This window comes from Galbibacter sp. PAP.153 (assembly GCF_037029175.1).
Lineage (GTDB): Bacteria > Bacteroidota > Bacteroidia > Flavobacteriales > Flavobacteriaceae > Galbibacter > Galbibacter pacificus.
The window spans coordinates 1-57,671 of the sequence record NZ_JAZEUN010000010.1 but is presented as its reverse complement, the minus strand read 5'-3'; the positions used below and the strand labels follow the sequence as shown (position 1 = coordinate 57,671).

The window sequence follows — 57,671 nt, the reverse complement described above, 5'->3', positions numbered from 1 at the left end:
GGAGGCATCGTTTACAAAAGACGCTATTTGTAAATTTAAAAAAAAGGTTCCGTCCACAACATGATCGGGTACAAATATAAATTCGGTAATGGTGGCATCGAGCCGTTGTTTTTTGTTAAAGTTCCAAAAAGCTTTATGTGCCAATAATTTGCCTTCGTCTTTTTCTTTGTCTACCGAAGGGAGGTCTATCAATAAATGTTTTATGCCCTTTTCACGAAGGAACAATGCTGTTTCTTCTAGAAGATAAGGCGGATTGGTGTGCGAGTATTGATGGGTGAGTTTTTCTTCGGAATTTGGTAATGTACGTATTAAAACTGCTTCGGGCGAATTGTTTTTTAGCGCATTTTCAATCATTTTTTTGGTAATCACCTTATCTCCGTTTATTTCTTCGGGGGTTACCGAGATTAGTTCGGCCAAAAAGAAAAATCGTATCAGGCAATTGTTTATGCTATGAAATTCCTTTGTGATATGGCCAATACACTCAGTATGTGTGCCATGCGCATGCGGGTTAAAAAAAATATTGTTGAAATTGGTCGAGGCCCCCGAAGCAACACTTCCCGTAAAATCGCCATCGGTAACCGGAGCTATTTCGGGCGGGCCTACATACCAGGCCGTGGGGTTGCTTTTTTCACCGCGAAGCGGAATGGAAACATCAATGGGTTTGGAAACATCTATTGTATATGTGTCCTGATTGGTTTTTATAGTGGTTTTAATCATATTTTCACAAATTAAAACTTGTTTTAATGCCCTGTTTTTTATGCAATATCTTTTAGCATAAATAAGTCGGAAGCAATACCGTCGGCCAGGAATTTTCCTTTTTTCCCGGTTTTAAGGGTCTGTTTATTATCAGTAAAAGTTAACAAATCTTCTTTAATATATCTAGCTGCCTGTTTTAAAAGATAATCTTTGTAGGGTTTTCCATATTTGTTTTCAATTTTATGTAAGGAAATTCCCCAGATGGTCCGTAAACCGGTCATTACAGCCTCGTTGTACCGATCGGTAACCGATAATCTTTCCGTTTCTTTAGGCAAAACGCCATTATGGATGCTGTTAAGGTATTTAGTGTTGTTGTTTATGTTCCAACTACGGTTTTTGCCATCAAAGCTATGTGCAGAAGGGCCAATCCCCATATATTTTTTGCCAAGCCAATAGGCAGTATTGTTCCTGCTAAAGTAACCTTCTTTGCCAAAGTTGGAGAGCTCGTAATGTACAAAACCTTTTTTTTCGAGCATTTCTACAAGAATTTCAAAATGTTGCTGTGCCAATTCATCATCCACATCGGGCATGGCGCCCGTTTTTATAAACTTTGCCAAAGCCGTTTTGGGCTCGACGGTAAGTGCATAACTGGAAATATGTGGAATATTGAAAGACAAGGCCGTGTGGATGTTTTTTTTCCATTTTTCTACAGACATGTGTTGAATGCCGTAAATTAAATCAATAGAAATATTAGAAAAATATTTTGTGGCATTATCCAAACAGCGAAGTGCTTCCTTGGCATTATGGGCACGGTTCATAAGTTTTAAATCGTCTTCAAAAAAAGATTGCACGCCAATGCTCAACCGGTTTATTTTTGTTTGGGCCAATGCCTTGATTTTTTCACTGCTCAGGTCGTCTGGATTGGCTTCCAGCGTAATTTCCGGTTTTGCATCAACTTTGTAATTACTATAAATGGTGCCGATTAAAAAATTAATTTCATCAACCAAAAGAAGGCTCGGTGTGCCGCCACCAAAATAAATGGTTTCAATTTTTTCTGAAAATTCCTCTTTTCTTGTAATAATTTCTTTGGCCAATGCCTCGATCATTTCGGTTTTCTTTTTCATGGAAGTCGAAAAATGAAAATCGCAATAATGGCATGCCTGTTTACAAAAAGGTATATGGATATAAATTCCGGCCATGATACAAAAGTATTACTTTGGCGCTAGATATATATTGTTTATTGGTTAATTACAAACAGGCAATTATGGGCGTGCCTTAAAAAAAGCCCGAAATTCGGGCTTTTTTAACTAAAGTCAACATAGCACAAGCATGTACCAAGTTGGGTTTAATGACTGTAGACAGGGGGGACGAGCAGGGCTCGACAAGTTTTGTCTAGGCAAACAATTTAATGTGAGCAAATATTTTTTGAATGTTTTTAAGGGAGAACTATTATAATAGTACAAAATATATCGAAAACTTCCATGTAAAATCCGTTGTTCATCATAAATATTAGTTTAGTTAACTCACAAAGCTTAAAATCATGTCTTTGATTCACAGTTTATTAAAACAAAAAAATATAATAATAGTTAGTTGTATACAATAAATAGCGTATATTTGCACCCGCTTTAGCCAAGTGGCGGGCGAATTTTATTATTAATAATAGGGGTCGTGAACCCCGCTAATTAATGGATTATGCCAGTAAAAATTAGATTACAAAGACACGGTAAAAAAGGAAAACCTTTTTATTGGGTAGTGGCGGCAGATGCCCGCTCAAAAAGAGATGGTAAGTTTCTTGAGAAACTAGGAACTTACAATCCAACAACAAATCCGGCTCAAATTGAATTAGATGTTGACGGATCTGTAAAGTGGCTTCAGAACGGTGCCCAGCCAACTGATACCGCTAGAAGAATTCTATCGTACAAAGGCGTTTTGTTGAAGCACCACTTGTTAGGTGGGGTAGCAAAAGGAGCTTTAACCGAAGAGGAAGCACAAAAGAAATTTGAAGCTTGGGTTGAAGAAAAAACCGGAAAAGTAGATGCTAAGAAAGAAGATTTAGTGAAAGCTAAAGAAGAAGCAAAAGCAAAAACTTTGGAAGCTGAAAAAGAAATTAATGCCAAGCGTATAGCTGCGGCTACTGAAGCCGAAGCAGAAGCTACGGCCGAAGCTGAAACTGAAGCCAAAGAAGAAGTAGCAGAAGAAGCTGCGCCAGAGGCCGAAGCAGAAGCTCAAGAGCCCGTTGCAGAAGAAGCTGCGGAAGAGGCTGAAGAAGAAAAGAAAGCAGACGCTTAATAATATTTACATGAGAAAAGAAGATTGCTTCTATCTCGGTAAAATAGTTAAAAAGTACGGCTTTAAAGGGGAGGTGCTGGCAAAGCTGGATACCGATGAACCCGAACTATACAAAAACTTGGAATCAGTATTTATTGCCATTGGCAATAATCTGGTTCCTTTTTTTATTGAAAAATCCTCGTTGCATAAATCCACCTTGTTGCGGATGCGTTTAGAGGATGTGGCTACAGAAGCCGAAGCCGAAGCTATTTTAAAAGCCGAACTCTATTTGCCATTGAAATTTTTGCCCAAGCTCTCGGGAAACAAATTTTACTTTCACGAGATTATTGGCTTTACAATGACCGATGTAAATTACGGAAAAGTAGGGGTTATTACTTCGGTGAACGACAATACCGCACAGGCTCTATTTGAAGTTGAAAATGAAGGGAAACAAATTTTAATCCCCATGAACGACGAATTTATACAAGAGGTCAATAGAGGTGCCAGGGAAATTATCGTTAAAACCCCCGAAGGTCTTATAGAGCTCTATTTATAGGCAATACCAAAGTTGTGCCCAAATGGCAAAAAAACCGTTCCAGTTTAAACAATTTTCAATTTATCAAGACCGCTGTGCCATGAAAGTGGGTACGGATGGTGTTCTTTTGGGGGCATGGGCCTCATTGGAAAGGCAGCCTTTTTCTGTTTTGGATATAGGTGCTGGTACCGGGCTGTTGTCTTTAATGATGGCGCAAAGAAGTGCCGCAGGACTTATCGATGCCATTGAAATAGACGACAATGCCTATGAGCAGTGCACGGAAAATTTCGAAGCATCGGCATGGAACGACCGTCTGTTTTGTTATCATGCGGGATTTGATGAATTTGTAGACGAAATAGACGATAAATATGATTTGATTATATCCAACCCACCATTTTATTCTGAAGCGGTAACTTCCGGCAGCATGCAAAGAGATGTGGCCAGGAACAACTTTTCATTACCCTTTGACGAATTGATAAAAGGGGTGGCCAAATTGCTGGATCCCAAAGGCGCATTTAATGTTGTTATCCCATACAAAGAAGAAGCAAATTTTAGAGAAACAGCCTCAAAATATAAGCTCTTCCCTTCCCGAATTACACATGTAAAAGGCAATGTTGACGCCGAAACCAAACGAAGCCTGTTGGAGTTTACATTTTCTAAATTGCCTAATTGTGTAAAAGATGAGCTGGTTATAGAGCATGCAAGACATGAGTATACAGCTGATTATGTTCAACTTACAAAAGATTTTTATTTAAAAATGTAGCATACCGGAGGAATTAAATTTATTTACGGATATATTGTTATAATTCATCTTTTGTTATATAAAATTGATTTTTCTTTAAAATTAATGGAATTATTTTGTGACAATCTTATTTTTTCGTAATATAGCATTTCATACTAAATCGTTTTAACACAAAATGGTCCTAACCGGCTGTTTTTTTAGCTGCTTCAGCTAAATCGTTTTAGCAATTGTTAAAAAATCAACTATATGAATGGTAGTTGAAAGTTGTGAAACCGATGGTTGTTGCGCTCTATAATAAAACGTTTTAGTATAATGTAATTTTTAACTAGCTACACAAATGAAAACAAATCTATTCAAGAGGTTTGTGTTGCCAATTGCATTGTTATGCTTTGGGTATACACAGGCACAGACAGTCTCAGGAACTGTATCAGATGAAAATGGCCCGCTACCGGGCGCAAACGTATTGGTTAAAGGAACAACCAATGGAACTCAAACAGATTTTGACGGAAATTACCAGCTTGCAGACGTACCAGACGATGCTACGCTGGTTTTCAGTTATGTCAGTTTTAAAACAAAGGAAGTTGCTGTTAACGGACAAATGACAATTAACGTTACACTACAGCCAGATACACAAGCGTTAGACGAAGTTGTGGTGGTAGGTTACGGTACGCAAAAGAAGAAGGAAATTACCTCTGCGGTTGCTTCGGTAAAGGCTGAAGACTTTAACCAGGGGGGGGTGCGATCTCCGATGGATTTAATTCAAGGTAAAGTTGCCGGACTGAATATTACAAGAACACAGGGGAACAACCCAAATTCTGGTACTTCGATTCAGTTACGAGGTGTTTCTTCGCTTTCTGGAGATATTGCGCCACTTATTGTAATAGATGGTATTCCTGGGGGGAATTTGGATCTTTTGCAGCAAGACGATATCGCCTCCATTGATGTGTTAAAAGACGGTTCCGCAGCAGCTATTTATGGAACTAGGGGTAATGCGGGGGTTATACTTATAACCACAAAGAAAGGAAAAAGTGGAGAGACTAGAACCGAGTATAATACGTATATTCAGCAAGAATTTGTAGACAAAAAACCTGATTATTTATCTGCTTCAGAATTTAGGGATTTGATTGCTCAAGGTGTTATAGATGAAGATCAGGATTTAGGGTATTCAACCGATTTGTATGATGAATTGTTGAACAAGGCAAATTTAAGTCAGTACCATAATTTATCGCTTTCGGGTGGAGGCGATAAAACAAGTTACAGAACATCGTTTTTCTATAATGATGCCGAAGGGATGCCTAAAGAGAATGAAAGAGAGCAATTTGGAGGACGTTTTAGCATTAACCATAAAGGTTTGCAGGACCTTTTGTCTATACAGTCCAACTTAGCGGCAAACTTTATCAATGCCAATTTGTTAGGAGGCGGAACAGGAACCGATGACAACCCTACCGGCGGAAATGGCGATTTTGAACAGGCAATCCAGCGTAATCCCACTGCGCCCATAAGAAATCCTGACGGAACCTTTTACGAAACCCAAGCATACAATAATTACAATCCACTTCACCGTTTGGCCGATAGAATATCTGAAAGAGAGCAAGAGATTATTTCGGCAGATTTGAGATTGACCCTTCAATTGGCAAAAGGATTGGATGCCAGTGTTTTTGGGTCGTATGTGCGTAATAATTTCAATGAAAGAAACTATCGTTCTAAAAACGATTGGGATCAAAGAGAATCCACACAATATATAGGTACAGGATATGCCAAAAAGCTTAATCATTTAAATTGGAGCAAGACACTGGAAACTACCATAGAATACAAAACCACTATCGGAGAGAATCATAACGTTGGAGCCATAGCTGGATATAGTTATCAATACAGCACTGTTGAAGAGTTCAGTGCAGACAATAGTGGATTTACTACTGATGGCTTTCTGGATTGGAATTTAGGCGCTGGAACTGCAATTAACAATACCCAACTGCCAAGACCAGACCTATACAGTTTTAAAGATGATAATACTTTAGTTGGTTTCTTCGGAAGGGTAAATTATGCATATAAAGATAAATATTATGCTCAATTCGTTCTACGTCGTGAAGGTTCTTCCCGATTTGGGGATAACAATAAATGGGGTAATTTCCCAGCGGCATCAATTGGATGGACAATCAGCGAAGAAAGCTTCTTAAAAGATGTCGATGCAATCAACAACTTAAAGTTAAGGGCTGGTTACGGGGTTACAGGTAATCAGGGCATACCAAACTACCAATCTTTGGTGACATTAAGCGATGGAGGTGTATATCCTCAATACGGAACTTATTACCAAACTTATGGAAATGCTAGAAATGCCAATCCAAATTTAAAATGGGAAGAAAAACACGAGTTGAACTTAGGATTGGATTTTGGCTTTTTACAGAATCGGTTATCGGGATCAATAGATCTATACCAAAGAAAAACCAAAGACCTTTTGTATAATTATACGGCACAACAACCGGCTTTTGTTAGAAATTCCATTTTCACCAATGTTGGAGAACTGGAAAACAAAGGTATCGAAGTCTTAATATCTGGAATTCCAATTAGCAATGAAAACTTTCAATGGAACGTACAATTTACAGGAAGTTATCAGCATAACGAATTAACAAAACTATCCGATGAAAATTTTCAGGCTAACTGGTTAGAGTTTGGTGCTTTGCCTTCACCTGGAAACTTAGGTAGGGCTATCCGATTAGAAGAAGGAGGTGCCGTAGGGAACTTTTACGGAAAACGTTATGCAGGTTTGACAGATGATGGTAAATGGTTGTTTTATAAAGCCGACGGTTCTACAGGTACAGCAAGCGAGATGAATGAAAATGACTTATCAATTATTGGAAACGGGGTCCCTAAATATTTGGCTTCCTTAAGTAATAGCTTTAAATATAAAAACTTCGATTTAACAATATTCTTTAGAGGAAAATTTGATTTCGATATCCTGAACACAAAGGATATGTACTTTGGTAATAAAAAATGGTTGCCAAATAACCTTTTAAAAAGTGCCATTACTAAGAACAACGATTTAGATGACGATCCACAATATTCAGATTATTACATAGAGCCGGGAGACTTTGTTAAGCTTGATAATATAACATTAGGGTACAATGTAGACCTTGAATCTAAATATTTACAAAGTATGCGTGTTTACGTAACAGGTAGAAACCTGGCAACGTTCACTAAATATAGTGGAATAGACCCTGAGTTGGAAGATACTGGGTTTACTACCGGGATAGATGGTAGAGATTTTTACCCAAGAACAAAAACTTGGACGATTGGTTTTAACTTCAGATTCTAAAACAAAAAATAAAATCATGAAAAAACATATAAACAAAATCCATAATGTATTAATAGCCGGGGTATTACTTTTCTCGGGTGCTTGTACCGATTTGGATGAAAACGTATATAGCGAATTAAAAGCAGACAATTTCTACAATGATGAAACAGAAGTTCTGCAAGGAGCATTAAGGCCCTTTACACATATGCAGGCTTGGTTGGCACCAACTGGAGGGAATGGTTTTTATTACCATAGCGAATTATCGGCCGATCAAGTGGCGTGGCCCCAAAAAGGGCGTCATGGATACGATGGCGGTGACCACTTTAGGCAACATTATCACACCTGGACTAGTAACGAAGGGAGAATGCGTGGTGCATGGGAGCTTATGTGGACCGGTGTTGGTTATGTAAATGGCGCTATTGAAGACATATCTGGGATTGAAAATCCAGAAGATATTGGGATGACATCAGATGAAATAAATTCTATTTTAGCCGAACTTTATGTACTCCGGGCATATCACTATATAAGAATGATGGACTTATGGGGAAATATTCCAATCGTTACCAAAAATGCAGCTAGTACACCTTTAAACCCTGCAACAGAACCAAGAAGCAAGGTTTTTGAATTCATAAAAACAGAATTGGAAACATATGTTCCGCAATTGCCTAAGTATTCCGAGGAATTAATAGGTAGGACTACGCAAACAGCTGGATATGCAATGCTTGCCGAGCTTTATTTAAATGCAGAAGAATGGTCGGGAACTCCTATGTGGGATGAATGTATAGCAGCATGCGATAAAATTATGAGCGGTGAGGCTGGAGGGTTAGGAGGTACTCCTAGACTAGCAGATGATATTCTTGAGACTTTTGGAAATACAAATCAAATGTCTCCAGAGAATTTGTATCAAATAGCATACAGTAGAAAAGGTGGTTTCACTTTCGATTGGGGAGGTTTCTATTTTGGATATGGAAACATGTCGGAGGCTTTAAATGTTGGATATTCCGGTTGGAATGCTTTCGTGGTTGTTCCTACTGCTTTTGATGCTTATGAAGACAATGACTTGCGTAAAGATGAATGGTTTTTGTTCGGTCCGCAATACAAATATGGAACCGAAGAACCAGTTTTAGGAACGGAAGAATACAATGGAGAACCATTGGTATACGTAAATAGTATCCGTAGGGAGAGCGAAGGCGATATGACCAGCGAAGGAAGTATGGCTGAAGGTGAAGAAAATAGCGGAGCCCGATTTAATAAATATAGGTCAGGAACCCTAGACGATGAAAATTATTGGGAAAACCATTATGTAATCTATCGGTTAACCGAGATATATTTTAATAAGGCTGAGGCAATCATGCGTAAAAATGGTGGTACTGCAACGCAAGAGGCAGTAGATTTAATCAATGCTTCAAGAAAAAGAGCTTTTTCTGATGAAGATTGGCCAAATGAAATGTATACTGCCGCTACTTTAACATTAGACGAGTTGTTGGCAGAACGCGGAAGAGAATTTATATTTGAAGGAAAGCGCCGTACAGACCTTATTCGTTTTGGAGAATATACAAATGGCTCATGGTGGGATCATGAACCTGATGGAGATCCAAATAAAAAGATTTATCCAGTGCCGGCAAATCAAATTGCTAATAATCCTAATTTGGAACAAAACCCAGGATATTAAAAACATTGTTCTTTATAATTAGTTAGTTGAGGATCCTCCCGTTTTTAGCATTAAAAGCGGGAGAATCACTTTTTTAGAGGGGTTTTCAATGGGAAAAGAGTATTTTTATAAATCAATTTAAAACAAAAGGGCAGGCCCTTTTCAAGGCTAATTAAATTTTGAATATCAACCGGAATTACAATAGCGGCTCATTACCCAACCGTTGAAAAACAATAAACAATAACAGATGAAATCTTTATCAATTACAATTTTTCTACTTTTTTGCGGCTTTTCTTTTGGCCAGCAACAACAAATTAACGCCATAGACAACCCAATAGATTACGTTAACCCGCTTATGGGGACAGATTCTAAGCCGAGCATGTCCAATGGAAATGTATATCCGGCCATTGCAATGCCTTGGGGCATGAATTTCTGGACACCGCAATCGGGAAAAATGGGCGATGGATGGGCCTATGTCTATGATGCTGATAAATTAAGGGGTTTTAAACAAACACATCAACCTTCCCCGTGGATGAACGATTATGGCCAGTTTGCCATTATGCCCGTTACAGGTAAGCTCGTTTTTAATGAAGATGAAAGGGCAAGTTGGTTTTCGCATAAATCAGAAATTGTAAAACCGCATTATTACAGTGTATATCTGGCAGATCACGATGTAACTACCGAAATTACCCCAACCGAAAGGGCAGCACGCTTTAGGTTTACTTTCCCGGAAACCGATAGCTCTTACGTGGTTATAGATGCATTGGATAAGGGCTCGTATATCAAAATTCTCCCAGACGAAAACAAAATTATAGGGTACACAACTAAAAATAGTGGTGGTGTTCCAGAAAACTTTAAAAATTATTTTGTAATCGAGTTCGATAAGCCTTTTGCCAATACACATACTTTTAATGGCGGAAATTTAAGCGATGACATGGAGGCAGAGGCCGATCATGTGGGTGCCGTAATTGGCTTTAAAACCAAAAAGGGTGAAATTGTAAACGCAAGAGTAGCTTCTTCTTTTATCAGCCATGAACAGGCGGCCCTTAATTTAAATGAAATCGGGGCTAAAGACTTTGATGCCTTAAAAGCTGAAGGGGGGAAAATTTGGAACAAAGAGCTAAACCGAATTAAAGTCGAAGGCGGCTCCATAGATCAATTCCGTACTTTTTACTCCTGCTTGTACAGGTCGCTGCTTTTCCCAAGAAAATTCTTTGAATATGATAAAGACGGGAACGTGGTACATTATAGCCCCTACAATGGAAAAGTGCTTCCGGGATATATGTTTACCGACACCGGCTTTTGGGACACCTTCCGTTCGTTATTTCCTTTCTTGAACCTTATGTACCCAGAGTTGAACAACCAAATGCAGGAAGGCTTGGCAAATGCGTACAAAGAAAGCGGTTGGCTGCCGGAATGGGCAAGCCCAGGTTTGCGCAACGTAATGGTCGGGAACAACTCGGCTTCTGTAGTTGCAGATGCTTACCTAAAAAATAAAAACGCCAAATACGATATTGAAACATTATATGAAGCCGTAATACACGGGGCCAACAATGCGGGGCCACTAACTGCTGTTGGGCGTGCCGGAGCATCATATTACAAAGAATTAGGTTATGTGCCTTACGATGTTGATATTAATGAAAATGCTGCTCGGACTTTAGAGTATGCTTACGATGATTTTGCCATTTATCAATTGGCAAAAGCCCTTGGAAAACCTAAAAAAGAAATCAAACTTTACAAAAAACGCAGCTTAAACTATAAGAAATTATTTGATCCCGAAACAAAATTAATGCGTGGAAAGAACAAAAACGGCGACTTCATGGCGCCCTTTAACCCATTTAAATGGGGCGATGCCTTCACCGAAGGAAATAGCTGGCATTACACATGGTCTGTTTTTCACGATATTCAGGGGTTAATGGACCTCATGGGGGGCAAGGAAGCATTTGCTGCCCAATTGGACGAGGTGTTTTCATTGCCACCTGTTTTTGATGAAAGTTATTACGGGGGCGTAATTCACGAGATCCGTGAAATGCAAATAGCCAACATGGGGCAATATGCACATGGAAACCAGCCCATCCAGCATATGATATATTTATACGATTTTGCCGGACAACCCTGGAAAGCGCAATATTGGATCCGTGAAACAATGGACAGGATGTACCGACCAACTTCAGATGGATATTGTGGAGATGAAGATAATGGCCAAACATCAGCATGGTACGTGTTTTCAGCGATGGGCTTCTATCCTGTTTGTCCTGCTACCGACGAATATGTAGTAGGAACGCCTTTGTTTAAAAAAATGACATTGTCGCTTCAAAATGGTAAAGAAGTTACTATAAATGCACCTAAAAACGACCATGAAAATAAATACATCCAGAAGATGACTTTCAACGGAAAGGAATATTCAAAAAATTATGTTAGTCATCAAGAACTAATGAAAGGCGCAACAATAGATTTTGAGATGGGTACCGCACCAAACAAAAAAAGAGGTACAGCAAAAGAAGATGCACCTTATTCATTATCAAATGAATAATAAAAAGCTTCATATAAAATTATTGAGTTGATAATTCTACGAATGCTGAAAAAGTGATAAATTGGAGCGAAGTTGAAAATAGAAGTAATAAATTAAAATGAAAAGATTTCGACAATATATGGGCGGAGCTATTATAAAGGGTTTCGCAATGGTTGTTATAATAACTGCGGTTGGATGTTCTTCAGAAGAAAAAAAAACAGGTGCTAATGGAACATCAGAAACCAAAAATTTTGATGAAAAAGATTTGGTACAATACGTAGACCCCATGATTGGCACCGCCAAAATGGGGCATACCTATCCCGGCGCCACCGTTCCTTTTGGGAGTATACAGTTAAGTCCGGATACCGATACGATTCCGTATGGGGTAGATGGGCATTACAATCCGGATGTGTATAAATATTGTGCAGGATATCAGTACGACGACCCTACAATCGTAGGGTTTAGTCATACGCATTTTAGTGGTACGGGCCATTCTGATTTAGGGGATTTCCTTATCATGCCAACAACCGGAGAACTCCAAATGAATCCGGGTACCGAAACCAATCCCGATAGTGGCTATCGTTCCCGTTTTTCTCATGATAAGGAAGATGCCGAGCCGGCTTATTACAGTGTAATTTTAGACGATTACAATATTAAGGCCGAATTAACGGCAACTACCCGTGTGGGAATGCATCAGTATACATTTCCAAAGTCGGAGCAGGCGCATATCATTTTAGATTTAACATCGGGGATCTATAATTACGATAACAAAAATGTATGGACCTTTGTACGCGTAGAAAACGATACACTGGTAACAGGTTATCGCCAAACCAATGGATGGGCACGAACCCGTACCGTTTATTTTGCCATGAGCTTTAATAAGCCTGTTGCCAAATATGGGCAGGTTAATTATGACAATAATGTGTATAAAGGGTTTTGGAGAAAGTTCGACCAGAACACAAACTTCCCCGAAATGGCCGGCGAAAACTTAAAAACATATTTCGATTTTAATACTTCTGAAGGAGAAAAAATAAAAATCAAATTTGCCATATCACCGGTTAGTACAATAGGAGCCATTAAAAATATGAAAGCAGAAATTCCGCATTGGGATTTTGATAAAGTAAAAACAGAAAGTCAGGAAAAATGGAACAAAGAGCTTAACAAAGTTCAAATAGAACCCATGAACAATGCCGAAATGATTAACTTTTACACCGCCATGTATCATGCCTTTTTAGGGCCAACCGAATATATGGATGTAGATGGAAAATACCGTGGATTGGATATGAACATTCATCAAGCCAACGGGTTTACCAATTATACAAGTTTTTCGCTTTGGGACACATACCGGGCCTTGCACCCATTGTTTAATATATTGCAGCCCAAACGAAATTCAGACATGATTAATTCCATGATTGCACATTACGATCAAAGCGTGCATGGAATGTTGCCTGTATGGTCGCATTATGCCAACGAAAACTGGTGCATGATAGGTTACCATAGCGTGTCGGTTATTGCCGATGCCATTGTAAAAGGCAATACAGGTTTCGATGCCAAAGCAGCTTTGGCCGCTAGTGCACACACGGCTAAAGTGCCCTATTACGACGGATTGGAATATTATATGGAAAAAGGCTATGTTCCAGAAGATAAAAATGGAGCTTCGGTTTCTAAAACCCTGGAATATGCTTACGATGACTGGGCCATAGCACAAGCAGCCAAAAAAATAGGGAATGAAGTCGTTTATGATGAATTTATAAAGCGTTCTGAAAATTATAAAAATGTATTTGATAAAAACAGTGGATTTATGCGCCCTAGATTAAACGATGGCTCTTTCAAGAAACAATTCGATCCATTGGATACGCACGGGCAAGGGTTTATCGAAGGAAATTCATGGAATTATAGCTTGTATGTACCGCACGACCCTAAGACCATGATAGAAATGATGGGCGGAAAAAAGCAATTTTCGCAACATCTGGATTCGTTGTTTTCCATGGAATTGCCCGATAAATATTTTGCCAATACCGAAGACATTTCCAGAGAAGGCATAATAGGGAATTATGTACATGGTAACGAGCCCTCTCACCACGTAGTTTATTTGTACAACTGGACAGATACGCCGTGGAAATCGCAGGATAAAATTAGGATGATCCTTAAGGCCATGTACCAAGCAAAAGAAGATGGATTGGGCGGCAATGACGATTTTGGGCAAATGAGTGCCTGGTACATTTTTAGTACGCTAGGGTTTTACCCCGTATCACCTGGATCGGATGTATACGCTCTTGGGAGCCCAGCCATGAAAAGTGCAAAAATTCAACTGGAAAACGGTAATACTTTTACGGTCGTAGCCGAAAATCAATCAGAAAAAAATGTGTTTGTCGATAAGGTAACCCTTAACGGGAAGGAACTAAAAGCTCCTTTTATAAAACACAGTGATATAATGCAGGGCGGGGAATTGCATTTTTATATGAGCAATAGCCCCAACAAAAATCTGTATACAACCAATTAAGCATAGAAAGAACGTAATAGAATATTAATTAAATACAAACTCAAAATGTCTTTTCAAATTAAAGAAGCTTCCAAAGTCTACGATGTACTTATTGTAGGATCGGGAGCAGGTGGTGGAATGGCTACAAAAATACTTTCTGAAGCTGGCTTTAACATAGCGGTTTTAGAAGCAGGTCCAAATTTCGACCCCGCGAACCCAGAACAACAAACTCAGTTTAAATGGCCTTACGAATCGCCGAGAAGAGGGGCAAGTACTACCCGTGCCTTTGGTGATTTTGACATGGCCTACGGAGGGTGGGAACTGGACGGAGAACCGTATACACATAAAAATGGAACTAAGTTCGATTGGTTCCGTTCCAGAATGTTGGGTGGTAGAACCAATCACTGGGGGCGTATATCGCTCCGCTTTGGACCTTTGGACTATAAAAGAAAAGATTTCGACGGTAAGGGAGACAATTGGCCTATTGGCTACGAAGATGTAAGGCCTTATTACGATAAGGTTGATAAACTAGTGGGTGTTTTTGGTACCAAAGAGAATATTCCAAACGAGCCCGATGGATACTTTTTGCCGCCCCCAAAACCGCGTTTGCATGAATTGTATTTACAAAAAGCAGGTGGGAAAATGGGGCTTCCTGTAATTCCTTCCAGATTGTCCATCTTAACCAAACGTGTTGATAATCGCAGAGGTGCTTGTTTTTATTGTAGTCAATGTTCGCGTTCATGCAGTATTTATGGAGATTTTTCGTCTTCTTCAGTACTTGTAAAACCCGCGTTGGAATATGACAATGTAGACCTGTACGTAAATGCAATGGTACGTGAAGTTTTAACAGACGATAGCGGCAAGGCAACAGGCGTTTCATATGTAAATAAGGAAGACCTTCAAGAATATACCGTAAAGGCCAAAGTGGTTATTTTGGCGGCAAGTGCTTGTGGTTCCGCCCGAATTTTACTGAATTCAAAATCAGAAAGGTTCCCTGAAGGATTGGCAAATTCAAGTGGCGTTGTGGGAAGATACCTGCACGATTCCACCGGAGCATCAAGATCGGCTATAATTCCGGAGTTAATGGATAGAAAACGTTATAACGAAGATGGAGTTGGCGGAATGCACATGTACGTGCCATGGTGGCTAAACGATAAGAAAAACCTAGGTTTTTCTAGAGGATATCATATAGAGTTTTGGGGAGGCATGGGCATGCCTTCATACGGAGCAGGGATGGGCATTCAAAACCTAAATGGAAGATTTCAGCGCAAAGGTGAAAGCAAGAAGAAGGCAGGAGGATATGGTGTAGGGTTAAAAGAAGACGTCTACAAATATTACGGAGCCATGGTTGGAATGGCCGGAAGGGGCGAAAGTATCCCGCAAAAAGATAATTATTGTGAGATAGATCCTAATGTAGTTGATAAATTCGGTATTCCTGTACTTCGTTTTAACTACAACTGGACAGACGACGAGCGTAAACAAGCCAAGCATATGCAGGATACCTTTGAAGAGCTGTTCCATAACATGGGCGCTACGCCACTTGGCGATAAACCGGGCGAAGAAAGCGACCACGGCTTGGAAGCTCCCGGTAGAATTATTCACGAAGTAGGTACAACCCGTATGGGAGACGATCCTAAAACCTCTGTATTGAACAAGTACAACCAAGCACACGATGTCCCCAACTTATTTGTAATGGACGGTGGTGCTTTTGTATCGCAAGCTGATAAAAACCCGACATGGACTATCTTGGCCCTTGCCTGGAGAGCATCAGAGTATTTGACCCAAGAGATGAAAAAAATGAATATTTAAAACATTAGAATCATGGATAGAAGAAAAAGTTTAAAGGCTATGGTAGCCGGAACCGTAACGTCCGGATTTATGTTTTCGGCATGCCTCACGGATTCCGAAGAAAAAACGATTGCCAAAACCGATGCCCCTGCCGATAGTGACAATAATTACGACACTACCCGGACTGTCGAGGAACTAGCTCGCGAAAAGGAATTAAGGGGCCAAAAATACTTTAACGACCACGAACTGGAAACACTTACCGTTCTGGCCGATATCATTATCCCCGCAGAAGGAGAATATCATGCGGCCAGCGAAGTGGGCGTAGTCGACTTTATAGCATATATTGTGCTTGACATGCCGCACCATCAATTGCCATTACGCGGCGGAATTATGTGGATAGACCATGAAAGCAATAAGCGTTACAATAAAGTGTTTAAAAATGCTTCAAAAGAAGAGCAGATCGCCATTGTGGACGATATTGCCTATCCAGAGGAAGTAAAACCGGAGCATATTCAAGGGGAACGCTTTTTCTCTCGGTTAAGGGACCTGGTTTCAACAGGCTATTTTACCAGCAAAGAAGGAATTGAATATCTGGGCTATGTTGGTAATACACCAAATGTTTGGGATGGTGTTCCGGACGATGTATTGTCGCAGTACAACATGAAATACGACCAGCGTACACTGGATGTGTGTATTAAACCGGAAGAGCGCCAAGAAATAGCCAATTGGGACAATTACGAGGTGTAATTATCATATAAAAAGAAAAGAGTTTTAGAATGAGTTTAATACTAAAGAGTGTCCAAAATTTTTGGATGCTCTTTATTCTTTTATAAAGGTTCTTGTACTTACGTGGTGATATACATCATCAATATCCTTTTGTTTGTAATCGTTAACAGTGGTAAGCTTGTTTTCATTGATGGTATACAACAAAGCAATTACGTTTTTATCATCGTGAACGCTTCCGTAGGTAAGAATTACTTTATCCCCCTCAAGGGCATAAGTTCCCTTTTTGGTTGTTTTTTCCAAGGAATTATTTTGTATATCTTTTGAATGTTCGTTTTGTATAAAATTTCCATTTTTCTTAAATACCATAGAAAACGCATTGTCGCCGTTGTAAGAAAAATCATCTTCATTTATCAGTTTGTCATTCTCATATAGCTTTTCGGTATATGTAAGGGCTTTCCATTTTCCAACAATATTATGGGCGCCCTTTTTATCGGGCGTATCAATATTTAATGTGGCGGCAATTTTAGACAGTATGGAAGTAAGTTTATTCATATGTTAACCAGTGAAAGGGGCTATGCAATCTTACTTAAAATATTTATCAACAGCAAGAAAATTTTTCTATATATGACTTAAAATCATATTAAAAAATTCCCATACTTGTCTTATTTGCACGATATTGCCTTTGTTTTATAAATATAACACCAAGACCTTGTTTTGTTAAATTACTTATATTTATATTTGAGAAAACCAATTTCGCAATGAAACCAGACCTTTTTGAAGCACCCGATTATTATAATTTAGACGACCTTCTTTCAGACGAACATAAATTGGTTCGCGATGCGGCCAGAACATGGGTGAAGAAAGAAGTATCTCCTATCATTGAAAATTTTGCCCAAAAAGCAGAATTTCCAAAGCAATTATTAAAAGGATTGGCAGAAATAGGGGCTTTTGGGCCCTATATTCCGGAAGAATATGGAGGGGCTGGTCTTGACCAAATAAGTTATGGCCTCATTATGCAGGAAATAGAACGTGGCGATAGCGGTGTACGTTCAACAGCATCAGTTCAATCGTCTTTGGTAATGTACCCCATTTGGAAATATGGAACTGAGGAGCAATGTAAAAAATATCTGCCAAAATTGGCCACGGGCGAATTTATGGGGTGTTTTGGCTTGACCGAGCCCAATCACGGTTCGAATCCGGGCGGAATGGAAACGAAGTTTAAAGATGCTGGGGATTATTATGTGTTGAACGGTGCCAAATTATGGATTTCCAATGCACCTTTTGCAGATATTGCGGTGGTATGGGCAAAAAACGAAGAAGGTCGCATTCATGGTTTAATAGTAGAACGGGGCATGGAGGGCTTTTCTACGCCGGAGACACATAATAAATGGTCGCTTCGTGCTTCGGCAACCGGAGAACTTATCTTTGACAATGTAAAGGTCCCCAAAGAAAATTTATTGCCGGGTAAAAACGGATTGGGCGCACCGCTTGGCTGTTTAGATTCGGCACGTTATGGAATAGCCTGGGGCGCCATTGGCGCAGCAATGGATTGCTACGATACGGCATTGCGTTATGCCAAAGAGCGAATTCAGTTTGACAAGCCCATTGCCGCTACACAATTGCAACAAAAAAAATTGGCCGAAATGGTCACTGAAATAACAAAGGCACAACTGTTGGCTTTTCGTTTGGGGCAGCTAAAAAATGAAGGACGTGCAACCACTGCCCAAATATCGATGGCCAAACGCAATAATGTAGCAATGGCTTTAAATATTGCACGTGAAGCACGACAAGTATTGGGGGCCATGGGAATTACCGGAGAATATAGCATTATGCGCCATATGATGAACTTGGAAAGCGTAATTACATATGAAGGCACACACGATATTCATTTATTAATTACAGGAGCCGATATTACCGGTGAACAAGCATTTAAGTAAGTTGGGTTAAAAGAGAAGAATTAAGGGGTTAAGCGCTACATTTTTCGGAGTTACATTTTAATCGTATCCTCCATAGCAACATAGCATAATAAAATCCCAAATCAGTATCTTTGCATTATGTATGCTTTGGTAGATTGTAATAATTTTTATGCTTCATGTGAGCGGGTGTTCCAGCCGCATCTCAATAATAAACCTATAGCCATACTTTCCAATAATGATGGGTGCGTAATTTCCCGAAGCGATGAAGCTAAAGAGCTGGGATTACCCATGGGAGCTCCGGCTTTTAAGTATAAAAGTTTTTTTGCTGAAAAGAGTATTCATGTGTTTTCTTCCAATTATCCGCTGTATGGCGACATGAGCACACGGGTGATGAATATTTTACGGCAATTTACCCCATTGGTGGAACATTACAGCATAGATGAAGCTTTTCTAAAGTTTGATGTTGATAAGGCAACCGATTATACTTCCGTAGGAAAACAAATAAAAGAACGTGTTTTTAAATGGACGGGAATGCCCATTAGCATCGGGATGGCCCGTACCAAGGCCTTGACCAAAGTGGCCAATAAAATTGCCAAGAAATATAAAGACAGGACAAATGGCGTTTATGTAATAGATGCTGAAGAAAAACGCATTAAAGCATTACGATGGATCGCAATCGAATCGGTTTGGGGTATTGGAAGAGGGCACAGTAAACGATTGCAATCAAAAGGCGTAAAAACGGCTTTCGATTTTACATTGTTAAGCGATGCATGGGTACGCTCAGAAATGGGGGTTATGGGACTTCGTTTGAAAAAGGATTTGGAAGGGCAGCCCACATTAGAATTGGAGAATGATGTTACGGCACCCAAAAAAACCATTGCAACTACCCGAAGTTTCGAATATACATATTCCGACCTGGATAACCTTAAAGAACGCATTTCTACCTTTGCCGGAAGTTGTGCAGAAAAATTGCGCAAACAACATAGCAGTTGTAATTTTATGTATGTTTTTTTAAAGAGCGATCGGCATAAAGCAGATGAAAAGCAGCACCGCGGCGGACTTTTGGTTACCTTGCCCTATCCTACCGATTCGTCGCTTACCTTGGTAAAATATGCAGTGAACGCCGTAGAGGGCATTTATAAATATGGAATAAAGTATAAAAAGGCAGGGGTAATTGTTTCCGGGCTGGTGCCCACCAATGCACGTCAGCTGGATATGTTCTTGGAAGAAGACCCCAAACACCATAGTTTGATGAAAACCATAGATGGCATCAACAATAAGTATGGAACCCTTAAAATAAAAATTGCCAATCAAGATTTAAAGCGTACCTGGAAAATGCGCCAAGAACATCTTTCGCCAAGATATACTACCAATATAGACGAAATAATACGGGTGAAATAATGGATGACAAAAAAAGAAATCTTCAATTTTTTAAACCGGACAAAACAACCCGGTCGTCATTAGAATTGGTAGATGGCGGGATTTCCGCCGGATTTCCATCGCCTGCCGAAGATTTTAAGGAAACACGCATAGATCTCAATAAAGAACTTATAAAAAATACCGAGGCAACCTTTTATGCACGTGTGAGCGGTCAATCTATGGAAGGTGCCGGCCTCGACGATGGCGACCTTTTAATAATCGATAAAAGTTTGGAGCCTATTGATGGAAAAATAGCCGTATGCTTTATCGATGGTGAATTTACCGTAAAACGGTTAAAAATAGGGAAAGAAGGATTGCTTTTAATGCCAGAAAACAAAAAGTATAAGCCGCTAAAAATAGAAGAAGAAAACAAGCTTATTATATGGGGCATAGTTACCTATGTTATTAAAAAAGTGTAGGTTTTTTAATTATAAAAGAAATAAGCATGGACGCGTTTATAGGAATCTCGATTATTGCTTTTCTAACATTTTTTTTCTTAAAATGGATTTTGAAGAAATTAAAGGTTGGAAGTAAAAACAGTAGGAATTCCATGGCTATTTTTTCAGCATTAATAGCAAGTCCTTTTATTTATTTTGGCATTATTTTTTTATGGATGTTTTCGGCCTCGTATTACCCTTCAGAAGAATTTTATAAAAAGGAATGGGATACACATGTCGAAGAAAGATATAAAATGTCCAAACATATTATAGAAAGCCAAATGTTAATAGGTAAAACCAAAGCAGAAATAACAGTCTTGTTGGGAAAAGAATTTTATACATATAATGAAAATCATATAGCTTATACCCTTGGTTTTGTGCCGGGATTATTTAATATAGACCCAGATGTTTTAGATGTAATTTTTAAAAATGGAAAAGTAATTGAAGTAGCCCAGCACGAATCCTAAATAATTTACCTTCTTATCAACAACGCTATTACTTTTTCTTAAACTATCCTTATTTTAGCTTTTTTACATTTAAAAATTTAGGAGAGTGAAAATTATATCGTACAACGTAAACGGAATACGCGCAGCTATTAATAAGGGGTTTCTAGATTGGCTACAATCGGCCGACCCAGATGTAATATGCTTGCAGGAAATAAAAGCAAACAAAGAGCAACTGGACCTTTCGGTTTTTGAAAATGTTGGTTATCCGTATCATTACTGGTACAGTGCCGAAAAAAAGGGATATAGCGGGGTTGCTATTTTGTCCAAAACCCAGCCCAATAGTGTAACCTATGGAACAGGAATCGATTATATGGACGCCGAAGGAAGAAACCTGCGCGCCGATTTTGATACATGTTCGGTTATGAGCCTTTACTTACCGTCGGGGACCAACATTGCCCGGTTGGAACATAAATTGACGTACATGGCAGATTTTCAAAAATATATAAATGCACTGAAGCATGAAGTTCCTAATTTGATTATTTGTGGCGATTATAACATTTGTCACGAAGCCATAGACATTCACGACCCGATACGAAATGCCAAGGTCTCCGGTTTTTTACCGGTGGAAAGGGAATGGATTGGCGAATTTATCGACAGTGGATTTATCGACAGCTTTCGTTTTTTCAACAAAGAACCACATAATTATAGTTGGTGGAGCTACCGTGCCAATGCTAGGGCCAATAATAAAGGATGGCGTATAGACTACAACATGGTAGCCAAACCCTTACAAGAAAAGTTGAAAAGAGCCGTTATATTACCAGAGGCAAAACATAGCGATCATTGCCCTATTTTAGTTGAAATAGAAGATTAATTTAATATGATAAAGAAAGTTTTTATAGGATTGTTCCTTGTAGCAATAAACGCATCCTGTGTATCTTCAAAGGTATATAACGACCTTCAGGGCAGGTACGATGCTTTAAAAGAAGAAAAAGAAAATCTTTCGGCAGAAAACCAACAATTGGATACCGATAACAATCGGTTGCAGAACGATCTTGACGCGCTTCAGAAAAAATATGATAAAGTTTTGGCAGAACGCAATCAATTACAGCAAGATTATACGGCCACAAAGAATAATTTAGACAATCTTCAGGCTTCCTATAATGCATTGGAAAAAAACAGCAGTGCAGCAATTGCGGCCAATTCTGAAAAAAACAGGGAACTGCTCCGCCAATTGGAAGAGAAGGAAAAAGCCCTGGCCGCAGAAAACGCAAGGCTTGAAACACTTAAGCAACAGCTGGACGCGCGGTCAAAAAGGGTAGACGAACTCGAAGGGCTTATTGCCGCTAAGGATGCGGCCATGAAAAATTTAAAAGATGCCATTTCCAGGGCATTGCTTGATTTTGAAGGAAAAGGGCTTACCGTGGAACAACGCGGCGGAAAAGTGTATGTTTCCATGGAGAATAAATTATTGTTCCAAAGTGGTAGTTGGGCGGTAAATGCCAATGGTCGCAAGGCGGTACAACAATTAGGGAATGTGCTCGCCCAAAACCCGGATATAAATGTGCTTATTGAAGGACATACCGATAATGTGCCCTACAGGGGCAATGGACCTTTGCAAAACAATTGGGATCTTTCTACAAAAAGGGCAACTTCCATTGTACAGATTTTACAGGAAAATAGCCAAATAGACCCTGCAAACCTCACCGCGGCGGGAAGGGGCGAATATGTGCCGGTTGCCAGCAATACAACTACCGAAGGGAAAGCAAAAAACCGTAGGATTGAAGTAATCTTGACACCAAAGCTCGATGAGGTTACCAAACTGCTAAACGATATGTAGGAATTACTATTCCTTAATTTTGTATTTTTGAGAAGATTTCTGAAAGTGGAGTTTTTACAATCCCTTTTAGAAATCTTCTTTCATTATAAAAAATCGCATTCAATGAAGTATACAAAACTACCCAACTCCAATATAGAAGTAAGTAAAATTTGCCTCGGGACCATGACGTGGGGTAAACAAAATACCAAAGAAGATGGCCATGAACAAATGGATTATGCCTTGGCAAACGGGGTGAATTTTTTTGACACGGCCGAATTGTATGCAATTCCGAAGGAAAAAGAAACACAGGGCGTAACCGAGACAATTATTGGAGAATGGTTTAAAAAAACCGGAAATCGGGATAAAATCGTGCTGGCTTCTAAAATTGCCGGCCCATCCGAGTTTAACGAGCATTATATACGCAACGGCGGCTTTACCAAAAAAGCATTTAACGAGGCTATACATACAAGCTTACAAAGACTGCAAACCGATTATATCGATTTGTACCAATTGCATTGGCCCGACCGAAAATCCAATTTTTTTGGCAAACGCGATTACCAATATGACCAAACCGAGCAATGGAAAGATAATATCCATGAAATTTTAAATATTTTGGAAGGATATATAAAAGAAGGTAAAATTAGGCACATTGGACTTTCAAATGACGTACCGTGGAGCGTAATGCGCTATCTGGAAGAAAACAAATACAATGGCCTGCCACGTATTGCAACAGTTCAAAACCCATATAATTTATTGAATAGGACTTATGAAATTGGCCTTGCAGAAATATCAATGAAAGAAAATGTTGGGCTACTCCCATATTCTCCTTTGGCCTTTGGAAGGCTTACCGATAAATTTATCGAGAAAAAAGGGATAGAAGATGCAAGGATTACCTTGTTTCCCGAAATGGGCAGATACAATGGTGAAAATGCCTTAAAAGCCACGCGAAAGTATTATGCATTGGCCAAAAAATACAAGATTTCCATGGCTACTTTAGCTTTGGCATTTGTAAATTCCCGGCCTTTTGTTACCAGTAATATTATCGGAGCTACCAAAATGGATCAGCTTAAGGAAAATATAGCAAGTATCAACATGGAATTGGATGCTGAAGTTATAAATGAAATTAACAGCATACACGCAAGCATTCCAAATCCCGCGCCATAGAAGTTAAAAACTAATACTTTTGAAGGTTGCTAAGTTGCTCTGTTTTTAATTAACATGGGTTCGGCATGTTTGTAGTTGAGATATAGTTGGTTGCAAATTACCAATGTACGGTCGAGCTATTGGCTTCATAGTTGTTTTTAACATAGAGGTTTTTAAAACACGCCTTAAATCGAAACTCAGGTTAATGAAGGCTTTTTTTCCGCTGATTCTAATCATCAATCTATTTTTCTAAAAGTAAGTGTATGTTCTGCCGAAGTAAGGATTAAAATGAGGTTTTTGTATTTGTAGTGAAACTTCATATTGTTTACAATCTGCAAAAACTGGGTTTCCAGTTCGGCATTTGGGCACATCATTTTTGTGCTGGCCAAAGCCCCAATTGCAAGCGAGTCCTTTTCAACAACCAGTGTTCCGTTAATACGGTTGCAACCACCAAACCCAAAAACTTGTCCGTTTCTTAAATTGAATTCCAAATTAGGGCGTTTCATGGTTTTATCTATTGCCTTGCCATCAATGGTTTCCAATGCCCAGATATCGTTTAGCCTATAATCGCCAATATATTTTCCGCAGCCTTCAAAAGTTTTGTAATTTCCCATGTCTTTTTCTTTGGCTTCGATGTGGACTTTGTATGAAAAATCTTCGTTGGCATTGGTAATGCAGGGCTTTTTAAAGATTGTTACCTGCAAAATACCCGCTTCTGTTTCTGCCGAATAGTTTAAAGCATTTGTGTCTTGAGGAATGTTTGGCTCCGGTACCGGGGTTGTTAATTTTTTTGGTCTATCGAGCGATGTAAAATTCATGGCATTATCAAAATCTATCAACAGGCTCCAGGAGGGGTTGTCTCCCGAAGCAATAAAATCTACACCTTCCGGGATTTTGGTTTTTTCCTTTTGGGTTATTTTTACCACTTCTTTGGTTTCAACAGTGTTTTTTTGATTCTTTTTAGCGTCTTTACAAGCCATTAGGCTTACAATTACTACCAATGTTACTATAACTTTTTTCATCATTACATATTTTATCCAAATAAATATCCGACTACATCTTCAATTTTACTAACCTTTCTAATATTTATTTTTGGATTTTTAATTGCTATTTTATTCAGTTTAGATACAAAAATAGTCGAAAATCCTAATTTTTCGGCTTCCAGAATTCTTTGTTCCACACGTTGCACTGGTCTTATTTCCCCAGCAAGGCCTATTTCGGCGGCAAAACAAATATCTTTTTCTATGGCAATATCTTCATTGCTGGAAAGTATGGCAGCAACAACGGCCATATCTATTGCGGGTTCGTCTATGGAGATACCCCCGGTAATATTTAAAAAAACGTCTTTTGCGCCCAGTCTAAACCCTGCACGCTTTTCCAGTACAGCCAAAAGCATGTTCAGGCGTTTTACATTGTAGCCCGTAGTGGTGCGTTGGGGCGTACCATATACAGCCGTGCTTACCAGCGCCTGTACTTCAATCATTAACGGGCGCATGCCTTCAAGGGTTGCGGCAATAGCCGTGCCACTGAGGTCTTCTTCGGTTTTGGAGATTAATATTTCAGATGGGTTGCTTACCTCCCGGAGTCCTTTTCCCAGCATTTCGTATATGCCAAGCTCGGCCGTAGAGCCAAAGCGGTTTTTTAAGGAGCGTAAAATGCGGTAAACATGATTTCGGTCGCCTTCAAACTGAAGTACGGTATCTACCATATGCTCCAATATTTTGGGACCGGCAATGTGCCCATCTTTGGTGATATGCCCAATAAGTATTACGGGCGTGCCCGTTTCCTTGGCAAATTTTATGAGCTCGGAGGTGCATTCGCGAATCTGGCTGATGCTTCCCGCAGACGATTCTATATAATCGGTATGCAGGGTTTGGATGGAATCTATAATTAAAATATCGGGCTCGATGCCTTCAATTTGTTTATAAATATTCTGTGTTTTGGTTTCGGTAAGGATGTAACATTGCTCACTGTCGGGAAAAATACGTTCGGCACGCATTTTTATTTGTTTCTGGCTTTCTTCTCCCGAAACATATAAAGTTTTAAATGGCAAATGCAATGCTATTTGTAACAGGAGGGTACTTTTGCCTATGCCTGGCTCTCCGCCCAAAAGGATTACTGAGCCCGGAACAATGCCACCTCCCAGCACACGGTCGAATTCCATGCCACCGGATGACATGCGCATTTCCTGCGAACCGTCTATTTCTTTAATTTTTAGCGGTTTTGCGGTTCTTTTAGATGAAGTGTCAGTGGTTTTCCAGCCTTTTTTGTCTTCTTTTTGTACAATTTCCTCTACAAGGGTATTCCATTCTTTACAAGAAGAACATTGCCCTTGCCATTTAGGGTATTGAGCGCCACAATTCTGGCAGAAAAAAGTTGTTTTTACCTTTGCCATTCGGGTTTTTTAATTTTTAAAGCTGAAAGATACAAAGAAGATAAGTAAGTTTTGAGTTACATGCCCGTACCAATGAATAAAACAATTTATGTTTTGTAACACTGTAATAACCAAACAAAGATGAATAGTTAAAAATAGCTATATTCAACTAATAAAATTGACAAAAACTTATGTGTGAAATTAAAGAAATAAACAAAAGATATATAGATTACGCTACCTATAATATTTGGGCCAATAATAGATTGATAACCGATCTAACATTGTTAAACGACAAGCTTTTATACAAGGAATTTGTGGGAAGTTTTCCTACCATATGCGCTACTGTTAAACATATTTGGTATGCCGAAACAATATGGCTTTCCCGTTTAAAAGGAGATGGAAACGGTGCAGAAGCTGTTACAAGTTTTTCAGGAGACAATAAAGCGCTTTTTAGTCAATGGCAGGCAACGTCTAAAAATTTCAAAGAATTTACAGAAACCGTAGATTTGGAAAAAGAAATTCAATTTGAAAGCAAAGGCGATAATTTTTCAATACCATCAAGAGAAATCATACAAACGGTTTTTAACCATGGTAGTTTCCATCGGGGGCAAGTAGTTATGATGCTACGCCAATTGGACGTTGCCAAAATACAGCAAACAGATTATATAGAATGGGTTCGGGAAAAGGCACGGGGCAACATTTAAATTTTTTGTGAACCTTCAAAAAAATCACCAACCAAAATCGGCTTTTAAGGCATCGATGCGTTCCAGAGCCAAATCTTTGGTAGCAAAGTCTATTTCGGGCATGCCAAAAGCCTTTTCGTAGGTTCGCATAGCCTTTTTGGGTTCGCCCATTTGCTCAAAGTATTCGGCTTCCCAAAAGAATCCGAGCATGGTGTCGGGGTATTCCTTTTTTGCAATCTTGCTTAATTCGTTTAGAGATTCCAGGTCTTCTTTCTTTTTAGTGGCCGCATAAATTGCCATCATATCGTTAAGGCTTACCTGCTTTTTAAAGCCAAACAAGGTTTCAATGGTGTTGTATTTGTTGGTAAGGTAATCAATTACAGGTCCTTCATAAGCCAATACATCTTTTTTGTATTCTTCTACACTTATGGGCTTATAAATGGTAAAGAATTGATCCAGCGCTTTCGGGATGCCGTATGAAGCCACGCTGAAATGGCTGGCATTGGTAAAGTTATCATAATAATAATGCAAATTATCGTTGGTGTACCCTTTCATCTGGTTATTAAAAACATTGATGCGTTGCTGGCTTTCTTTAGCGTCGTGTTCCCCGGTAGCCAGGTAATAAAAAATCATTTCCTGAAGCTCGCTCAACCTTTTAGGGGTATTGCTTTCCATGGTCGGGGCAAATGTAGGAGAAAGAATTACGTAGGCATTAAACAATGGATTGTCCTTAAACAAATAATAATCGGCAAAATTGGCAGTAACGCCATGTCCAACAATTGCCTTGAAATTTGCAAGGTTGTAGTTTTTTTCAATCATCGGTATAAGCTCCATGCCGATAAATTCAAAGAAGGCATTTCCTTTTTTGTCCGGAAGCCCGTTTTCATCACTGTAAAAGCAATCTTCGTATCGGGTTTCATTTTGGTCAATTCCTACAATGATACTCTTGGGCATTTCATCTTTGTAGGTATAAAATTTAGCATTGCCCACTACCAGGTCGAATAGGTAATCGGCATCCAGAACAACAATAAGGGGATATACTTTTTCTGCTGAATAATCTTCGGGAACATACAAGCGTACATTTCTTTTTTCGCCTAATTTATATGAATCTAAAGAAGTGGTGGTAACCTGTGCAATGGCATTAAAAGCACATAAAATGATAAGGCCACAGCATAATGCGAACTTTTTCATAGTAAAATGGAATTAGATTTGGTGACCGAAAGATAAAAAATTATTTGCTTTTATGGCATGTTGAAAGAAAAAGAAACGCCACACCACCAAAAATTACGACAAATAGCTATGAAAAAGCTTTAGGGATGTACAACAAGGGCAAGAGTGATGAAATAAAGGCTAATAACCAAAGTCTGCTTTTAACTTATCTATGCGCTCAAGAAGAAACTCTTTGTCGAGAAAATCTATTTCTTCCAATACAAATGCTTTTTCGTACATGTGGATGTTCTTTTTTTGCAATCCTGCTCAATCCGTTTAATGACACCCATTCTTCCTTTTTCTTAATGCCTGCATAAATGGCCATCATGTCGTTGATGCTGACTTGATTTTTTAATCCGTATAAGGTTTCAATATCGTTGTATTTTTTGTTGTAGGTATAGAATTTTACATTGTCCACTAGCATATCAAACAAATAGTCGGCATCTAACACAACAATAAGGGGTATGTTTTTTCTTTGGAATAATCTTCGGGAACATAAAAGCTAATTTCCCTTTTCTCGTTCAGTTTGTACGAATCGCCCGTAACCAAGGTCACTTGCGCCTGAATTTGAACACTCAAAAAACTCATAAAAATATATACTATAACCGATTTAATAAAATACTGATTAACAATACTTAAATATGTGAATGTCGTTTATATTTTACACAAAAATAGTAATATGTATTAATTTTAAAATCAGCATACTGTTGTTTTGTATCAGTTCAGGCTGAACAAGGGCATTACTACGATTCAGAAATTTTAAAATCAATTATTTAAAAGGGAAGGATTAATTTATAAAAAAACCAAGGGCTTGTTCTAAGTGCCCCCTTTTACTTACTCGCTTTTTTCGAAGAATTGTATATAGGAAGAAAAAGAAACGACAATGCGCCAAAAATCACGACCATTAATGTCTGTGCGCTCCACATAATCCAACCAAAAGCATCTCCGGAAGCTTTGCCAATACCATAAATAAGCAATATCTTGCTTACCGCTAGTGGGTACAGGCCAATACCGCCATTTGTAGCGCTCATGGCAAAGGCGCCGGCAACAAAAGCTGCCAAAATAGCACTTATGGGCAGGTTTAAGGTTTCGGGAAGGGAAAATTTAATAACCCAGAACATGGCAATGTACAATGTCCAGATACAAAGCGTATAGAAAAGGAAAAGCCATTTGTCCTTCATTTTAAAAATACTGGTAAGACCTTCTATAATACCAAATACAAAGGTTTTTATTTTGGCCAGAAAGCCGCTTTTTGCCCTTTTGATCAGCACCAAAAAAGTTATGCCAATTGCCGCGGCGGCAACTCCTAAGAGAATTAATTGTACATAATTAATGTTTTTGCTCAGGAAAAAATCGGCAATAATTTCTGTTTGCAGGATTCCGGTTACCAAAACTACCAGAAGCAACATGATAACATCTATAACGCGTTCGGCTATGATGGTGCCAAAGGCTTTCTGGAAAGGGATTTTTTCGTAGGTACTAATGGTGGTGGCCCTTAATACTTCCCCAGAACGGGGAACGCCAAGATTTGCCAAATAAGCCACAAAAATAGCCATGATGTTATTGGCAAGACTGGGTTTGTAGCCCATGGGGGCCAATATTAAATTCCACCGCAGTGCCCGCGATAAATGGCTTAGGAAGCCCAAAAGTAATGAAACCAATACCCAGACGTAGTTGGCTTCTTTTACGGCGTTTATAATATTGGTACGGTCTTCGGGCGTGGTATGCGAGTACGAATACCAAATTAAAAAAACTCCCAGCAATAGTGGGAGTGTGTTTTTAAGTATGTTGACAAGCTTTTTATTCAACTTATGTAAGGGTATTGTCTTTTTCGTTCGGGAAAATAATGGAAGGCTTAAAGTTTTTTGCTTCTTCAAAATCCATGATTCCGTAAGAAATAATAATAATAACATCACCACGTTGTACACGGCGGGCAGCAGGGCCGTTCAACGTTATTTCGCCACTGTTTTTAGTTCCTTTAATGGCATATGTTTCGAGCCGTTCGCCGTTGTTGATATTGACAATCTGTACTTTTTCGCCTTCAATAATGTTGGAGGCTTCCATCAGCGCTTCGTCAATGGTAATGCTCCCTATATAATTTAGGTCGGCACCGGTAACCGTAACTCTGTGAATTTTAGACTTTACTACTTCAATTTGCATGTTACAAAGGTATTAATTTAGAGCAACATTATCTATTAGCCTTATGTCATTTGCATAAACTGCAACAAAAAGCCGGTAGTGTTTGTTTTCTTCTTTCGTTTTAACAGGTTTTAACGTATTTTCATCAGCAATCTCAGCATATTCCAAGCTTAAGCTTGGATTATTGCTAAACATGCCTTCAATCCATTTTACCGTATCTTCTGCACTTTCTGTGCCAAACTTATTTTTGGCCGCTGTGATGGTTTTGTATATAAACGAAGCTTCTTCGCGCAGCTCGGCAGAGAGTCTTTCATTACGGGAGCTCATGGCCAGTCCGTTTGCTTCCCTGCTAATGGGGCATCCAATTACATTAACGGGAATGCGGTGCTTTTGCACCATTTTTTTAATGATTTGGAGCTGCTGAAAATCTTTTTCACCAAAATAAGCATTATCGGGCATGACGATACTAAATAATTTTTTTACAATCGTTCCAACACCGTCAAAATGGCCGGTCCTGAACTTTCCTTCCATTTCATGTTCCAAACCATCAAAATCAAACTTTTCCGATGCAATATTGTTATCGTAAATTTCATGGGCGTTTGGAGTAAAAACAACAAGGTTGTGACTTAAATCTTCAAGAATTTTTAAATCTTTTTCCATTGTTTTAGGGTATTTCTCAAGATCCGTTTTATTGTCAAACTGTGTGGGGTTTACAAAAATACTCACAACAACAATATCGTTTTGGTTTAAAGCATTGTGTACCAGTGACAAATGACCTTTATGAAGGGCGCCCATAGTGGGGACCAAACCAATGGTTTTATGTTCCTTTTTTTCCTTTTGAAGGAATTGGGTTAATGCTTCTTTTTGATTAAAAATTTGCATTTTATAAAAAATTAACAGCGTGCAAAGCTATATAAATTAAACTAATTAGGCATATTTTTTGTATTTTTGCATGCTTTAACCCTTAGTCTAAAGAAACAAATTGATTTTATGACAGACAAAAGAGTATTATTTGTCGCTTCTGAAATGGTTCCTTATTTACCTGAAAATGAAGTGTCATCAATGGCTTATGAGAGTCCAAGAATGGTGAATGACAGAGGAGGACAAATACGAATCTTTATGCCTCGTTTTGGTAATATTAATGAAAGAAGGCATCAACTGCACGAAGTAATTCGCTTATCGGGAATGAATTTGGTGGTAAACGATATGGATATGCCGCTTATCATTAAAGTTGCCTCTATTCCCAAAGAAAGAATCCAAGTTTACTTTATAGACAACGAAGAATACTTTAAAAGAAAGGCAACTTTTACCGATGAAGAAGGTAATTTATTTCCCGACAACGATGAACGCGCAATTTTCTTTGCCAAAGGGGTTGTGGAAACGGTAAAAAAACTCAATTGGAATCCAGATATTATCCATGTTCATGGATGGATGGCTTCTTTATTGCCGTTGTACCTTAAAAAATATTACGCAGACGAGCCCCTTTTTGCAGAAAGTAAAATAGTTACGTCTGTATACAACAAAGGTTTTGAGGGAACGTTAGATAAAGAAATGTTGGCGAAAGTTAAATTTGATGGTATAGAGGAAGGAGCAATAAAAGCACTGGAAGACCCTACGTACAGCAATGTTTTAAAAGTTGCCGTAGATCATTCGGATGCGGTAGTTGTTGCCTCTGAAGAACTCCCCGACGACCTAAAAAAACATATCGACTCGCTTTCAAAACCAGTACAGCCTTATGTTTCAATTTATGAATTTGAAGAGGCGTACAATCAATTTTACGAAACAAAAGTATTAAGTTAATCCAGCGGATACAATGAAGAAGATTTTTAAAGGAAGTTATATGCTTACGGCACTACTTGTAACGGGTAGTGTTATTTTTTTTACAGCATGTGAAAGAGACTACAATACCATTGGCGTAGACCTTATAGACGATGGAAGCACGGTAACAAATAGTGTAAAATACGATGTGTTTACCTATAACCGAAAACTGGAAAGTGTAAGGACAGATGGCCTTACGGCCTATCAACTGAGCGACTTTAACCAGCCCGTATACGGACTTGAGCAAACATCGTTTGTGGGCCAGATGCTTTTAGGTACGACTGATCCAACTTTTGGAGAAAAGAGCCAGATCGATGAAAATGCCGAAGGACAGGAAAACGAGCGTGCAACGGCAGTATATTTATACATTCCTTTTTTCAGTACGGCGTTAACCGATACCACCGATTTGGAGGAAAATGAACCAAAACCCTATCGTATAGATTCAATTTACGGGAACCGAAACACGCCTTTTACGTTAAAGGTACAGGAATATACCAAGTTTTTACGTGACCTTGACCCCGGGTCAAATTTTCAAGATGCCCAGGAATATTTTTCAAGCGAAGACCCTACGTCTTTTGTGACTACTGTTTTGTATGAAGACAGTTACACAATAGACGAAGAGGAAATTTTATTTTTTAACGGGGAAGACGATCCCGATACTGAAGATGAAGACGAATCGGTTACCGTTCCTTCAGAAAGACTTTCACCTGGAATATGGGTTGAATTGGATAAACAATTTTTTCAGGAAAAAATATTGGACAATGAAGGGGCGAGCGTTTTGGCCAGTCAGAACAACTTCAAGGAATTTTTGCGCGGGCTTTATATTTCCATGGAATCTGCCAACCACGAACTGGCAATGCTCTTAAATGTAGCAAACGCATATGTAGAAATTCAATATGACTACGATACAACAAACGATGATGATGAAGCCGTTGTGGAAAACTCGACTTTTAAGTTAAGCTTGAACGGTAACAAGGTAAATTATATAGATGAAGCCGCATATCCTGCCAATGTTTTAGATCAGTTTAACAATGCCAATGCTTCAAATTTATATGTACGGGGCGGAAGCGGGACATATGTAGAGTTGGACATGTTGGGCGGTCAAGACCCCGATGTTGCATTTCAAGAAGCCGAAGAAAATGATTGGTTAATAAACGAGGCAAACCTTGTTTTTTATGTAGATGAAGAAAGCCTGACAGAGGAGTCAAAATTAACCCTGCCAAAACGATTGTATTTGTATGATCTTAGCAATGAAAGGGTTTTGGTCGATTATAATAATGTTTTGGACACAAATACAGGTATAGATTCTACCACTAAGACTATATTTGGGGGTATATTGGATGCAGATAATGAAAAAGGGATCCAATATAAGTTTAGGATTACAGAATATATAAATGATATTATCCGTAAGGATTCAACCAATACACGATTGGCCTTGACAACGACTAATAGTATCTTAAACTCAACGAACGTTTCAGCATATAAGGTTCAAGATGGTAGTGCAGAAACCGACGAAGACCTAAAAATAAAAATTCCCCAAGCCTCCATACCAAACCAATACGGAACTGTGTTGTTTGGAAACAATGCAGGTAATGATAAAAAGTTACAATTAGAAATTTTTTATACCAAACCAAAAGAAGACTAAATAAAACTTAAAAAAAATGTGTGGAATTGTAGGTTATATAGGTGCACGGCAAGCATATCCAATTATTACCAAAGGCCTTGAAAGGTTAGAATACAGAGGGTATGACAGTGCAGGGATTGTTCTTTACGATGGTGAAGACACAAATTTGTGCAAAACAAAAGGGAAGGTAGCCGATTTAAAAGCTAAGGCAGAAAGCGAAAATACAACCAATGGAAGTATTGGCTTGGGCCATACCCGTTGGGCAACGCACGGTATCCCAAACGATGTAAACGCACATCCGCATTATTCAAATTCCGGGAACTTGGTGATAATCCATAACGGAATTATAGAAAACTACGGATCTATAAAAAAAGCACTCCAGAAAAGAGGCTATAAATTTGAGTCTGATACCGATACCGAGGTGTTGGTGAACTTAATTGAGGACATCAAAAAAAATGAGAACGTAAAATTAGGAAAAGCAGTTCAAATAGCTTTAAACCAAGTAATAGGGGCTTATGCGATTGCAGTTTTCGACAAATCTAAACCCGATGAAATAGTAACGGCTAAATTAGGGAGCCCATTGGCCATTGGTGTGGGCGAGGACGAATTTTTTATCGCCTCCGATGCTTCTCCTTTTATTGAATATACCAACAATGCCATTTATCTGGAAGACGAGCAAATGGCCATCGTCCGTCTGGGACGCGATGTTAAAATACGGCAAATAAAAGACGATAAGGCGGTAGCCCCATATGTGCACGAGCTTCAGTTGAGCCTTGAGCAAATTGAAAAAAATGGGTACGACCATTTTATGCTGAAAGAAATCCATGAACAGCCCGAAGCGATAAAAGACACTTATCGGGGGCGTTTAAGGATAAACGAAGGCATTATAAAAATGGCCGGAATAGAAGATAACCTTGAAAAAATATTAAAGGCCAACAGGATAATTATTGTGGCCTGCGGGACATCGTGGCATGCTGGTTTGGTGGCCGAATATATTTTTGAAGACTTGGTGCGTATTCCCGTTGAGGTCGAATATGCATCAGAATTTAGATATAGAAACCCCGTAATTACTTCAAACGATGTGGTTATTGCCATATCGCAATCTGGGGAAACTGCCGATACACTGGCTGCTATAAAATTGGCCAAACAAAACGGAGCTTTTGTATTTGGCGTATGCAACGTGGTAGGATCTTCTATCGCAAGGGAATCCCATGCAGGGGCCTATACGCATGCCGGACCAGAAATCGGGGTAGCTTCAACCAAAGCGTTTACAACACAGATTACTGTTTTAACATTGATCGCCTTGAAGTTGGCACAGTCTAAAGGGATGCTTTCCAAAACAGAATTTCAGCAATACCTTGCAGAAATGGAGGCCATTCCTGCCAAAGTGGAGAAATGTTTAAAAATAGACGACCATGTAAAATATATTTCATCAATATATAAAGACTCTCCTAATTTTCTGTACTTGGGAAGGGGTTACAACTTCCCGGTAGCATTAGAAGGTGCTTTAAAGCTTAAGGAGATTTCTTATATCCATGCGGAAGGATATCCGGCCGCCGAAATGAAACACGGGCCTATTGCCTTAATTGATGAACAGATGCCGGTTGTAGTAATTGCTACCAAAAAAGGGCATTATGAAAAAGTGGTAAGTAATATTCAGGAAATCAAATCCAGAAAAGGAAAAATCATCGGAATTGTTACCGAAGGCGATGAGGAAGTTCGTTCAATGGCCGATTTTGTCATCGAAGTGCCTGAAACATTAGAAGGCTTGACGCCATTGTTAACTACAATTCCACTACAATTGCTTTCTTATCATATTGCAGTGATGAGAGGGTGTAATGTAGATCAACCCCGTAATCTTGCAAAATCTGTAACGGTTGAGTGAATGAGTGATAATTTCGTAATTTTTTAATTAAAAAGTTACGGAATTGAAAAAATATGTATATTGTTCTTATCAAAAACTAACATATTATGATAAGAACAATTTTTTTTGTGCTCACTTTTCTCTTTAGTGCATTGGGAGTTGCCCAGACTACTATTTCCGGAAAAGTGGTTGATGAACAAAACCAGCCCATTCCCGGAGCAAATGTGCAAGTGATGGGAACAACAGTTGGAACCGTAACCGACTTTGAGGGGAATTTTTCACTATCAATAGAAGATGAATATCCGCTCAACATTAAAATTTCTAGTATTGGCTTTGTTCCGCAAACGATTGCGTTGTCAACGGCACGGTCATTACAAATTCAACTAAAAGAAGAAACGACCAACTTGGGAGAAATCGTTATCTCGGCATCGAGGACACCCGAACGTATTTTTGAGTCGCCCGTTACAGTGGAACGATTTGGCCTGAAAGAAATAAAAAATACGGCTTCTGTCGATTTTTACGATGGCCTGGAAAATCTTAAGGGGGTAGATATCAATACCAATAGTTTAACCTTTAAATCAATTAACACCCGTGGATTTGCGGCTTTTGCCAATACACGTTTTGTCCAGTTAATTGATGGAATGGACAATGCGGCACCGGCCTTGAATTTTCCTTTGGGTAATTTATTGGGAATGACAGAGATAGATGTGCAAAGCGTGGAATTATTGCCCGGTGCATCGTCTGCCTTGTATGGAGCCAATGCGTTTAATGGAATTTTGTTTATGCGGAGTAAAAGCCCGTTCGATTTTGAAGGAATAAGCGCTTATGCCAAATCGGGAATGACATCACAAGAAGCTGCCGGAGATAATGTTTTTTGGGACTTGGGAATACGCGTTGCCAAAAAGTTTTCTGATAAATTTGCCGCCAAAGCCAACTTTTCTTATTTAAAAGGAACCGATTGGTTTGCGGTAAGTCAAGAAAATGTACTAAATCCGGGAACTGGTCGTGAAATGCCCGATTACGATGGGTTAAACGTATATGGCGATGAGGTAAGCACCAATATTCGCGCTGTAGGTATTGCCCTTGCAGAAAACGGGATCATTCCGGAAGGAGCGTTTAATTTACTGCCCAATGAAAATGTAAGTAGAACAGGTTATCTTGAAAGCAACTTAACAAATTACGAAGCAGAGAGCGTAAAGTTTGATGCAGCGTTACATTATCGCCCATTTGCCGATGATTTGGAAATTATTTACCAAGGAAAAATTGGTAAGGGAGCTACTATTTATCAAGGTTCCAATAGATATTCATTGAAAAACTTCTTCTTGCAACAACACAAAATAGAAGTCCGTAATAACAATTTTTTTGTAAGAGGATATATGACCGATGAGGATGCGGGAGATTCCTACGATATGCGATTCACCGGGATTAACGTAAATCGTTATTGGAAGGGAGACCAACAATGGTTTGGCGAATATGCAGGTGCATATGTGCAAGCAACTTTAAGTGGGGCATCCAGCGAACAAGCGCATACAATTGCCAGGCAAACGGCCGACACAGGCAGGCTTATTCCAGGGACGCCGGAATTTCAACAGGCATTTAATACCGTAACTACCAATCCCGATTTGGCTTCCGGGTCTCAGTTTAGGGACGGATCGCAATTGTACCATGCAGATGCCAATTACAACTTTTCGCATTTGGTTGATTTTGCCGACATTCAAGTGGGCGGTTCTTTTAGGACGTATCGTTTGAATTCCTTCGGAACTATTTTTACTGATTACGATGGCCCCATAAGTTATAATGAATTAGGGCTGTATACGCAAATTCAAAAACAATTAATGGATGAGCGGTTGAAGCTTACCGGTTCGTTGCGTTATGATAAATCCGAATTGTTTAACGGGCAGGTAACGCCCCGTTTTTCTGTGGGATATACAGCAGGCGAAAATAGAAACCACAACTTTAGGGCATCTATACAAACGGCCTTTAGAAACCCGACCACACAAGATTTATATATTGGGTTAGATATAGGAAGGGCTATATTGGTAGGTTCGGCCGAAGATAATCTGGACAGATATGTACGCACCTTTGACGTAAATAATCAAGCAGCCAACGGCGGAAACCCTACTGCAACCATAAGTGGAAGAAATGCTTACGAAAATTCATTTTCCGCAGCTTCGGTCCAGGCAGGTGCTCCGGTAGCTTCAGATGTCGATTTGGTAAAACCGGAACAGGCCATTGCATACGAGATTGGCTATAGAGGTCAATTAGGGAAAGTAAGCATTGATTTAAGCGGGTATTACACCGATTATACCGACTTTATTGCCACTCAAAATGTAGTTGCTCCATTATACGGAGAAGTTGGAGACAATTCGCAATCATTGGTAGCCATACAAAGTGGCGACTATAAAGTGTTTCAAACCTACACCAATGCAAAATCCGGCGTACAATCGTATGGAGCTTCTATTGCTGTTTCGACTAAAGTTTTTAATGGATTTGATTTAAGCGGAAATTACACCTATGCCGATTTTGATCAAGACGATCCCGAATTTAGAGCGGGATTTAATACGCCAAAACATAAATTCAAAGCTTCTTTTGGGCATACAGAACTGGTGAAGAATTTTGGGTTCAACTTTAGTTATCGGTGGAGCGATGCCTTTTTCTGGCAGGCAGGTTTTGGCGATGGAAACATCCCTTCGATTACGGTTATGGACGCACAGTTAAACTATACAGTGCCAAGCATAAAATCTATTTTTAAGGTGGGTGCTGCTAACCTGTCTGGAGAAGAATATTACACTGCTTACGGAACAGGGTTAATAGGAACACAACTCTACGTGTCTTGGACAATCAATAACTTTTAAGCTAATTTTAATACGATATTTTATGAATACCAACTATATAAGTTTACTATTGCTGTTGCTTTTAGGATTATATTCCTGTAGCTCTGATGACGATTCCGGAACAATGCACGGTCCTGAAGAAGAATATTCTGCCGGAGCAGCCGATTTTTCAAATTATGTGTCGGTGGGAAATTCCCTAACCGCTGGATATACCGATGGGGCTCTTTTCATTGCCGGACAAACAAATTCGTTGCCCAATATATTGGCAACACAATTTTCTTTAGTGGGAGGAGGAGAATTTAATCAGCCCTTAACGAACGGTAATTTGGGAGGATTGCTTTTAGGGGGTAATCCTTTGCCCGGATTTGAAAACCGACTGTATTTTAATGGCTCGGGCCCGGCACGCTTACCGGGCATGCCAACTACCGATATATCGCAAATACTTTCGGGGAACTATAATAACATGGGGGTCCCGGGTGCTTTGAGTTATCATTTGGTAATACCGGGGTATGGTAATATCGCCGGGCTACAAACTGGGAACGCCAATCCCTATTTTGTGCGTTTTGCGTCAAGCCCATCAACCAGCGTTATTGCCGATGCGGTTGCGCAAAACCCTACTTTTTTTAGCCTTTGGATAGGGAACAATGACGTGCTGGGCTATGCTACTGGCGGGGGCGTTGGTATAGATCAAACGGGCAACCTTGACTTTGCCACCTATGCCACCAACGATATTACCGATCCAGATGTGTTTGCGCAAATGTATGCCAATATTGTTTCTCAATTGGTGCAAAACGATGCTAAGGGAATTGTGGCCAATATTCCAGACATAACATCGATTCCTTATTTTACAACCGTGCCTTATAACGCCATTCCTTTAGATGAAAATACTGCCGATGCCATTAATGGGGCTTACGCTGCATATAATGGCGGATTGGTGCAGGCGCAAGGTTTTGGTTTGATTACTGCTGAAGAAGTAGAAAAACGGACGATTAATTTTAGTGCCGGACAAAATGCAGTTGTATTGATAGACGAAGATTTAACCGATTTAACAGGTGTAAATCCTGCCTTGATAAATATGCGGCAGGCAACCGAGGAGGATTTGATACCCCTGCCGGTGTCTTCTGTTTTAGGTACACTGGCCGACCCGAACAATCCGCAGTCTGTTATTGGCGTTGGTGTTCCGTTAGACGACGGCCAGGTATTGATACCATCTGAACAAATGCACGTAAAAACCGCAACACAGGCATACAATGCCACAATACAGGCGGTTGCAGAACAGCATGGATTGGCATTGGTGGATGCAAACGCAATATTAACCGCATTGTCTCAAGAGGGCGGGGTGCCTTTTGATGAATTTGTTTTGAACGACGATCTGGTTTTTGGGGGCGCCTTTTCGTTGGATGGGATCCATCCAACGGCAAGAGGGTATGCCTATCTGGCCAACAAATTTCTAGAGGCCATCGAAGTTGAATATGAGGCTACTTTACCAAGATTGAAGGCGGCAGACTATAATACGCTTTACCCAGCACAATTACCATAAAAAAGGAGCAGGGCATTGAAAAGGAAGGCTTCCCGTTTGCCATGCCATATGGGCAAGGAAGCATTCTAGTGCTTTATCCGATAAACACCGGGGTCGCTGCGTGAGTAAAAAGCATAAAAAGAACAAATTTGTTATAAAAGTATGCACCAAGCCAACGAGTGTGCTATGAACAATAAAATGTAAAGCGGTGTTATGTTCTTTGTTGGTAAAAGTAAAAAAGCCTTGGCTGCTAGCCCTGATTGAGCCAACTACCCCGCCCCAATCGTGAGCATCGGGGCGTGTAGTGGGGGAAGCAGGCAAATACTAAAATAAATAAGCGCATAAAAGATGCTTCTGACAAGAATGTGAAACGGGAAAAACAGGGCGGGAATATATTTTTTGGACAAGCGGTATAACCCTCAAAAAAACAAGCTGATAGCACAGGAAAAAAAAATGTTTAAATCGGGTTATTTTTTCAATTAAAAATATATCTTTGCACCGCAAAAAAAGGATGATTAAAATTATTTTTATGAATCCTTTTCTGCAAATAATAAGCTTAACATTAAACACTTAAGTAATGTCTAAAATTACAGGTAAAGTTGCACAAATTATTGGTCCGGTTGTAGACGTAGCATTTGAATCGGGATCTGAATTGCCAAAGATTTACGATTCTTTGGAGATCGAAAGAAAAAATGGTTCTAAATTGGTACTTGAAGTACAGTCTCATATTGGGGAAGATACGGTAAGAACTATTTCAATGGATTCTACTGACGGGTTGAGTCGGGGCGTAGAGGTACTTGCTACCGGAAACCCAATACAAATGCCAATTGGCGACGATGTTTATGGACGTTTGTTTAATGTAATTGGAGATGCCATTGACGGTCTTGGAGAATTGCCGAAAGCCGGAAAAGATGGTTTGCCAATTCACAGGGAAGCACCAAAATTTGAAGATTTAACAACTTCTACAGAAGTACTTTATACGGGTATTAAAGTAATCGACCTTATTGAACCTTATGCAAAAGGAGGTAAAATTGGTCTTTTTGGAGGTGCCGGTGTAGGAAAAACGGTACTTATCCAGGAGTTGATTAATAATATTGCAAAAGGTCACGGAGGTTTATCTGTTTTTGCCGGAGTTGGTGAAAGGACCCGTGAAGGAAATGACCTTTTGAGAGAGATGTTGGAATCTGGGATTATTAAGTACGGAGACGATTTTATGCACTCTATGGAAGAAGGCGGCTGGGACTTGTCTAAAGTTGATAAGGCGGCTATGAAGGAGTCTAAGGCAACTTTTGTTTTCGGACAGATGAACGAACCTCCAGGAGCGCGTGCGCGTGTAGCTTTGTCTGGATTGACTATTGCCGAATTTTTCCGTGATGGAGCAGGCGATGGCCAAGGTAAGGACGTACTTTTCTTCGTAGACAACATCTTCCGTTTTACACAAGCAGGTTCAGAGGTGTCTGCACTTCTTGGACGTATGCCTTCTGCGGTAGGTTACCAGCCAACATTGGCCACCGAGATGGGAGCAATGCAAGAGCGTATTACTTCAACAAAAAGAGGTTCCATTACTTCGGTACAGGCGGTTTACGTACCTGCGGATGACTTAACGGATCCCGCCCCTGCAACAACATTTGCCCACTTGGATGCAACTACGGTGCTTTCCAGGAAGATTGCCGAGCTTGGTATTTATCCTGCGGTGGACCCCTTGGAGTCTTCTTCAAGGATTTTGGCCCCCGAAGTTTTGGGTAAAGATCACTATGCTTGTGCACAACGCGTAAAAGAGCTTTTACAACGCTATAAAGAATTACAGGATATTATTGCCATTCTTGGTATGGAAGAACTTTCTGAGGAAGATAAAATGGCCGTATCAAGAGCAAGGCGTGTACAACGTTTCTTATCGCAACCTTTCCATGTTGCCGAGCAGTTTACTGGACTTAAAGGGGTGTTGGTAGATATTAAAGATACCATTAAAGGCTTTAACATGATTATGGATGGTGAATTAGACCACCTTCCTGAAGCTGCTTTCAACTTAAAAGGAACTATTGAAGAGGCGATTGAGGCCGGAGAGAAAATGTTGGCTGAAGCATAATTGGTTTGAAGTTAATAGTTATATGTCAATAAGGTAGTATTTTTCTTGTTGATAAATAACAATTGACAATTAACAAATAAACAAATAAGTATGATTCTTGAAATAGTAACCCCCGAGGCCACATTGTTTAAAGGAGAAGTTACTTCGGTTGTTGTGCCGGGCGTAGACGGGGAATTTCAAATGTTGGATAACCACGCGCCTATTGTATCTTTATTGGGCAAGGGGAACGTGAAAATCTATGGAAATATTCAATTAGGGAAAGAAGTTGCCTCTAAATTTTCGAAAGGCGAAAAGGGGATAACCTTATTGCCAATAAACAGCGGAACCGTAGAAATGAACAACAATAAAGTGATTGTTTTAGCTGATTAATTTAGCATAAACAAACAAAAATATATAAAAAAACGTCCCGCAATTGCGGGACGTTTTTTATTGGTTGTATTCCAAAATATCACCCGGTTGACAGTCTAACTCCTTGCATATAGCTTCTAAAGTTGAAAACCGGATAGCCTTAGCCTTTCCCGTTTTTAAAATTGAAAGGTTTGCGGTCGTGATGCCTATTTTTTCGGCAAGCTCATTGCTCTGCATTTTTCGTTTGGCAAGCATTACATCAAGATTAATAATTATGGGCATAACTAAATGGTTAAGTCGTTTTCGGTTTTAATAATGTTACCTTCTTTGATCAATTTTGAGATTAGCATAAAAAAGAATGCCGGAATAAAAATGGGAAATAGCAAAGAAGTTAATTTTCCAACGAATAGTCCTAAATTGTATACCCATCTAATTGTATAGTCATTGGCATTAGATATTTCATAATTAGTCTTATAAGGGAAAAATATTAGAAAGACCGTTAATATGGTCAAACCAATTATAATTAACCCAAAGGCTATTTTTCTCAATTGCTTTCCATTTTTTTCGGTAAAAACAAATTCTTTTCTAAAATCCAAAATGACTTTTCTAAATAAATTTAAAAGGTAAAACAAAAGACTCATTACTAAAATAGTAATACAAAAAACAATGATATGTGTTAATGGGGTGTCACTTTCTGATAAATGAATGCCAAAAAAATAATCGTTGTGGATTTTATCAAATTTTTCTGCAAAATGAATAATTTCTCCAATAGTTAAAAAGAAAATTAATATTTGAAATACAAGTAGCATTATATGTAAAATGTTTGATATCTGTTTCATCATGACACATGGTTTAAAAAATGAAATATATACAAACATAACATATAATTATTGAAAAACAATAATTATTTATTGAAAAAGGGATAATATGTAGTTTTTCTGCTTTATGAATTAATCAGTTAAAAACCGAAACCCAATACCGCGAAGACTTTCAATTTGAATGGATCTGTCTGCTGAAAGGTATTTTCTTAACCGGCTGATAAACACATCCAAGCTCCGCCCGGAAAAGAAGTCGGTTTCTTCCCACAAATGATTGAGAATGTCTTCCCGGCGTATAACCTGTTTCTTGTTTTGATATAAAAAAATCAAAAGCTGAGCTTCTTTTTCGGTAGGTGTCTTTTCTGAGTCCGAAGTTTTAAGCAATAAATTTTTAGGCTCAAACGTGTATTTCCCAATGGTGTATACTTCGGCTTTAATTTCACTAATAGGGGGTTTGCGTTTCAGTATATTTTTTATGCGAAGAATAAGTTCATCGGCATCAAAGGGTTTGAGAATGTAATCATCGGCACCAAGTTTCAGCCCCGTTAAAATGTCTTCCTTCATTTTTCGGGCCGTAACAAAAAGAAAGGGCAATCCAGGATATTGAAGTTGAAGCTTTTGTGCTAATGTAAAGCCGTCTTCTTCAGGCATCATTACATCCAGGACGAGTATACTAAAGGTGCTTTCTTTTAAAGCTTCGCGTGCCTCAATACCATTAAATACCCGTTGAACCTTAAATTTGTTTAATTCCAGGTATTGCTTTAGCAAATCGCCCAAGTCCAGATCGTCTTCAACTATTAATACCTTAATCATTGTTTTATGAATAATTATTATTGCTTAAACGGGGATTTTTAAAACAAATGTACTTCCCTTTTTTGTGCTGTTCTTTATATAAATAGCCCCTTTTAAGGCTTTCATGATCTGTTTGCAAAAGTAGAGGCCGAGCCCCAGTCCTTTTATATCGTGCCTGTTGCCTTGCGGGATACGGTAAAATTTATCAAAAACCCTTTTTTGTTCGGGAGCCGGGATTCCATGTCCATAATCTGTAACTTCAATAAAGTAAAATGTATCCTTGGCATAGGATTTTATTAATATTTCTGTTGCTTCCGGACTGTATTTTACGGCATTTTCCAACAGGTTTTGGACAACCCTTTCCATTTGATGGGCATCTGTTGTTAAAATGAATGTGTCTGGATATATTTCATTTTTTAAATCATGTGTCGGGGTATTAAAATCAGAGATAACATCTTTTAAAAGCCGAACAATGTCTATTTTCTTTTCTTCTATTTTTTGTGGCCCCAAAGAGCTTTCTGTTACCCGGTCTACAATAGTCTGTATACGTATGTTCTGCCGGGATAGGGCGTTTACAAGCCCTCTTGCCGAGGGTGAGTTTTGAAAAGCGCTTTCTTTTTCCAGTGATTTTGTAATGAGGTTGAGCGAAGTAAGCGGAGTTTTTAATTCGTGGCTTATATTATTGGCAAAATCGGTTTTTATTTCTGCAATTTTCTTTTGTTTGATAAGAGAACGGTACATATAGAAAAACAATAAAATAACCGAAAAAATTAGTACAATACCGGCAATGAGTACCCCAAACATTTTCTCCCATATTTTCTGTTGAAAATTGGAAATATCCATGTCGGTTGTTTGATGATGCTTATAAAAATAATTAAGGTTTTTGTTGACGGAATCCTTCTTTTGGTCGGCAGACGACTGTACAATGCCGGTGCTAATGTTGAAAGCATTTCCTTGAATAGCATCTCCGAAGAAAATAATAGGATTTTCGGTAGCTTTTAGCAGTGTGTCGTATATTCCGTTGGTCTCAAAAATAATCTGGGTTATTTGCGCACGGAGGCGGATTTCTTTTAAAATGGGGTAATCTTCGAACTGTGATTGCAAATAAAGCTGACTTAATTTCTGAATGGAATCTGCCATAAACTTAGTCTTTGACCGAAATTGCATTAATGTAATGCTGTCATTTACTCTTTGAAGGCAGAGGTTTTTAAATTCATCAAAAAACTGTTCTTCAATTGAGTCCATTTCGGTTGATTCAATAACTGGGGCAATTTGTTTTTTAACCTCGTTGATGTAGGTTTTAGAGTTAAGCTGGTATGTATTTTGAACGAGGTAGTATTGAATTGACACGAGCCCTGCCAATACGAGCAGGCAAAAAAACAACAAAAATTGTATCTGCTTTTTCCGTTTCATTCAACTACAAAAATAAGCAACTTGATAAATTACGTAATTACTAAATGGAGGCGTTAACCCTTCGTTAACCTTCGGTTAACCCATTTTGTTAGGCGTGTTGTAGAAATTTGCTTCAAGAACTTTAAAATTAAGTATCATGAAAAAATTAATTTTTGCCTTTGCACTTTTGTTCCTTTCAGGAGGATTGTGGTCGCAAACCACTTCGGTTTCAACTTCAACAAGTAAAAACTCATATGTATCAATTTCTAAGAGCGAAACCACCTCTGAATATAATTTTAAGGCTTCGTTTGATAAAGAAAACACCGCAAAAGTATTACAGGTTATAGAAAAAAATTTAGGAGCCGCAATAGAAAAAAGTGACCGTTTTGCCTATTGGGAAGGAACGGGCTACACTTTGCAACTGCGCCAAGGGAAAGTAAAAATTGAAATACAAAAAGAAGAAACAACAAAATCTTTTCAACTAAAAATGGAGGACTTGAGCGAGCAGATTTCCGAAATACTGGGTCATGAAGATGCGCCACGACCACCAAGGCCACCCAAGACAAATGGATGAAATTAAACTTTTTTCTTTTGCCACTGTAACAATGACCCTTTTAAATTGTCTTTAAAGAAACAGAGCCATTAATGAAATCCCTAGCTTTAATTTTGCTGCTTTTTAGTTTGCAAATTGCCGTTTCTCAAGAAACAGATACCATTCCAAGGAAAAAGATAAATGCCATGCGAATTACCGAAGCTCCAAAAATTGACGGAGTTTTGGACGAGGCGGTTTGGAAAGATGTGCCCATTGCCACAAATTTTGTAGAACGCATGCCCAATAACGGAGCACCGGCTCCAGATAGTTTGCGTACCGAAGTAAAAATATTGTACGACGATCTCGGTATTTATTTTGGTGCGGTAATGAAGGACCCCGAAATAGATAAAATTGCAAAAGAACTTACTGAAAGGGACGATTTGGGCAACGACGATTTTTTCTTTATTCTTTTAAACGGCTATAACGATCACCAGCAGAGCTTTGAGTTTGTAGTTACGGCTGCTGGGGTGCAATGGGACTCTAAAATTACCAACGACAACGAAGACTCTTCGTGGAATGCGGTTTGGTATAGCGATATTAGGATAAACGAAACCAATTGGACGGTAGAGATATTTATCCCGTATTCTCAATTACGTTTTCCCGAAAAAGACGTCCAACTTTGGGGGTTGAACATGGAACGGGAGTTTCGCCGAGAGCGGAAGCGTTTTAGTTGGAACCATGTTGATAATTCCAAAGGTGCCTTTTTAATTTATGATGGCGAATTGCACAATATAAAAAATATCAATGCCCCCTTGCGTTTGTCTTTTCAACCGTATGTGTCTTCATACGTAACCAGTTTTGATGGCAAAACCGAGGTGAATTTCAATGGGGGAATGGACTTAAAATACGGTATTACCGATGCTTTTACGCTGGATATGATTTTAATCCCCGATTTTGGACAAACAAAATTCGACGAGCGCGTGCTTAACCTTACCGCTTTTGAAGTGCAATACGATGAACAGCGGGCTTTTTTTACCGAAGGCACTGAGTTGTTCAGCAAAGGAGATTTGTTTTATTCGCGCCGTGTAGGAAGCGCTCCAACTGGCGATGTGGATTTAAACATACACGAAGAAATAGTAGAAAATCCCGCAACAGTCGATTTAATAAATGCCATGAAAATTTCCGGAAGAACCAATGGCGGGCTAGGGATTGGTATATTTAACGGGATTACCGAGCGTACTTACGCCCAGGTAAAAGATAGTATAAGCCAAGAAAAACGAAGCGTTTTGGTAGAACCGTTGACAAACTACAATGTTTTGGTGCTCGACCAACGTTTTGGCGGTAATTCTTCAATTTCTTTTGTAAATACCAATACCACGCGCGAAGGTGATTTTAGGGATGCAAATGCCTCGGGACTCTATGCTGATATTACCAACAAGAAGAATACCATGCGCTATTGGGGCCGGGCCGAAGGAAGCTGGGTAATGACCAACCATACGCAATTTGGTATTGAAGGCGGTGCCGGGCTTTCTAAAATTAGCGGAAGCCATCGTATGTCGGGCGAAGTAAATTTTAGGACCAAAGATTATAATATTGACGACTTGGGTTACACGGGAAGGACCAATTATATTAATTATTACGGATATTACGGGTTCAGGTATTTAAAACCAAAAGGAGGACTGAATAACTTATACCTTAATTTTAACCTTAATTTTACCCGCAGGTTGGAACCCGATTTGTACAATGAATTCAACTTTAATTTTAATTCCAGCTTTACCACAAAAAAGTTTATCTACTTTGGTGGTGGTTTTGAAACAACCCCTTTTGGGGTTAACGATATTTACGAGCCCCGTGAAGAAGACCGGTTTGTAAAGGTGCCTGGTTATTACGACGGATGGGCTTGGTTTGAAACCGATTACAGAAAGAAATTTGCCATGGGGCTTACTTACGACTGGTATGTGTACAGCGAAGGTTGGAGGGATGAAAAACGGATTGATTTTTATCCGCGCTATCGGTTCTCTGATAAATGGAAATTGTTTTTAACCACCAACATTATTTTAAACAACGAAGACCGGGGCTATGTAAATAATCTGGACGGCGATATTATTTTTGGCCAACGGGACAGGAATACAATTGAAAATGCCATAGAATCGCAATATATTTTTAACAATGTCATGGCGCTCAACCTTTCGTTTCGGCATTATTATTCGGATGTAAGCTATGAAAAGTTTTTCACGCTGGATACAGATGGAGATTTAATCTTGAACCCCGATTACCATGAAAATCATAATACCACTTATAATAACTGGAATATAGATGTGCGTTTTTCATGGTGGTTTGCTCCCGGAAGCCAGTTAACTTTATTGTACCGCAATGCCATTGAAAGTTACCAAGAAGAAGCCGTGCACGATTTTAACAGGAATTTCGATAACCTTTTCAACGAGCCTCAATTGCACAGTTTATCCCTTCGGATTAGCTATTTTCTAGATTACAATCGGGCCAAAAGCTGGTTTGGAAAGAAAAAAAATATACCCAATACAGCACAGGCTTCGGTATATGCAGACAAAAGAAAGTACAGGATGAAATTATAATTGCAATTTTAATAACACCCATTCTTGTTGGTTGGTTTTATAGGTCTTTATGTTTATAAAACCAATTGAAAAATGAGCTCCCAAAGAACGTTTATTGGTAGCATCAACTTCGGTAACAATGCAATTAAAATCTGTTTTCAAAGCCATGCTCATCTCTTTGTATAATTGTTTAAAAATACCTTGCCTTCTAAAATCCTTATCGATGCATATTTGCCCCATGACCATGTAGTTTGTATTTGCCAACACCTTGTCCAAGATTTTAAACATGGGTTTTAATACCTCGATTTTATCTTTAAAATACGGGTGCATGGCCAAGGCATACCCAACCACACAATGATTGTATTTGGCTATAAAATGAGCACATTTCCCGTTTAATTGCTTCAACATTTTATAAGAATGGACAACAGTAACAAAACCTTCGTTTCTTTTTTCTTCGGAAGTTAATTTGTCAGGAAGGTTTTCTTGTTGAAGCTTTAGTATTTGCGCTAAATCGATTTTAGATGATGCCCGGGAAAATTCTATTGCTTCAACCACGTTTCCCTGTGCTTTTCAATTTTTCTTTTGGCTTTTTCATTAAATGAAATATGGTAGGTAGGATCGCTTTGTAGTGTTAAATTCGTTGTTTTTTCTTCTCCGTACCGACTGTATTTCACTTTAATGACATCGCCTACCTTTTTTTCTGAAATAATTTTATCTATGGTTTGAGCATTATCTACCGTTGTGCCATCAATAGCAAGAATAACATCGCCATTTTCCAGTCCGGCCTTGTACGCGGGGCTTTCTTTTTGTGCGTTTCGGACAATGGTGTTGCCTTTTATGTACATTCCGGTGTATGGTTTGTTTTCATCTTGGGTAAAATTAAAACCAACACTTTCAAACAAAACAGCATAATCGGGCATTTTACTTTTATAAATATAATTGTTGAAAAAATGGTCAGCAAAGCTTTTCCCGGCATATAGGCTTAAATTAAAATGAAGGTCGTCTATTGTATAGGGATCTTCTTCAATGCCTTGTGCTTCCCACATTTTTCGCATAAAATCGTCTAGGTTCAATCCGTTTTGCCGTAAAGAGAGGTCTAATGCCAAACCGAGCACACTTCCGTAGGAATAATAAGAAATAAACGTGTTTTCCCGGTTAACGGGATCGACCGAGGTAGCCGCATCTACAAAAGGCGCTTGATAACTCATCTCGATAGGATTAAAATATTCGTGCGCCGGTGAATTCCATACATAATTAAAAGTACCGTTCAACCGTTTTGCATATTCTTCGGGGCTTATAATGCCTGCACGGCATAAAATTAAATTGGTGTAATAACTGGTAAACCCTTCGGCAAACCACAATTCGCCACTCATATTTGCTTTGGAAAAATTAAAAGGTTCCAGACTTTTTGGCCGAAGGCGCTCTACGTTCCACGAATGAAAATATTCGTGAGAAACCGTACCTATATTTCCATCCATACCGCCGTTGGCAAGGCCTTCCCTATCGGTTAAAATGGTAGAATTTCTATGTTCCATACCATCTCCGCTAGCATTGGCAACATAGCAGGCAAGAAAGGTGTATTTACCATAATCATAATCCGGAAGTGCCCCGAATACATCTTTTTCGGCCAAGACAATTCGTTTTACCTTTTCAAAATAAGTGTCCAAAAGAGCTTCAGTGCTATTGTCGTGCAAAACAAATTCAATGGTGTAATCTTTTCCATTAGAATCAACCGTAAAAGATCTCTTTTTGTAATTGCTTATTTCCGTAGGGCTGTCAAAAAAATATTGAAAATTTGGAGCAGTATACGTAAATCCTTCTTTGTTGGGCAGCTGTGTGGCCACTTTCCAGTGTAGGTCTTCCCGTACATTAAAGGTAACTTCAACCGGATGGCTAAAAAAAGCATCGGCATACATAAACGTAGCCGGTATATTTAAATGCGCATGTGTTTCGTCAATTTGGCTGTAGGTCCCATCGCCACGGTTCCCAAAAAGCGTATAATTTACGGTGGTTGCCCCTTTCGGGTTTACCAAAACCCACTCGTAAGGATTATGGCGGACAATTTTCAAGGTATCGCCTTTTTCATTTGTGGCAGTCACGCCATAGACATTTTTTGCAAATTCGTGCAGCGCATACCTTCCCGGGGAGCTTCTGCTCATTCTAATATGCAAAGAATCTGATGAAGTTTTTGGGAAAACCACAGAAATTTGCGCTTCGTGGTGCACGGCATTTTTAAACGAAATAGCATATTTTACAGGAGTTTGGGCATTTACCAAAAACGAAAGTAGAAAAACCAGGGAAGTGCAAATTGTCTTTTTCAAGGGTACAGGCTTTAAAATGGTTATTAAATAAGTAGATTATGGAGCTCAAGATACCAATTTTAATTTTTGGATGTGTAATTTTACACTTGTAATTTGTAGGGACATGCAACAATTTCCGAAGAAACTATTGAAAAAAATACGGCAAAGACAAGACGAAAATGCACTTCGGAAATTACCTGAAGACTGCTTGAAAGTAGACTTTTCTTCTAATGATTATCTGGGGTTTTCGCGCTCGGCAGAAATTTTTAAACAGACATCTTCCTTACTCGAAGAAAGGAAAATTATGCAAAATGGCGCCACGGGTTCGCGCCTGCTTACCGGAAACCATCAACTTTATACCGAAGTTGAAGCATTGCTGTGCGATTTTCACGATGCTGAAGCTTCACTGGTGTTTAATTCTGGCTACGATGCCAACATTGGCTTTTTTGCCTCCGTTCCGCAACGTGGGGATGTAGTTTTAGTTGATGAATACATCCATGCCAGCATTCGCGACGGCTTGCAAATGGGCAATGCCAAATCTTTTAAATTTAAGCATAACGATTTAAACGATTTAGAGTCAAAATTGAAAAAGCATACCCAAATAACCAGAGGTGATGTCTATGTGGTAACCGAGTCGGTTTTTTCAATGGACGGCGATTCCCCCGATTTGATAAGTCTGATTGTTTTGACAAAAAAATACAACGCACATTTAATTGTAGACGAAGCTCATGCCATTGGGGTATTTGGAGGTTCCGGGGAAGGTTTATTGCAGGAATTACAGCTTCAAAACGAGGTCTTTGCTAGAATTATAACCTTTGGAAAAGCCCTTGGGTGTCATGGAGCGGCCATTTTAGGGAGTGTTGAGCTTAAAAATTATTTGGTTAATTTTGCACGGAGCTTTATTTATACCACCGGGTTATCTCCACATTCCCTAGCAACGATTTTTGTCGTTTATCAGGAATTAAAAAAGCGGCATACAGATTCATCATTCAAAAAAAATAAACAAAAATTACTGGACAATATAGCATATTTCAAGCATGAAATTGCTAAAACTCATTCCCCGGGATTACAATACATTTCAAGTCATTCGGCAATACAGTGTTGTGTAGTTCCCGGCAATGAAAATGTAAAAAAAACAGCGGTCGAACTGCAACAAAAGGGATTTGATGTTAAGCCCATTTTATCGCCAACAGTAAAAAAAGGAGCAGAGCGTTTGCGCTTTTGCATGCATAGTTTTAATACTTTTGACGAAATTTCTGTAGTTTTAGACCTGTTAATGACCGCAAATTGCAGGTGATTTTGTAAATTAGATTAACACTACTAACAGTACCAACTATGAAGCCTAGATATTTTGTAACGGGAATTTCTACTGAGGTAGGAAAAACGATTACATCTGCAATTATTGCCGAAGCTTTGGAAGCAGATTATTGGAAACCAATTCAGTCGGGAGATCTGGACAATTCAGATACGCATAAAGTAAAAGCATTAATCTCCAATACGCAAACTAAATTTCATCCTAATAGTTATGCGCTAAAAGTGCCCATAAGTCCGCATGCGGCAGCTGTAATAGATAGCATTCATATCGACATTGATAAAATAAAATTGCCCGAGACTGCAAATACATTGGTAATTGAAGGCGCCGGAGGTTTATTGGTCCCTTTGAACGAACAAAATACCATTATGGACATTATAGCGCCAGATTACAAAATAATTGTAGTTTCCAGACACTATTTAGGAAGCATCAACCATACACTTTTAACCGTAAACCTATTAAAACAGCAAGGTTTTGATGTGGCCATAATTTTTAGCGGTAAAGAACACCCAACAACCGAACAAATTATACAAAAAATGACGAATGTTCCGGTTATCGGTAGAATTGATGAGGAAAAAGAATTTACACAAGAAACCATTCGTAAATACGCCAAAAAGTTTGCTAAAAACTTGACAGAATTTTCCAAAGATATTCTATCGAATAAAGTTTCCTAAATGGTTATCGCCATCAAAAATGGATTCTATTATATAAAAATGACTGATTTTTTGCTTCCATAAAAAGTTAAATGAGTACATAGTTTTTTTTGCTGAATAGAATACGCATCTTTGTTGTGTATTTTGTTTAAATAATAGCAAATGGCACTTTCAGAAAGAGACAAAAAACACCTTTGGCACCCATTAACACAGCATAAATTACACCCCGATAGTATTGCAATTACCCATGCAAAGGGTGCTGTTTTGTATACCGAAGACAAACAAGAATATATAGACGGGATTGCTTCTTGGTACACCTCGGCATACGGGCACTGCAATGCTTATATTGTGGAACGGGTAAAAAAACAAGTAGAAACGCTCGATCAGGTGGTTTTTGCAGGACTTACACACGAGCCTGCGGTGCGCCTATCAGAAAAACTTATCGGGATTCTTCCCGACAATCAAAACAAACTATTTTTTTCTGATAACGGTTCTACTTCGGTTGATGTAGCCATTAAAATGTCGCTTCAGTATCATTTTAATCAAGGAGATAAGCGCAATGTGCTAATTGCTTTTGAAGAAGGTTTTCACGGCGATACTTTTGGTGCCATGTCGGTTTCCGGGCTTTCGGTATACAATGGCCCATTTGAAGAATTTTTCCTTTCGGTAAAACGTATTCCCGTACCAAATGGGAAGAACAATCACGAAGTATTGCATAGGCTACAAACTATTATTGCAGAAAATAACGTAGCTGCTTTTATATACGAGCCTTTGGTACAAGGAGCCGCCGCCATGAAGATGCACGATGCATCGGGGCTCGAATTATTGATAAAAGAATGCAAAAAGCAAAACGTATTGACCATTGCCGATGAGGTAATGACAGGTTTTGGCAAAACCGGGAAATATTTTGCTTCATTGCACTTAAATACATATCCCGATATTATGTGCTTGAGCAAGGCCTTAACCGCTGGAATGGTGCCCATGGCCATTACCAGTTGTACAGAGGCAGTATATCAGGCATTTTATAGCGACGATATTGGTAAAGGGCTGTTTCATGGCCATACATACAGCGCCAATCCTGTTGCTTGCGCCGCCGCCATAGCAGGAATAGAGTTATTGCAATCGGAAGAAATGCAGCAGCATATCCAACGGGTTATCAAATCGCATCAAAAGTTTGACAAGCACATTAAAAGCCACCCTAAAATTGCCCAGACAAGACAATGTGGGATTATTTATGCAATGGATTTAAACCTGGAAATGGAACGGTACGGAAACCTTCGCGATAAACTATTGAATTTCTTTTTGAATAATAAATTGTTTATGAGGCCTTTAGGGAATACGATATATATTGCGGCACCTTATGTGATAACCGATGAACAATTGCAAAAAATTTATGATAAAATTGAATATTTGATTGAAAAAATACTATAAATTAGCTATAGAAATCAAAACTTATTTGCTTATCATTCAATGATTCATCCGCATACCGAGCTGCGATTTATTTCTGATGAAATAGGTCATGGCGTTGTGGCTACACAATTGATTCCCAAAGGAACAATTACCTGGGTTCAGGACCAACTGGATGTTGTGCTTACCCCTGCCCAAGTTGCCAACATGAGCAACGATTACCAACATATTATAGACTACTTTACCTTTAGGAATAACAAAGGCGAGTATGTATTATGTTGGGACATGGCAAAATTTGTAAACCATAGCTTTAAAAGCAATTGTTTGACCACTCCATACGACTTTGAGATTGCCGTCCGGGACATTTACCCCGGCGAAGAACTTACAGACGATTACGGATATTTAAACATAGCCAGGCCATTTAAGGCAAAAGACGAGGGCACCAAACGAAAAATTGTTTATCCGGACGATCTGTTAAAATACCACGCCGTTTGGGACGAGGTTTTAAAGGAAGCTTTCCGGCATATCAATGCGGTTAACCAGCCTTTGTTTAAGTTTCTAAATGAAAGCATGCTGAAAAAAGTGCGCAAAATAGAAAAGGGAGAAGCCGTTCTGGATTCCATACTTACCTGTTATTACGCCGAAAAATAACAGTATAAACAACCTTATTTTTAGCTATTGCCACCAAGTTTGTCTGTATACTTGGCGGTGATGCACTTATTTGCATAGACCGACCCTAAACAAAAGCCTACCTTGTAATCAAATACTTTTATTAATTCTGACTTTGTTATAATAATTGAACTCAGGTTAGTAGCTTTGCAGATGCAAAATGTAGACTGAATTATAGATGAAAACTAAAATTGCCATTACGGCACTATCTTCAATATCCGCGCTTGGCAGTACTGCACGGGAAACCTGGAAAAACTATTTAAACAACCACCATTTTTTAACCGAAAAAGATTTTGGCACGCACAAGGCATTGGTGGCGGCACTATCGGGCGGGAGTAAAACCGAGATAGAAGCCATTAGGGCATCTGATGTTAAATACAAAAGCCTTGACAACTCTGTATTGTATGCAATGCAGACGGCCCGCAAAGCCGTTGAACAGGCAGGTTGGAAAAAGGGCGACAACTTTGGTATCAATATTGGGTCTTCCCGTGGGGCAACTTCGCTGTTTGAAAAGTATTACCAAGAATATTTAACCGATAAAAAATCGAGCACACTTGCTTCGCCTACCACTACCTTGGGCAATATTTCTTCTTGGCTGGCGCACGATTTGCAATCTCAGGGACCTGAGCTGTCGCATTCCATTACCTGTTCCACCGCGCTGCACGCACTGGTAAATGGTGTGGCGTGGATTAAAAGCGGGATGAGCAACAAGTTTCTGGTTGGCGGGAGCGAGGCTTCGTTAACGCCATTTACCATAGCCCAAATGAAGGCATTGAAAATCTATGCCGAAAATCCGCAGGATGATTACCCCTGTAAGGCATTGGACTTGAACAAAAAACGCAACTCCATGGCACTGGGCGAAGGCGCCGCCGTTGTTTGCATGGAAGCAAACCCAAGCGGGGAGGCATTGGCCTATGTAGAAGGGGTTGGTTACGCTACGGAGGTATTAAAGCATAACATTTCTATCTCCGAGGAGGCCGAATGTTTCCAGAAATCCATGAAAATGGCACTAAGGAACACCGATCCCTCTCTGGTAGATGTTGTTGTCATGCACGCGCCGGGTACCATTAAGGGAGACAGTACCGAAGTAAAGGCGATTGAAAAGATTTTTGGGGAAGACATGCCCGCTCTTACTACCAACAAATGGAAAATAGGACATACGTTTGGAGCGTCGGGAATGCTGAGCCTGGAACTGGCCGTATTGATGATGCAGCACCAAGCGTTTATAAAGGTACCTTATATTGAACACAAAAAAATGCCCGGGCACATAAAAAAAGTGCTTGTAAATGCAGTAGGGTTTGGGGGAAATGCGGTAAGCGTGCTGCTTTCGGTATAAAGTATAGATTGGGCAAATATATGTTTTGTGAGGAGGTTCAGGTTGTAGGGTAAAGGCTTGAATCTCTTTGAGGAATTTATTGATTTGATAATAAATTATGAGCTGATCTTAACGTAACCCGAAATGAATTACTATTTTTGAACCTGTAAACCGAATTGGCTTAGGGATTGAGTGCATGTTTGAGCTTTCCCCGACATTTTCGTTGGGGAAGCGAGTAACGAAACCCGCCTCCCGACATTTTCTGTCGGGAGGAAGCCCCGAAAAATTAGTTTCTATGAGTGCGATAAGACACAACTGGACCAAGGAAGAAATATTGGAAATATATAACAGGCCGTTAATGGAGCTGCTCTACCAAGCGGCAACGGTACACAGGGAATACCACGACCCGAATACCGTACAGGTGTCTACCTTGCTCTCTATTAAAACCGGGGGCTGCCCGGAAGACTGCGGTTACTGCCCACAGGCCGCCAGGTACCATACCGATATAGAGGGGAACGACTTAATGACGGTACCGCACGTAAAGGCACAGGCACTGCGCGCAAAAGCCGCGGGGAGTTCGCGCGTTTGCATGGGAGCGGCATGGAGAAATGTAAAAGATGGGCCCGAGTTTGACCAAGTGCTGGAAATGGTACGCACCATAAACAAACTGGAGATGGAGGTGTGCTGTACGCTGGGCATGCTTACCGAAAATCAGGCGCAGCGCTTGGCAGAAGCTGGGCTGTATGCATATAATCATAACCTGGACACATCTGAAGAATACTATAAAGAGGTAATTTCTACGCGTGGTTTTGAAGACCGCCTGCAAACCATAGACAACGTACGCAAAACCAATGTTACGGTTTGTAGTGGGGGCATTATTGGTATGGGCGAAAGCGTTGAGGACCGCGCAGGCATGCTGGTTGCTTTGTCTACCTTGAGCCCGCAGCCAGAATCGGTGCCCATTAATGCGCTGGTAGCCGTAGAAGGTACCCCAATGGCCAACGAGAAGCCCGTGGAAATATGGGAAATGATACGCATGGTAGCCACCACCCGTATTGTTATGCCACAAACACAGGTGCGCCTCTCGGCAGGACGCACAGAGATGAGCCGCGAAGGGCAGGCCATGTGTTTCTTTGCTGGGGCCAACTCTATTTTTGCCGGGGACAAGCTGCTTACCACGCCAAACCCCGACGTGAGCGAAGATATGCAGATGTTTAAAATGCTGGGGCTTAACCCGCAGAAACCATTTGTTAAAAAAGCACAGCCAGAAACGGTCGAAGCCACGGAATCTAAACTTCAAGAGCTTGGAGAAAACCCTAAATGGACACGCCCCGGGCATAAAATCCAGAAAAACGAACTGGCCAAGGAAGAAGCCCAAAAAACCAAGGCCATATAGCTACCGTCTGGACACATCTCTAAAAAGTATCCATCCTTGTATTATGGCGGAGAATTTTTGAAGTTCGAGCCAAAAGGTGGTTATGCCAGGTTTTCTTTGTTTAAGATAGCCCTTCCAGCCGCCTAGTCTTGCAATAGCCCATATATAC

The 57,671-nt window shown here is 39.4% G+C and carries 48 protein-coding genes (1 of these 48 running past the window's edge); 32 read left to right on the top strand and 16 right to left on the bottom strand.

Annotated features, from left to right (window positions below; translation table 11 throughout):
* Nucleotides 1-717, bottom strand: partial view of a cyclase family protein gene (locus UXI14_RS08130; RefSeq protein ID WP_335965707.1) — the 5' portion only. The gene continues 39 nt to the left of window position 1, outside the view; 717 of the gene's 756 nt are visible here — the first part of the coding sequence; the start codon lies at nucleotides 715-717; its stop codon lies off the left edge, out of view.
* A 38-nt stretch (nucleotides 718-755) separates the two neighbouring features.
* Nucleotides 756-1,895 carry a radical SAM family heme chaperone HemW gene (hemW, locus tag UXI14_RS08125; protein WP_335965706.1) on the bottom strand — a complete coding sequence of 380 codons (1,140 nt, stop codon included), beginning with the start codon at nucleotides 1,893-1,895 and terminating at the stop codon, nucleotides 756-758.
* A 493-nt stretch (nucleotides 1,896-2,388) separates the two neighbouring features.
* Here hemW and UXI14_RS08120 point away from each other — a divergent pair, with 493 nt between their 5' ends.
* The 9 genes from UXI14_RS08120 (at nucleotide 2,389) to UXI14_RS08080 (ending at nucleotide 16,713) form a co-directional block, all read left to right on the top strand.
* A complete protein-coding gene (locus UXI14_RS08120) occupies nucleotides 2,389-2,985 on the top strand; it encodes a 30S ribosomal protein S16 (protein ID WP_335965705.1) in 597 nt (198 codons plus the stop codon).
* 10 nt (nucleotides 2,986-2,995) lie between these two features.
* On the top strand, nucleotides 2,996-3,520 hold the full coding sequence (rimM, locus tag UXI14_RS08115; protein WP_335965704.1) for a ribosome maturation factor RimM: 525 nt from the start codon (nucleotides 2,996-2,998) through the stop codon (nucleotides 3,518-3,520).
* Between the two features lie 22 nt (nucleotides 3,521-3,542).
* Complete coding sequence (locus UXI14_RS08110) at nucleotides 3,543-4,262, top strand: methyltransferase (RefSeq protein ID WP_335965703.1); 720 nt, start codon at nucleotides 3,543-3,545, stop codon at nucleotides 4,260-4,262.
* Between the two features lie 316 nt (nucleotides 4,263-4,578).
* Nucleotides 4,579-7,554: a TonB-dependent receptor gene (locus tag UXI14_RS08105; protein WP_335965702.1), complete on the top strand. Its 2,976-nt coding sequence runs from the start codon at nucleotides 4,579-4,581 to the stop codon at nucleotides 7,552-7,554.
* A 16-nt stretch (nucleotides 7,555-7,570) separates the two neighbouring features.
* Nucleotides 7,571-9,205 (top strand): RagB/SusD family nutrient uptake outer membrane protein, encoded by a 1,635-nt coding sequence (locus UXI14_RS08100; protein WP_335965701.1) that lies wholly within the window; start codon nucleotides 7,571-7,573, stop codon nucleotides 9,203-9,205.
* Between the two features lie 226 nt (nucleotides 9,206-9,431).
* A complete protein-coding gene (locus tag UXI14_RS08095; RefSeq protein WP_335965700.1) occupies nucleotides 9,432-11,717 on the top strand; it encodes a GH92 family glycosyl hydrolase in 2,286 nt (761 codons plus the stop codon).
* 97 nt (nucleotides 11,718-11,814) lie between these two features.
* Entirely contained in the window at nucleotides 11,815-14,199 is a 2,385-nt protein-coding gene (locus UXI14_RS08090; RefSeq protein ID WP_335965699.1) for a GH92 family glycosyl hydrolase, read from the top strand.
* A gap of 45 nt (nucleotides 14,200-14,244) precedes the next feature.
* Complete coding sequence (locus UXI14_RS08085; RefSeq protein WP_335965698.1) at nucleotides 14,245-15,987, top strand: GMC family oxidoreductase; 1,743 nt, start codon at nucleotides 14,245-14,247, stop codon at nucleotides 15,985-15,987.
* A gap of 12 nt (nucleotides 15,988-15,999) precedes the next feature.
* Complete coding sequence (locus tag UXI14_RS08080) at nucleotides 16,000-16,713, top strand: gluconate 2-dehydrogenase subunit 3 family protein (RefSeq protein WP_335965697.1); 714 nt, start codon at nucleotides 16,000-16,002, stop codon at nucleotides 16,711-16,713.
* Between the two features lie 72 nt (nucleotides 16,714-16,785).
* Here UXI14_RS08080 and UXI14_RS08075 read toward each other — a convergent pair whose 3' ends face one another.
* The gene (locus UXI14_RS08075; RefSeq protein ID WP_335965696.1) at nucleotides 16,786-17,244 is read right to left on the bottom strand and encodes a hypothetical protein; all 459 of its coding nucleotides are present in this window, start codon (nucleotides 17,242-17,244) and stop codon (nucleotides 16,786-16,788) included.
* A 206-nt stretch (nucleotides 17,245-17,450) separates the two neighbouring features.
* Between UXI14_RS08075 and UXI14_RS08070 the strand changes: the two genes are divergently transcribed.
* From UXI14_RS08070 to UXI14_RS08040, 7 genes are all read left to right on the top strand, one after another.
* Complete coding sequence (locus tag UXI14_RS08070) at nucleotides 17,451-18,629, top strand: acyl-CoA dehydrogenase family protein (protein ID WP_277899865.1); 1,179 nt, start codon at nucleotides 17,451-17,453, stop codon at nucleotides 18,627-18,629.
* A 117-nt stretch (nucleotides 18,630-18,746) separates the two neighbouring features.
* Nucleotides 18,747-20,009 (top strand): Y-family DNA polymerase, encoded by a 1,263-nt coding sequence (locus UXI14_RS08065; protein WP_335965695.1) that lies wholly within the window; start codon nucleotides 18,747-18,749, stop codon nucleotides 20,007-20,009.
* Complete coding sequence (umuD, locus tag UXI14_RS08060) at nucleotides 20,009-20,446, top strand: translesion error-prone DNA polymerase V autoproteolytic subunit (protein WP_277899863.1); 438 nt, start codon at nucleotides 20,009-20,011, stop codon at nucleotides 20,444-20,446. The genes UXI14_RS08065 and umuD overlap by 1 nt, the downstream gene beginning before the upstream one ends.
* Nucleotides 20,447-20,472: 26 nt before the next feature.
* Nucleotides 20,473-20,931 (top strand): hypothetical protein, encoded by a 459-nt coding sequence (locus tag UXI14_RS08055; RefSeq protein ID WP_335965694.1) that lies wholly within the window; start codon nucleotides 20,473-20,475, stop codon nucleotides 20,929-20,931.
* Nucleotides 20,932-21,016: 85 nt separating this feature from the next.
* Complete coding sequence (locus UXI14_RS08050) at nucleotides 21,017-21,781, top strand: exodeoxyribonuclease III (RefSeq protein ID WP_335965693.1); 765 nt, start codon at nucleotides 21,017-21,019, stop codon at nucleotides 21,779-21,781.
* Nucleotides 21,782-21,787: 6 nt separating this feature from the next.
* Nucleotides 21,788-22,747 carry an OmpA family protein gene (locus UXI14_RS08045; protein ID WP_277899860.1) on the top strand — a complete coding sequence of 320 codons (960 nt, stop codon included), beginning with the start codon at nucleotides 21,788-21,790 and terminating at the stop codon, nucleotides 22,745-22,747.
* Between the two features lie 102 nt (nucleotides 22,748-22,849).
* Nucleotides 22,850-23,890, top strand: coding sequence for an aldo/keto reductase (locus UXI14_RS08040; protein ID WP_335965692.1), 1,041 nt, complete (start codon nucleotides 22,850-22,852; stop codon nucleotides 23,888-23,890).
* A gap of 215 nt (nucleotides 23,891-24,105) precedes the next feature.
* On the opposite strand, the gene UXI14_RS08035 is transcribed toward UXI14_RS08040, so the two are convergent.
* Together UXI14_RS08035 and radA are read right to left on the bottom strand one after the other, a co-directional pair.
* Entirely contained in the window at nucleotides 24,106-24,891 is a 786-nt protein-coding gene (locus UXI14_RS08035; protein ID WP_335965691.1) for an META domain-containing protein, read from the bottom strand.
* 11 nt (nucleotides 24,892-24,902) lie between these two features.
* Nucleotides 24,903-26,264 carry a DNA repair protein RadA gene (gene radA, locus UXI14_RS08030; RefSeq protein ID WP_335965690.1) on the bottom strand — a complete coding sequence of 454 codons (1,362 nt, stop codon included), beginning with the start codon at nucleotides 26,262-26,264 and terminating at the stop codon, nucleotides 24,903-24,905.
* 170 nt (nucleotides 26,265-26,434) lie between these two features.
* Here radA and UXI14_RS08025 point away from each other — a divergent pair, with 170 nt between their 5' ends.
* A complete protein-coding gene (locus UXI14_RS08025) occupies nucleotides 26,435-26,947 on the top strand; it encodes a DinB family protein (RefSeq protein ID WP_277899856.1) in 513 nt (170 codons plus the stop codon).
* A gap of 24 nt (nucleotides 26,948-26,971) precedes the next feature.
* On the opposite strand, the gene UXI14_RS08020 is transcribed toward UXI14_RS08025, so the two are convergent.
* From UXI14_RS08020 to panC, 5 genes are all read right to left on the bottom strand, one after another.
* Complete coding sequence (locus UXI14_RS08020; protein ID WP_277899855.1) at nucleotides 26,972-28,117, bottom strand: alpha/beta hydrolase-fold protein; 1,146 nt, start codon at nucleotides 28,115-28,117, stop codon at nucleotides 26,972-26,974.
* Between the two features lie 462 nt (nucleotides 28,118-28,579).
* The gene (locus UXI14_RS08015; RefSeq protein ID WP_277899853.1) at nucleotides 28,580-28,723 is read right to left on the bottom strand and encodes a hypothetical protein; all 144 of its coding nucleotides are present in this window, start codon (nucleotides 28,721-28,723) and stop codon (nucleotides 28,580-28,582) included.
* Nucleotides 28,724-28,965: 242 nt separating this feature from the next.
* The gene (locus UXI14_RS08010) at nucleotides 28,966-29,943 is read right to left on the bottom strand and encodes a lysylphosphatidylglycerol synthase transmembrane domain-containing protein (protein ID WP_277899852.1); all 978 of its coding nucleotides are present in this window, start codon (nucleotides 29,941-29,943) and stop codon (nucleotides 28,966-28,968) included.
* 1 nt (nucleotide 29,944) lies between these two features.
* The gene (panD, locus tag UXI14_RS08005; protein WP_277899851.1) at nucleotides 29,945-30,295 is read right to left on the bottom strand and encodes an aspartate 1-decarboxylase; all 351 of its coding nucleotides are present in this window, start codon (nucleotides 30,293-30,295) and stop codon (nucleotides 29,945-29,947) included.
* Nucleotides 30,296-30,307: 12 nt separating this feature from the next.
* Nucleotides 30,308-31,156 carry a pantoate--beta-alanine ligase gene (gene panC / locus UXI14_RS08000; RefSeq protein WP_277899850.1) on the bottom strand — a complete coding sequence of 283 codons (849 nt, stop codon included), beginning with the start codon at nucleotides 31,154-31,156 and terminating at the stop codon, nucleotides 30,308-30,310.
* 108 nt (nucleotides 31,157-31,264) lie between these two features.
* Here panC and UXI14_RS07995 point away from each other — a divergent pair, with 108 nt between their 5' ends.
* The 7 genes from UXI14_RS07995 to UXI14_RS07965 all read left to right on the top strand — a co-directional run bounded on the left by UXI14_RS07995 (nucleotide 31,265) and on the right by UXI14_RS07965 (nucleotide 42,388).
* On the top strand, nucleotides 31,265-32,074 hold the full coding sequence (locus tag UXI14_RS07995) for a glycogen/starch synthase (RefSeq protein WP_277899849.1): 810 nt from the start codon (nucleotides 31,265-31,267) through the stop codon (nucleotides 32,072-32,074).
* A gap of 13 nt (nucleotides 32,075-32,087) precedes the next feature.
* Entirely contained in the window at nucleotides 32,088-33,737 is a 1,650-nt protein-coding gene (locus UXI14_RS07990; RefSeq protein ID WP_335965689.1) for a DUF4270 domain-containing protein, read from the top strand.
* 16 nt (nucleotides 33,738-33,753) lie between these two features.
* Complete coding sequence (gene glmS / locus UXI14_RS07985) at nucleotides 33,754-35,601, top strand: glutamine--fructose-6-phosphate transaminase (isomerizing) (protein WP_277899847.1); 1,848 nt, start codon at nucleotides 33,754-33,756, stop codon at nucleotides 35,599-35,601.
* An 86-nt stretch (nucleotides 35,602-35,687) separates the two neighbouring features.
* Nucleotides 35,688-38,435, top strand: a complete 2,748-nt coding sequence (locus tag UXI14_RS07980) for a TonB-dependent receptor (RefSeq protein WP_335965688.1) — start codon at nucleotides 35,688-35,690, stop codon at nucleotides 38,433-38,435.
* Nucleotides 38,436-38,457: 22 nt separating this feature from the next.
* A complete protein-coding gene (locus tag UXI14_RS07975) occupies nucleotides 38,458-39,954 on the top strand; it encodes an SGNH/GDSL hydrolase family protein (RefSeq protein WP_335965687.1) in 1,497 nt (498 codons plus the stop codon).
* A gap of 556 nt (nucleotides 39,955-40,510) precedes the next feature.
* A complete protein-coding gene (gene atpD, locus UXI14_RS07970; protein WP_277899844.1) occupies nucleotides 40,511-42,019 on the top strand; it encodes a F0F1 ATP synthase subunit beta in 1,509 nt (502 codons plus the stop codon).
* 90 nt (nucleotides 42,020-42,109) lie between these two features.
* Entirely contained in the window at nucleotides 42,110-42,388 is a 279-nt protein-coding gene (locus UXI14_RS07965) for a F0F1 ATP synthase subunit epsilon (protein ID WP_335965686.1), read from the top strand.
* A 57-nt stretch (nucleotides 42,389-42,445) separates the two neighbouring features.
* Here the strand turns inward: UXI14_RS07965 and UXI14_RS07960 are convergent, their stop codons facing one another.
* From UXI14_RS07960 to UXI14_RS07945, 4 genes are all read right to left on the bottom strand, one after another.
* On the bottom strand, nucleotides 42,446-42,649 hold the full coding sequence (locus UXI14_RS07960) for a helix-turn-helix transcriptional regulator (protein WP_277899842.1): 204 nt from the start codon (nucleotides 42,647-42,649) through the stop codon (nucleotides 42,446-42,448).
* 2 nt (nucleotides 42,650-42,651) lie between these two features.
* On the bottom strand, nucleotides 42,652-43,209 hold the full coding sequence (locus UXI14_RS07955) for a DUF2975 domain-containing protein (protein ID WP_335965685.1): 558 nt from the start codon (nucleotides 43,207-43,209) through the stop codon (nucleotides 42,652-42,654).
* Between the two features lie 108 nt (nucleotides 43,210-43,317).
* Complete coding sequence (locus UXI14_RS07950) at nucleotides 43,318-43,998, bottom strand: response regulator transcription factor (RefSeq protein WP_335965684.1); 681 nt, start codon at nucleotides 43,996-43,998, stop codon at nucleotides 43,318-43,320.
* Between the two features lie 24 nt (nucleotides 43,999-44,022).
* The gene (locus UXI14_RS07945; RefSeq protein WP_335965683.1) at nucleotides 44,023-45,390 is read right to left on the bottom strand and encodes a HAMP domain-containing sensor histidine kinase; all 1,368 of its coding nucleotides are present in this window, start codon (nucleotides 45,388-45,390) and stop codon (nucleotides 44,023-44,025) included.
* 136 nt (nucleotides 45,391-45,526) lie between these two features.
* Between UXI14_RS07945 and UXI14_RS07940 the strand changes: the two genes are divergently transcribed.
* Both UXI14_RS07940 and UXI14_RS07935 read left to right on the top strand, forming a co-directional pair.
* Nucleotides 45,527-45,943, top strand: coding sequence for a hypothetical protein (locus UXI14_RS07940; protein ID WP_277899838.1), 417 nt, complete (start codon nucleotides 45,527-45,529; stop codon nucleotides 45,941-45,943).
* A 71-nt stretch (nucleotides 45,944-46,014) separates the two neighbouring features.
* Complete coding sequence (locus UXI14_RS07935) at nucleotides 46,015-48,492, top strand: DUF5916 domain-containing protein (protein ID WP_335965682.1); 2,478 nt, start codon at nucleotides 46,015-46,017, stop codon at nucleotides 48,490-48,492.
* On the opposite strand, the gene UXI14_RS07930 is transcribed toward UXI14_RS07935, so the two are convergent.
* The gene (locus UXI14_RS07930) at nucleotides 48,487-49,026 is read right to left on the bottom strand and encodes a GNAT family N-acetyltransferase (protein WP_335965681.1); all 540 of its coding nucleotides are present in this window, start codon (nucleotides 49,024-49,026) and stop codon (nucleotides 48,487-48,489) included. The two genes, UXI14_RS07935 and UXI14_RS07930, sit on opposite strands and share 6 nt — an antisense overlap.
* Nucleotides 49,011-50,792, bottom strand: a complete 1,782-nt coding sequence (locus tag UXI14_RS07925) for a PDZ domain-containing protein (protein ID WP_335965680.1) — start codon at nucleotides 50,790-50,792, stop codon at nucleotides 49,011-49,013. Before UXI14_RS07925 ends, UXI14_RS07930 begins: the two co-directional genes overlap by 16 nt.
* 103 nt (nucleotides 50,793-50,895) lie before the next feature.
* On the opposite strand from UXI14_RS07925, the gene UXI14_RS07920 reads away from it, so the two are divergent.
* From UXI14_RS07920 to bioB, 6 genes are all read left to right on the top strand, one after another.
* Nucleotides 50,896-52,068 carry a pyridoxal phosphate-dependent aminotransferase family protein gene (locus tag UXI14_RS07920; protein WP_335965679.1) on the top strand — a complete coding sequence of 391 codons (1,173 nt, stop codon included), beginning with the start codon at nucleotides 50,896-50,898 and terminating at the stop codon, nucleotides 52,066-52,068.
* A 38-nt stretch (nucleotides 52,069-52,106) separates the two neighbouring features.
* Nucleotides 52,107-52,757, top strand: a complete 651-nt coding sequence (gene bioD / locus UXI14_RS07915; protein WP_335965678.1) for a dethiobiotin synthase — start codon at nucleotides 52,107-52,109, stop codon at nucleotides 52,755-52,757.
* A gap of 141 nt (nucleotides 52,758-52,898) precedes the next feature.
* The gene (bioA, locus tag UXI14_RS07910) at nucleotides 52,899-54,167 is read left to right on the top strand and encodes an adenosylmethionine--8-amino-7-oxononanoate transaminase (protein ID WP_335965677.1); all 1,269 of its coding nucleotides are present in this window, start codon (nucleotides 52,899-52,901) and stop codon (nucleotides 54,165-54,167) included.
* A 39-nt stretch (nucleotides 54,168-54,206) separates the two neighbouring features.
* Complete coding sequence (locus tag UXI14_RS07905; protein WP_277899831.1) at nucleotides 54,207-54,794, top strand: SET domain-containing protein; 588 nt, start codon at nucleotides 54,207-54,209, stop codon at nucleotides 54,792-54,794.
* Nucleotides 54,795-54,990: 196 nt separating this feature from the next.
* Nucleotides 54,991-56,148, top strand: coding sequence for a beta-ketoacyl synthase N-terminal-like domain-containing protein (locus UXI14_RS07900; protein WP_335965676.1), 1,158 nt, complete (start codon nucleotides 54,991-54,993; stop codon nucleotides 56,146-56,148).
* Between the two features lie 274 nt (nucleotides 56,149-56,422).
* Complete coding sequence (gene bioB, locus UXI14_RS07895; protein WP_277899829.1) at nucleotides 56,423-57,523, top strand: biotin synthase BioB; 1,101 nt, start codon at nucleotides 56,423-56,425, stop codon at nucleotides 57,521-57,523.
* Nucleotides 57,524-57,671 lie beyond the last annotated feature (148 nt).

Excerpts from the sequence above, each read along its gene's own strand:
- UXI14_RS07900 (WP_335965676.1), top strand. The coding sequence starts at position 54,991 with ATGAAAACTAAAATTGCCATTACGGCACTATCTTCAATATCCGCGCTT.
- UXI14_RS07945 (WP_335965683.1), bottom strand. The coding sequence starts at position 45,390 with ATGAAACGGAAAAAGCAGATACAATTTTTGTTGTTTTTTTGCCTGCTC.
- UXI14_RS07955 (WP_335965685.1), bottom strand. The coding sequence starts at position 43,209 with ATGATGAAACAGATATCAAACATTTTACATATAATGCTACTTGTATTT.
- UXI14_RS07960 (WP_277899842.1), bottom strand. The coding sequence starts at position 42,649 with ATGCCCATAATTATTAATCTTGATGTAATGCTTGCCAAACGAAAAATG.
- UXI14_RS08070 (WP_277899865.1), top strand. The coding sequence starts at position 17,451 with ATGAAACCAGACCTTTTTGAAGCACCCGATTATTATAATTTAGACGAC.
- UXI14_RS07940 (WP_277899838.1), top strand. The coding sequence starts at position 45,527 with ATGAAAAAATTAATTTTTGCCTTTGCACTTTTGTTCCTTTCAGGAGGA.
- UXI14_RS08040 (WP_335965692.1), top strand. The coding sequence starts at position 22,850 with ATGAAGTATACAAAACTACCCAACTCCAATATAGAAGTAAGTAAAATT.
- hemW (WP_335965706.1), bottom strand. The coding sequence starts at position 1,895 with ATGGCCGGAATTTATATCCATATACCTTTTTGTAAACAGGCATGCCAT.
- UXI14_RS08065 (WP_335965695.1), top strand. The coding sequence starts at position 18,747 with ATGTATGCTTTGGTAGATTGTAATAATTTTTATGCTTCATGTGAGCGG.
- UXI14_RS07990 (WP_335965689.1), top strand. The coding sequence starts at position 32,088 with ATGAAGAAGATTTTTAAAGGAAGTTATATGCTTACGGCACTACTTGTA.
- bioB (WP_277899829.1), top strand. The coding sequence starts at position 56,423 with ATGAGTGCGATAAGACACAACTGGACCAAGGAAGAAATATTGGAAATA.
- panD (WP_277899851.1), bottom strand. The coding sequence starts at position 30,295 with ATGCAAATTGAAGTAGTAAAGTCTAAAATTCACAGAGTTACGGTTACC.
- UXI14_RS08080 (WP_335965697.1), top strand. The coding sequence starts at position 16,000 with ATGGATAGAAGAAAAAGTTTAAAGGCTATGGTAGCCGGAACCGTAACG.
- bioD (WP_335965678.1), top strand. The coding sequence starts at position 52,107 with ATGAAGCCTAGATATTTTGTAACGGGAATTTCTACTGAGGTAGGAAAA.
- UXI14_RS08075 (WP_335965696.1), bottom strand. The coding sequence starts at position 17,244 with ATGAATAAACTTACTTCCATACTGTCTAAAATTGCCGCCACATTAAAT.
- panC (WP_277899850.1), bottom strand. The coding sequence starts at position 31,156 with ATGCAAATTTTTAATCAAAAAGAAGCATTAACCCAATTCCTTCAAAAG.
- atpD (WP_277899844.1), top strand. The coding sequence starts at position 40,511 with ATGTCTAAAATTACAGGTAAAGTTGCACAAATTATTGGTCCGGTTGTA.
- UXI14_RS07995 (WP_277899849.1), top strand. The coding sequence starts at position 31,265 with ATGACAGACAAAAGAGTATTATTTGTCGCTTCTGAAATGGTTCCTTAT.
- UXI14_RS08120 (WP_335965705.1), top strand. The coding sequence starts at position 2,389 with ATGCCAGTAAAAATTAGATTACAAAGACACGGTAAAAAAGGAAAACCT.
- UXI14_RS07980 (WP_335965688.1), top strand. The coding sequence starts at position 35,688 with ATGATAAGAACAATTTTTTTTGTGCTCACTTTTCTCTTTAGTGCATTG.
- UXI14_RS08110 (WP_335965703.1), top strand. The coding sequence starts at position 3,543 with ATGGCAAAAAAACCGTTCCAGTTTAAACAATTTTCAATTTATCAAGAC.
- UXI14_RS07935 (WP_335965682.1), top strand. The coding sequence starts at position 46,015 with ATGAAATCCCTAGCTTTAATTTTGCTGCTTTTTAGTTTGCAAATTGCC.
- UXI14_RS08100 (WP_335965701.1), top strand. The coding sequence starts at position 7,571 with ATGAAAAAACATATAAACAAAATCCATAATGTATTAATAGCCGGGGTA.
- UXI14_RS08105 (WP_335965702.1), top strand. The coding sequence starts at position 4,579 with ATGAAAACAAATCTATTCAAGAGGTTTGTGTTGCCAATTGCATTGTTA.
- UXI14_RS07965 (WP_335965686.1), top strand. The coding sequence starts at position 42,110 with ATGATTCTTGAAATAGTAACCCCCGAGGCCACATTGTTTAAAGGAGAA.
- UXI14_RS08085 (WP_335965698.1), top strand. The coding sequence starts at position 14,245 with ATGTCTTTTCAAATTAAAGAAGCTTCCAAAGTCTACGATGTACTTATT.
- UXI14_RS08025 (WP_277899856.1), top strand. The coding sequence starts at position 26,435 with ATGTGTGAAATTAAAGAAATAAACAAAAGATATATAGATTACGCTACC.
- UXI14_RS07975 (WP_335965687.1), top strand. The coding sequence starts at position 38,458 with ATGAATACCAACTATATAAGTTTACTATTGCTGTTGCTTTTAGGATTA.
- rimM (WP_335965704.1), top strand. The coding sequence starts at position 2,996 with ATGAGAAAAGAAGATTGCTTCTATCTCGGTAAAATAGTTAAAAAGTAC.
- radA (WP_335965690.1), bottom strand. The coding sequence starts at position 26,264 with ATGGCAAAGGTAAAAACAACTTTTTTCTGCCAGAATTGTGGCGCTCAA.
- UXI14_RS08095 (WP_335965700.1), top strand. The coding sequence starts at position 9,432 with ATGAAATCTTTATCAATTACAATTTTTCTACTTTTTTGCGGCTTTTCT.
- UXI14_RS08055 (WP_335965694.1), top strand. The coding sequence starts at position 20,473 with ATGGACGCGTTTATAGGAATCTCGATTATTGCTTTTCTAACATTTTTT.
- UXI14_RS07905 (WP_277899831.1), top strand. The coding sequence starts at position 54,207 with ATGATTCATCCGCATACCGAGCTGCGATTTATTTCTGATGAAATAGGT.
- UXI14_RS07920 (WP_335965679.1), top strand. The coding sequence starts at position 50,896 with ATGCAACAATTTCCGAAGAAACTATTGAAAAAAATACGGCAAAGACAA.
- UXI14_RS08035 (WP_335965691.1), bottom strand. The coding sequence starts at position 24,891 with ATGAAAAAAGTTATAGTAACATTGGTAGTAATTGTAAGCCTAATGGCT.
- UXI14_RS08090 (WP_335965699.1), top strand. The coding sequence starts at position 11,815 with ATGAAAAGATTTCGACAATATATGGGCGGAGCTATTATAAAGGGTTTC.
- bioA (WP_335965677.1), top strand. The coding sequence starts at position 52,899 with ATGGCACTTTCAGAAAGAGACAAAAAACACCTTTGGCACCCATTAACA.
- UXI14_RS08020 (WP_277899855.1), bottom strand. The coding sequence starts at position 28,117 with ATGAAAAAGTTCGCATTATGCTGTGGCCTTATCATTTTATGTGCTTTT.
- UXI14_RS07950 (WP_335965684.1), bottom strand. The coding sequence starts at position 43,998 with ATGATTAAGGTATTAATAGTTGAAGACGATCTGGACTTGGGCGATTTG.
- glmS (WP_277899847.1), top strand. The coding sequence starts at position 33,754 with ATGTGTGGAATTGTAGGTTATATAGGTGCACGGCAAGCATATCCAATT.
- UXI14_RS08015 (WP_277899853.1), bottom strand. The coding sequence starts at position 28,723 with ATGAGTTTTTTGAGTGTTCAAATTCAGGCGCAAGTGACCTTGGTTACG.
- umuD (WP_277899863.1), top strand. The coding sequence starts at position 20,009 with ATGGATGACAAAAAAAGAAATCTTCAATTTTTTAAACCGGACAAAACA.
- UXI14_RS08045 (WP_277899860.1), top strand. The coding sequence starts at position 21,788 with ATGATAAAGAAAGTTTTTATAGGATTGTTCCTTGTAGCAATAAACGCA.